The sequence below is a fragment of the Okeania hirsuta genome (assembly GCF_003838195.1).
Taxonomy (GTDB): Bacteria; Cyanobacteriota; Cyanobacteriia; order Cyanobacteriales; family Microcoleaceae; genus Okeania; species Okeania hirsuta.
This window is the reverse complement of sequence record NZ_RCBY01000033.1, coordinates 1-48604: the sequence shown is the minus strand read 5'-3', so window position 1 is coordinate 48604 and position 48604 is coordinate 1. Positions and strand designations below refer to the sequence as shown.

Sequence of the window (48604 nt, the reverse complement as noted above, 5' to 3'; positions counted from 1 at the left end):
ATGGATTTAATTTGTACGAATGATGGAGATGTCCCATTGTGGATGAGAATTGGTTCGGGAAATGAATCTGACCAAAAAAAGTTTGGTCCAAGGCATGAAAGATTTCAAAAAGCAGTTAAATTTTGATAGTTTAATGGTGGCAGATAGTGCTTTATATACTCAAAAAAATCTACAGTTACTAACAGATATTAAATGGTTAAGCAGAGTCCCAGTTCGTATAAAAGCAGCTCACAAGTTAGTTCAAGAAACAGATGGGTCAGATTTTACTACCAGTCAGATTAAGGGATATAGATATCAAGAACTCTCAAAAACCTAGGGAGGGATTCAACAAAGATGGTTAGTAGTTGAAAGTCAACTGCGCCGAGAATCAGATTTGAAAAATCTAGATAAAAAAATCCAGAAAGAACGAGTTGAAGTTGACAAAAAACTGCGCATTTTAAAATCTGAAAAGTTTGCTTGTCAACCAGATGCAGAAACAGCAGCAAGAAAGCTGTTTAAAAAGTTTTTAGATCACGAATTGACAGAAATTAATTTTCAAGAAGTACAGTCGAAATCTGAATCAGATTTTTCTGATCAACTCCAAGTTAAAGTGAGCTTAAGAGAGTCAAAAATAGAACTAGAAAAAAAACGAGCAGGTCGATTTATTTTAGCAACAAATGTTCTTGATCAGATGGAATTAACTACGGAAGAAATGTTGTCTAAATATAAAGGACAACAATCTGTAGAGAGGGGTTTTAGGTTTCTGGGCATACCCTCTATTTTTAACTGATTTAGCGCTGTGCGCAGGCAACAGCTCATCTGGCAACAGCTCATCTGGGGGAATAAAAGACCGATAATACAAGACTTTTAGCTATTGGACAGTTCTTGTAATTTGTAAATATGCCAGCGCACATTGCTATAGTGTCTTCCTTAAGTCCCCTGATCGAATCGAAGCTTTGGGGTTAATTATGGCCTTATGTTGATTGGTTGACACTTGAGGCCAGCGTCAACTACGTCAAACCTTAAATCGGACTAAATCTACTGTCAAAAATCAATGAGGTCCTCCTACAAATAGACCAACATTACCTTGGATATTTCAATGTTTTCAGTCGATTCATTTATTAATTAATTCTGGAGTTAAGAGTAGATCTAATTTAACTCCAGAACGTTTAGAATTATTAAAGTTTTTTCCTCCAAGTTGTCAAAGATACTATCTACTCTAAGAATCAGAAACTTGAGGTAAAAACAGGTAGAGGGCCAAAATAATCAACGATTGAATCATAGTGTAGAATTAACCACTTGGCAATGATTAAGATGCGATCAAACTCCGTTCCGCTTCGCGTTGGCGGAGCCTAGCGGCAGCTATATCGCGAAGCGTGATAGAGAAACTTTGGCAATTTTTGGAGATGTCTATTGGTAAGGTAAGTTCCGGCAACTGATGATTTGCGTTGGCGGAGCCTAGCGGCAGCTATATCGCTTCTTACACCATACTATCAGTCTAAATACTTACTCAACTTTTACCATCTTTGCATACTACATTTTGTCGTGCGGAATGTGGGTTTTAGTACTACAGACATAGATAAATAAATTTACCTGTTCGCGGAGCGTTGCCTCAGCAAATCGCTCCCAATTATTTGTAACATTCTTTTTTCAAATTGGTATAGCAATGTGCGCTCAGGTATTTACAATGTCCAGCTCAAAGTGCAGTCTAGAACAGGTCTACAAAAAATAATGTGTAAATATGCCAGCGCACATTGCTATATTAAAAATTTTTAGGTAGAAAAATTGCTGAGAGTCAATCTAGATAAGGGAATTACGTCAATGCGATAAAAATGCCTATAACTCTTGGTAATTAAGGATTTATGCCTTTTTGACGTAAAAGCCTTTTCCTGTCTATATTTGAGCCTATTTTCTACTTCTATTTTGTGTAAAGTCCCAATAGAATATCTGTATTAAGAGAAAATAATTTTGTGATTAGTGTATAACTAAAACTTTTACTATACCATGTCCGTTTAATTATTGATAAAAAAAATTCTTCTCCTAAATACCTTCTTTCTCCCTCCAGACTCCAGACTCCAGACTCCTCCCTAATTATTTATAACTGTTCATCCGAACATAATATTACTCGCTATTGTTCCAGGAATTACAAATTCAAGTATTGAAGTTCGGAGGATGTCAAACTAACCCAAATATATTGCCAATAAACCACCCGTAGAATAGGAAAAATATTAATCCTTCCCAACGAGTTACTTGTTTATCTTGAGTGACAAAAAAGAACATAATTGTTCCTGCTAATAAAACCAATAACCCACCACCAATAAGATCTTCAGGAATTTCTAAATTGCCGATTAGTCCTGGTATTCCTAGTACCATCAATGAGTTGAAAATGTTAGAACCTAAAACATTTCCTACGGCAATTTCTGGGCGACCTTTTTTAGCAGCAGAAATAGTAACTATTAACTCTGGCAATGAAGTACCAAGAGCAACTGCACTTAAAGCAATTAATTCCTTAGCAATCTCGAGTATCTTAGAGATTTTAGTAACTGATTCAATTGTATAAGTTGCACCCAAAAATACAAATAATGAACTAATAACCAAAATGGCTATTTGTTTGGTTGGTAAAATTTTCTTTGAGTTTCTATTTCCATCTTTTTCTAACTCTTGTTCTTCCTTACCACTACTAATAGTGTATAAAACATAGACAACATATCCCAAAATACAAATAATAGCTTCATTTTTAGAAAAATTATTATCTAAAACTGTTAAACCTAATAAAAAAGCTGAACCAACAAATAGTGGTAAATCTACATTAATTAGTTCATATTGTATCCTTAAAGGACTGCTGATCAATGATGCAGTACCAATAATCAAGAAAATATTAGCAATATTGGAACCAACCACATTACCAAAAACAATTTCAGAGGAGTTTTGGTATACAGCGATAATAGATGATACTAACTCTGGTAGAGAGGTTCCTACTGATACTATTGTTACCCCTACTAAAAAAGGAGAAATTCCTAAAGATATACCTATTTTTTCTGCTGCATCTGTAAAGAAGTCAGAAGCTTTAATCAGAACGAATAAGCTGACTATAAATATTACGATCCAGACAATTAAGTTTGGCATTAGTTTCTTCTTTCCATTTACATATATTATATATTTGTCGCCAATCTAAATTGAAGTTTTAGTGAGTATATTTAATATAGAAGTTGACATATCTTCCATGATCGAATGCTTTAACTGTTTGATAGTTGACTGCTGCTAAAAATTTCCTAAAATCCTTGATATTATTTTTGGCAACTTCAACTAACATATCAGGTCGATAGCTAGATATCAAATTTTTTGCTCCTTCCAACACATCTATTTCTTTGCCCTGTACATCAATTTTGATGAAGTCTACTTTTTCAGTAATTATTTCATCTAAAGGAACAACTACTAATTCTTGACCATTGATAATTTTATTGTCAATTTCTGTTAAAAATAAATCTTTAGCAGGATGTTCTTTTATGAAAGATTTACCACGATTTTTACCAATAGCGTAGCCTAATTTAGATAAGTCAATATTGCCGACTTGGTTAATTGAGATATGCCTCTTCAAAGCTGCAATAATTTCTGGATGAAATTCTATGGGAATAATTTTTGCTGCTTGAATAATTTTACCAAAGTATACTAAATGATTGCCTGTATTTGCTCCAACATCAACAATAACTGGAGCTGTTGATTTGAGGTTTTGTCTAATAAATTCTAGCTCGGCTAATTCATAAAAACTTCCACCTACATTAGCAATTTCTACGGCTAGATTTTTTCCTGTTATTTCAAATTTTATGAGGGTGTTTTGATAATTGAATGAAACTAGATTGTCTCCTTTGAGTAACTTATCAACTAAAGTTAACCAAACTTTAGCTACTTGATAATTAGGATTAATTTCTAATGCTCGGCTGAATTCTGATTTAGCTTCCAAAAGTTTATCTTGTCTAATTAGTAAATTACCGATCGCTTGATGAGCTTGAAAACTTTTGGGCGATATTTCTAAGGCACGATGAAAGTAATTTAGTGCTTGATCAAATTTGCCTTGTTGAACTAGACTATTGCCAATATTTCCATAAAATTCTAGGGCAGAATCTGGTTTGAGTTCTGCTAATTTTTGCCAATAAATAATAGCTTCGTCTAATTGATTTAACTCTTGTGTAATTTTGGCTAAGAGATAAAGTAGAGATATATTATTTGGCTCTATGGAAAAAGCATATTTATAGAATTGACTTGCTTCATCTAGTTTGCCCTGGTTTTGCTCTATTAAACCTAAGTTAATTAGGGTGGGTACATGATTACTATCAGACTTGAGTATGTCAATATATATTGACTCTGCTTCTTTTAGTTTTCCTTCTTTTTGTAGATTTATAGCTTTTTGGAAAGCTTGATTTATGTCTGTCATTGTTAGTTTTTTTGATAATTTTTTTGATTTTTAAACAGAATAGGTTAAATATTTTTTCTTGTTTCCTCCTAATATTGTCAAAATCAAGGAATATGAACCTATTAATTAATATAGATTATTTGTTTTGATGTGTATAGTAATCCTAAGTCACTTGTAGAAAATTTAGGCACGGATATTAGAGAAAAAATTTTGAAACCTTTAAGCCTATTCTCTGCCCCCTTTTTCTTAATTTATTATTAGTTTTGATGTGTATACCAATACTAAGTTACTTGGATAAAATTTAGGCACAATTATATTAGAGAAAAAACTTGAAACCTTTACTTTAAACCTATTTTCTGCTCCCTTTTTCTCAAATATGTTTCATATAACAAATATTGAGTTGGTGTTTGACTTATGCGAGTCTATCCCAGTAATAAGATTTTTGCTAAAAACCCTAAAGATTTTGAGAGTTAAAAACGAAAAATCAAGGTTTTCAAACAAATTTTACTTAAACAAATAACCCTGTTAAAAATAGTGGGATAGGTTCGCTGATTATAAGTCTTATACAAGGAAATGTTTTTCTCCCTGTTGCCTGCTATACAATCCAAACTAGGATAGTTATCTTAACCAAAAACTATAGTCATTCTGAATAAGACTAGAACACTTTTTTAGCTGAAACTCTTTCAAGGTAAGAAACCTTTGTCTCAATCTTAACTGGAATGACTATAAATAAATATTCGTGTATATATCCAATAAAAAAACTTGGTACATTATACAACTATTGGTCGAATATGCAAATAATTAATAAATTTTTTCTAATTGACGAAAATCACGCTCTACTTCAGACCAGAGAGCACGGTTATGAGGGTCTGTTTTTAGTGCTTTCTTAAGATAGTTTCTAGCTTTATCCAGTTGCCTTTCTCCAATGAGGTGACGTGCCCAACGTTGATAGGCGATCGCTTGCCATTGTCGTACTTCCCAATCTTGAGGCATTCTTTGAGCCAAACCTTCTACTACAGCGATCGCTCGAGGATATCTTTTATATTTTAATAATTGCTGTAAATGTAAATAATAATTTTGCTTAAGTTGTTTTTCTGCTTCCGATAAGTGGGATTCACTTTTCTGTTGATTCGACTTACGAGTTACTTTAACTTTTGTTTGCTTTGAGGGCGAAGTTTGTGGAGATTTAGTTTCTGGTTTGGAATTATTTTTTGTTGATTTGACAGTATAATTGTATGGTAATTCTGTTTGAGTAGGAGCAATTTTCAACAAGATTTTGTAAGCTTCTGTAACTGCAATAAATTTATCTTTAGCTTGCCGGTCGGGGTTAACATCTGGATGATATAGCCGTGCTAGTCGTCGATAAGAAGCCTTAACTTCTCCCAAACTAGCTCCTATATTTAACCCTAATTGTCGATAATAATCTGCAATATCCATATTTTTTTTTACAGACAATAAAGTAGGCTGAATATTAAGTAGTTGTGTCAAATCAATTACACATTAATTTTGGACATTCTCAAGAATTTAGACAAATTTCTGTTCAATCTATTTTGCCTACCTACTTAATTCACCCTACTGGAATGACATACCTAATTTTGTGCCTTAGATTATTGGGGTTGGGGCGGGTTCATCTAATTGGTTAATACTCTTTAATTTAACGTGGAAACCGCCCCTACTATTGCAACATTTTTAGGTATGTCAAGCCACTACTAACTACTAATTTTTAGTTTTGACGTTCATCAATTACTTGGTCAATTAGACCATATTCTTTTGCTTCTTCAGCAGACATAAAATAGTCTCGATCGGTATCTTTTTCTATCTTTTCTAAAGATTGACCCGTACATTCTACAAGCATATTATTTAACTGCGACCTAACACGCAAAATTTCCTTAGCTTCTATTTCAATATCTGTTGCTTGACCACGAGTACCGCCCATTGGTTGGTGAATCATAATTCTGGAGTTAGGCAAAGCTAGTCTTTTACCTTTCGTACCAGCAGCTAATAGAAAAGAACCCATAGAAGCAGCTAAACCTAAGCAGATAGTAATTACATCTGATTTGATGTACTTCATTGTATCGTATATGGCCAAACCTGCAGTTACAGAACCACCAGGAGAGTTGATATAAAGATAAATGGGCTTATTTGGGTCGTCAGAATCTAGATACAACATATAGGCCACGATTCTATTAGCTAGTCCATCTGTAACTTCTTGACCCAGAAAAATAATTCTTTCCTGACCGAGACGGGTGTAAATATCTATCCATCTCTCATACTGACTGCCAGGAAGACGATAAGGAACGCTAGGAACACCTATAGGCATAATTTTTTGACCTTTGATTTTTTGATTTTATTGAAAACTTAAACAGCAGCGGGTAGTGGTTTTGGTAGTTCTTTTCTACTTGCTAAAACTTGGTCTATCAGACCATATTCTTTAGCTATTTCGGGAGTCATATAAAGCATTCTATCTGTATCTTTAGCAATCTTTTCTACTGATTGACCCGTATTTTTAGAAAGAATATTTAAAAAAGTTGTCTTATTAGCTAAAACTTCTTTTGCCCTAATCGAAATATCTGTTGCTTGACCTCTCGCTCCTGTTTTAGCTTGATTAAGAACTATGGTAGCATGAGGTAAACTTGCCCTATATCCTTTTGTTCCTGCCGACAAAATCATTGCTGCTGTACCCATAGCTTGACCAATACATATTGTATGAATTGGTGGTTTAACGTAACTCATGGTGTCACAAATAGCAAATGCTTCTGTTTCAAAACCAATTGCATCTCCTGTATACCAAGAAGTACCAGTAGAATTGATATAAAAATAAATTGGTTTTTCTGGATTATCAAATTGTAGATAAAGTAGTTGAGCAATAATTAATTGGGTAACATCAATACCTACATTTCTTTTTACTTCATCTGATGAAAAAAGCGGTAACCCTAAATAAACGATTCGTTCTTTTAACATTAAAGATTCTAAATCAGGGGGTGGTGTCCGAAAAGAGGTGTCTCCGTAGTAACTCCCTGCTTGAACTGCTTTTATTTGTGAGTTCATTAGATAATTCCTAGCAATAATTGTACTATCTTTAAATTATGTTAGCGTGCTGTAGAGTTATTGTAGCGGGTATGATTGATATTAGTCATGGTCTTAAATTTAGTGATAATATTCTGAAATATTGCTACCAAAAACAATTTTTTTTGTCTAGGTGTGGATTTTACCATAATTATTTGGCAAAAATGGCGTATTTACCATTAATTATATTAATTGAGTAATATAGTTAGCAGAGATTGGGTTTCTTGTTGAGATACAGACTCGATTGTCATTAACTTTTTGAGAAACCTAGTTTTTATGTATTCAAATCGAAATTTTTCCCTATCAAAAATGGAGCGAGTGAGGACTCCCGGTACAATCTCCAATTTACCGGGATATGAATCGCGACAAAGCAAACAATAAGCACTCCATTGAGATAGATTGAGATAGAATGATGATCAAATTGGGACATGATAACACTAACCTACGAATTTAAGTTAACTCCCTCTCAGCAACAGATTGCCATCATAGAAGATATGCTGGCGGTCATCAGAAAGGTGTGGAATTATGCCTGAAGAGAGCGAAAAGACTGGATTAACAGTAGGAAATGTGCAGTTAACTGTTGTTCATTGCATCAAGAGTACATAATTCCTGCGGATGCACCTTACCCTAACTACAACAGACAAGAGGCCAACTTAACAAAAGCTAAGAAAGCTAACTCAGAACTCAAAAGAACAAATGCCCAAGTCTTACAGCAAGTTATCAAGACTTTAGAAAGAGCATTTAGCAACATGAAACAGCAGGGCGATAAAATAATGAATAATGAATAATGAATAATGAATAATTAAAGAATTCAGCAATATTTGCTTCCCCTTGAAATGGGAAAAAATGAAATTTTTCCTGGAGCTTCAATCCTCTCCCTTTGAGGAAGAGGTAATTATTAATTGTTAATTGTTAATTGTTAATTGCTGAAGGATACCCCTGCTTCTGGACACCCATTAGGGATTGATATTGGACTTGATAAATTCTTAGCAACAACTGAATTGTGAATTGATTGAACGTCCAAAATTTTTAACCAAACTACACAGTAAGCTGAAATTGCTACAACGTAGATTAAAGTTAAAAACATCCAGTTCAGCAAATCGACATCAACTTAACAAAAAGATTGCCAGACTTCACCAAAAAATTTTAGACACCTGAAAAGACTTTCACTTTCTTTTAGATGCAGGGTTAGGTCAGTTCTTCAGTATCTTGGCTTGGGTATGCAAGAAACGAGGGGTTTATTTTGGCCAGGTAGACTACAGATATACCAGTCAAATTTGTCCAAATTGTGGATCCCATACAGTTAAAAAAGACCTGTCTGAGCGTATTCATAAATGTCGTGAATGTCACTACGAAATCAATCGTGATGTGGCAGCAGCAAAAGTGATTTGTCATCGAGGTGTTACTGCGGCCGAGTGCAGATCGTAGAGCAAATTGACGCTCGTTGGCGTACTGTCGGGGACTGGCAACAGTCTAGATAAGTGCCACTCAAGCAGTAAACCTAAATCGTGAGGTTTGGGAATCTCCGGTTATAATCTTTAGATTTAACAGGAGAGGATGTCAAATTTGTGGATATATCCTGAAATAAGTAGTAGTAAAATTTCTAGTATATTTATGAAAGTTAATCTACATTCGGTTCTTAACGATACCAATATTGATGCCACTCAATCTTCATCTCAACGTCAACTGGCCATATCTATTTCGGCTCTAGCTGATGAGCTAGAAAGAACTGTACCACTAAACCTATGTTTGATTTTAGACCATAGTGGTTCTATGGAAGGAAGACCGCTGGAAACTGTCAAACAAGCAGCAGGACAACTTGTAGATAAATTGAAGGAGGGCGATCGCCTTTCAATTGTTGCTTTTGACCATAGAGCTAAAGTGATTGTTTCTAATCAAATTATTAATGACCCTGGTAGTATTAAGCGTGAGATTAACAAGTTAAGATCCTCTGGTGGTACAGCTATTGATGAGGGTTTGAAATTAGGAATAGAGGAGTTAGATAAAGGTCAAAAAGATGCTATTTCCCAGGCTTTTATATTAACTGATGGGGAAAATGAACATGGGGATAATGACCGTTGTCTTAAGTTAGCAAAGTTGGCTACTGATTATAGTATGACTCTAAATTCCCTGGGGTTTGGTGATGATTGGAATCAAGATGTTCTGGAAAAAATAGCTGATGCAGGTGGGGGGACTCTTGCTTATATTCAACGTCCAGAACAGGCAATAGAGGAATTTGGTAGACTGTTTAATCGGATTCAATCTGTGGGACTTACTAATTCTTATTTGCGATTATCTTTGATGCCTAGAGTTAGATTAGCAGAACTTAAACCTATTGCACAAGTAGCACCAGATACTATTGAGTTGCCCGTACAAAAAGAGAACGACCGCTTTATGGTCAGACTGGGAGATTTAATGAAAGATGTAGAAAGAGTAGTTCTAGTTAATCTTTATATTGGGCAATTACCTGAGGGAAAACAAGCGATCGTTCAATTACAAGTTCGTTATGATGACCCTGCTCAAAGTAAGGAAGATTTACTTTCTGAACCTATATTAGTTGAAGCTAATGTTACGGAAAAATATCAGCCTCAAATTAATTCGGAAGTACAAAATCATATTTTAGCTTTAGCAAAATATAGGCAAACTCAAATAGCTGAAACAAAATTGCAACAAGGCGATCGAGCTGGTGCTGCTACAATGTTACAAACTGCTGCTAAAACAGCATTACAAATGGGAGATACAGGAGCAGCAACTGTTTTACAAACCAGTGCGACTCGTTTACAAGATGGAGAGGAACTTTCTGAATCAGACCGGAAAAAAACTAGAATTGTTTCCAAAACAATTTTAAAGTAAAGGATACTTTTTGATTAGTTTAGCCAGGGAGTTTTTCCCTGGTAAATAATTAAATTTTATCTAGATAACTATAATTTTATTTATCAGAAATTATCCGAATATAATATTGAAAATTAAGCTTTAAAGCCTCTGTATAGCTGTGCCACTGGCTGTAACTCTACAAGTATAAACAAGATAAATTTTTCCTTTTCGCCAATCCTCTTGTTTTCAATTAGACTCAATCAAAACATCTAGTTCTTCCATCTATAAGTTCCATAACTTCTCTATCAGTTTCTCACATATGATTCCTGATTACTATATATAAATAACTATTATTTGGTGAATCTTCATCAACCCACTAAAATAATAATTAAAAATTTAAATTCATTTCAAAAATTTAGCGTTAACTTATTTTAGATGAAATAGTAACAATTGAAATGCAAACTTTTCAGTGTCTTATTCTCTAAAACCTATATGTACTTAATAAAGTCGCCAACTACTATACAGCACTTTGCAGAACAATTAGGTACAATGTTCAAAGCAATAAGCAAAGATAAAAATGAAACCTTATTATTTACTCAATGCTATTACTGTAACAATTAGTCGTGCAAAAGGCTGTAAGTTTTTGTTCTGGAAGTAAAAATAGTTTTACAACAAGTATGAATTGGATTTTTTTACAAGGGAAAGAATGGTTTCAAAACTTATCTAGATCATTAACAACTCCACTTTTTTATATTGGAGATAATCATCTTTCTATAAGTGCTATTGTCAGACTAATTCTATTAGGTGTAGCAGTCTTAATTATTGCTCGTGCTATTGGAGAAGGAATCAAGAGATTACTACTAACTCGTATGGGTTTAGACCGGGGTAATCGAGAAGCGATCGCCTCAGTTATTATCTATATAATCGCCATTTTAGGAATTTTAATTGTTTTACAAAGAGCTGGTATAGATTTGAGAACTATTACAGTTTTAGCAGGAGTTTTAGGTATTGGACTTGGCTTTGGATTACAAAATCTTGCTAGTAACTTTATTAGTGGTTTAACACTTTTATTTGAACAACCTATTAAGGTAGGAGATTTTATTGAAGTAGACAATTTATTAGGAACAGTAGAAAATATTTCTATTAGGTCTACAATTGTGCGTACTCTTGACGGCATATTTGTAATTGTACCTAATATAAAATTTGTAGAAAATAATATTATTAACTGGAGTTATAAAGATCCTAAAAGTCGTCTTCGTATGCCAGTTGGAGTTGCTTATGGTAGCGATCCACTGTTAGTAACGGAAGCATTATTAGCTGCTGCTCGGGCAGAAACGAGTGTATTAAACTGTCCTTCTCCTAAAGTATGGTTTAAAGGTTTTGGTGATAGTTCTTTAGATTTTGAGTTATTAGTTTGGATTGACCATCCTCAAGATAGCGATATAATTCAAAGTTCTTTGAATTTTTTAATTGAGCATGAATTGACTCAGCAGGATATAGTTATTCCCTTTCCTCAGAGAGATTTATGGTTAAAAAATCCACAAGATTTGAGTACCTTATTTAACAGTAGTATTTTTACAAAAAATAGCGAAAATAAAGTTTTTTCTCAAAATGGTGTTTCTTCTGAGCAAAAACATAGTAGTTTTCAACAAACTAAAAAATCAGCATTAAAATCACCAAATAATTGGACTTTGCGAGACCTACTCAGAAGAGTCACTTATTTTGAAAGTCTTACTGATTTAAAACTCAGAAAATTAATAGAATATGGTTATAGACAGTTATTTCCTCAAGGGCAAATTATATTTAGAGAAAATGATGTTGGAGATTCTTTTTACATTATTCTTTCTGGTGCTATTGAGGTGATTTCTGAAAAAACTGGTAAATATATTGCAACTCTTCACGAAGGAGAATTTTTTGGTGAAATGTCTTTGTTATTGGGTTCTCCTCGTACAGCTACAGTAAAAACTATTGAAGATTCAATTTTATTTGTAATAGAAAAACATGATTTGCAAAGATTATTAGAAGAATCTCCTAGTTTGGCTACTGATATTTCTCGAAAGCTTTGTGAACGCCGACAGGCATTACAAGAATTAGGATTACTTGATCGTAGTTCTTCAGAAAATACTCCCTTTACTAGGATTAGAAATCGGATTCAAACTCTTTTTGGAATTTAAATAAATTAGGATTCAGGAGTCAGGAGTCAGGAGAAAAGAAATAATACCATATTCTCAAAAACTTTTCTACATTTTCTTGAGTAAGGGAGTGGGGGAGAAGTAAAAATAATAATAGTTCATATTAAATATGCTCAAATTAGCAAAAAATTTATTAGGATAGTTTAATTACTTAATAACTGAAGTGTTACCTAAGTATAGCATTACTTTTGGTAATTGGTATAAGAGGAGAAGGAGAAAGTTTTTTATCACTAATTATCCGGACATGATATTATCGTATAATTCAGTAGTTAGTAGTCAGAAGAAAGGAGAAAAGAGAAAAGAGAAAGGAAGGATGAGAGTGAGAATTATCTAGGGATATTCTGGAATTTTATGTCTACATTAAGTCTACATTAATATAAAGTATAGAGTAGGACAATTGTATAACCGGATTTCATGTTAAATGGAAAAAGTATACATTTCCAGAAACTAACTTTTAGTCTATAAAAAAAATGGCAAAAATTAGAGATAAATTTTCGTAATGAGCTAATATAATATCTAATACTATTGGATCAAAGAATATAGTAATCCTCAACGTAGTTGTGTCAAAAATATCTGAGAGTTAGGAAACGCTTAACTAAAGAAAAGTGATATTGAAATCTAAGATTTATAGCAGTTTCTATCAAGAGCAAGTAGTTATAATCAATATTTTATGATGTGTGATAAATATTTATCAAATTGGTATGACTTTTCCACTCTATCCTCAAGAATAAATAAAGTTATAAAATACCATTTATTCCTGCCTGTGCTTCCTGGCGTAATCTAGAAGCAATTCTAAATAGTTCTTGACCTGTATGTAAATAATAATCATCATAATTTAGAGTAAACAATTCTAAATCTTCTATTCCGTCACTAACCTGATTTAAGCAATAATATAAATGAGCTGCTACTCCTGCCAAATTAGATGGATTTGGCTGAGAACTAAATAAATTATGAGCTTTTTTGAGCAAGCGCCGACAAGTTTCTAAATAATTTTGGAATGATTCCATTAGTTGGTCATCAAACGGATCGGCTGCTAAATAATCAATTTCCTTTTTTAGAGGTTTTAATATTTGAATTATAATTTTGTTAACTGGTTTATAAACCTGATTTAACCATTTTTGTAGATTTTCATCTGCATTATTACCTCTTTTATTTTGCTTATAGTAACTTTGCTTTGTATTAGTATATTTCTGATCGTGTTGATTAAATTGTTGATCATAAGATTTTCTAAGTTGGGGATCGCCCAATACTTCATAAGCTTCATTAATGCTAATAATACGTTCATGGTCTGCTATTTCTGTATTAGCATCTGGGTGAAATAACTTCACTAAACGACGATAAGCTTGTTTAATTTGTCCCTGAGTTGCTGTGGGATTAACATTCAAAGTTTTGTAATAATCACTAGTGACCATAAAATTATTTCTACTCAATATTTACAATAGAATCTAAGTTTTTACATTTCCATTACTTATTTTATTCATTGTTATCAATAATTTACCAATGAAATAAACAAACTTTTAAATTGATAATGATAGATTAAATATTTTAGATTCTAGATAGCAATAGTGAGTAGAAAATTATATAAGGTATTTGAATTTCCCGTAAATATGAATTCTGCTAAATTTTGAACTGGGATTAAATTTGACTTTCCGTTAGGTAGAAGACTAATTATATTTTCTCATCACAATACTTAGTCTTTGCAGAGCTTTAAATAATCCCAAATTAGTCAGGTACTTACAATTCTCATCAAACACTACTACGCAAATATATAGCACTATAGTTTTGAGCACGTATATTGAGGCATTTTGTCAAACTGAAATTCAAATCAACTAATATGCAGAAACTAAGTATTCCTGTTACTTTTTCCTGATGACCTAAATTTGCCAAAAATCTAGTATTGCGTGAATGTGTAAGTCCCACAGTGACATACTCCCACACTAACCATTCGGTATAGTGCGGGCTTCTCGTTTCACGGTCCCGGTCCCCCGTCGGACTCCACGAGCTTTAAGGACGGGATGCCCCACCGCCCTATTTTTTATATTTATTGCGGCATTGAAGTCACGATCTATTACAATGCCACAATGGGGACAAGAATGGGTTCTTAGATTTAGCTAACTAAATATATCTAGCTAACTGCTGTAGCTAGAGTTTGTTCTGGTTCCTGAAATAGTGGAGTACTTAAATAACGCTCCCCAAAACTAGGCTGAATCATTACTATTAATTTACCTTGATTTTCTGGTCGCTGACCTACCTTTATTGCTGCACAAAGAACTGCTCCTGTAGAAATACCTGACAAGATACCTTCCTCTTTAGCTATACGACGACCATAACTAATTGCTTCACTATCAGCAACCTGAACCACTTCATCTATGATATCCAGATTCAGAACAGACGGGACAAAACCTGCTCCTATTCCCTGAATTTTATGAGGTCCAGGTTGTCCACCAGATAAGACTGGACTATTTGAAGGCTCCACAGCGATCGCTTGAAAATCAGACTTTCGTTGCTTAATAGTCTCTGCAATACCTGTAATTGTTCCACCAGTACCAATACCTGCCACCAAAATATCTACTTGGCCATTTGTATCTTCCCATATTTCCAATGCTGTAGTCTGGCGATGAATTTGTGGATTAGCTGGGTTCTGGAACTGTTGTAACATGTATGCCTTAGGCGTTGACTCAACTATCTCCTGTGCTTTTGTGATACAACCTTTCATACCTTCACTACCTGGGGTCAAAACCAGTTCTGCTCCGTAGGCGCGTAACATAGAACGACGCTCTAAACTCATCGTTTCTGGCATTGTTAAAATTAACTTGTAACCCCTAGCTGCAGCTACCATTGCTAGAGCAATACCTGTATTTCCAGATGTTGGTTCAACTAATACTGTTTGACCTGGTGTAATCAATCCCTCACGCTCTGCTGCATTAACCATATTAACACCGATGCGGTCCTTGACAGAGGCAGCAGGATTCATTCCTTCTAACTTTACTACTATTCTGGCTACACAACCTTCTGCTTGAGGAATACGATTCAATTGTACTAGAGGTGTGCGACCTACTAATTCAGTAATATTATGAGCAATACGCATGATATTTTTATCCTAAATAGTATGCTGAGGGCTACTTATAATTTGATAGAAAATAATTGTTTATTATGCTAAACTTAAAGTTTATTTGCAGCTAAAGTAAAGTATGTTTTATTTATGTAAAAATACTTTCTACTTTTTTCATGACTTCACATTATTAGCAAAAGTATAAAATTAATTTATATTAAGTTATTTTCTATTTTCTTTTGATAAGTATACCCAATATTAGCTATGATTGCTTGGGTTTATATATATATATATATATATCTTATGTACTGAATCTTACAGATTTATATATTTTTTCTTTTTCTTTATGTTCTTCTGAGCATATTGTTTAATCAAAATTATTGAGTTAATCTTCTCTCTTAAAAAACCTTAAAACTAATTTATAAGTTTGTATACTTACTACTAAATAATAAGTTGATTTTTAATCAAATATATTTTCTATTTTTTTTGTTAGTCAATTGGATATACGGATATGGCTAACTTTCTCCATTCTCTCTCGATCCTTTGGAGCTGTGTTCAAGACAGATACGCTGTTGTTAACTTTTATTTACCTCGAAACATAAGTTATAGTAACTGCCAGGGCGATTAGGATAGAGAAGAATCAAAGTTATTAGACCATTTCATAGAGGCGATATAGCTGCGGCTAGCCTCCGCCAACCCTATATTTCTCCTTTATGTCCTAAGCACCTTGGCGACTGCTATAAATTAGTTTTCACATATACTTACTTAAATAATTTACCAAATTTTCAAGACAAAAATTGTAATTATACAACCTTTTTGGGGGTTGCACATTATGGAATTATATTGCCAAAAAATAGTTTAGACTTTGACTAAAAAAAACCTAATATTAATTATTAATTATAGCAATTAATTAATCCAAAATCTTGTTTATCAAAAATCTCAAATCATTCGTCACTGTGCAATGCCCCTTTTTGAGTAGCCCTTAAGAAGATAGTATATAACTACTTGCTAATTTATATATTTATAAATTTTGAATTCAAGCCAACATCAAATCTCATTTAATATCTGTCAATAAAAATAGTTAAAAATAAATTTAGTTTACTGATGTTAATTACCAAAATAAGAAACAGGGAACAGAAATGTAGAGGAATCTGTTTTCAAATAAGTTGTTAATTATTATAGTAGTCGAAGCAAAGAGGGCGGACATATCAAAAGATTAAAACTCAGGCAACACAAGATTTTTTTTCTTCTAGATAACTAACTTTTTCCTCCTTGCTTCTTTTTTCTGCTATATCTATCAGGATAATTTGATAATTCAAGTATAGAATTTTTAACTCTCAGAATTATATGTATGTAGTTTGAGTAATCCTAGATAAATTGCAATAAATAAACTTTTAAAACTTTTAAGGTGTATAGGGTGGAATTCCACCCTAATAACTTCAGCTAATCACTAGAACTGGAATGTAGTCCTGATAGTACCGATAATTAATTCATCATTATCATCATCTTGGTTAGCATTTGTAATTACAGTTACACCAGGAGTAATCGAGATATTATCTGTAACTTGATATTTGTAAAATGCTTCTATGTGCCATGACATATCTTGTCGTAATCCCGATGCCAACCCGTTAGGAACTTGTAGTTCATTCATGTAGGGTTCCCGACCTACAACAATACCACCTAAACTACCTTCCTTAAACAGATCGGGGAAAGCTAAATTTGCTCCATAACTCCATTGTTCAAAATCACCTAAACCAATCAGCTTCCCATCAAGATACATACCAAAGCCATTAATAGTTACCCAATCAGCTGCTCGCCAGGACATTTGTACACCATAAGCATTAGTCGAAACTGGCTGGGCAATATTAACTGAACCTGGTCGGCGGTCATTAAGTTCTGCATTTAAACCAAAGATAGTATTGGCAACACCAGTCCCCACAAAGCCACTGTTTAAACTGCCATTATCCCCTAGACCTGTAGCTGCACCATCATCATATCCAAAATTTCCTGGTCCAAAATAGCCTTTGTTGTAGGTAAGTCCAATTTGGAAATTTTTGATTGGAGTAAAAGTTAGTTGTGCTAATGCAGCATAATCTCCATTAAATAAACCTCTTCCTTCCCGAGGATCTTCACCTTCCGCTGCTAAGTAACCAAAAGATACAGAAAATGGACTATAGACACAAGCATATTGGTCTTTGCAACCAAAATCATACTCAACGCCAAGTCCTTTACCTCCCCCTAAACGATAGATCGGACTCCTTTGACCAAAAGCACTTAAAGAACCACTTCCTCCATCATAATCTTCCATGTAAGGGTTGAGAGTAGGAACAAAATCGTACCAACTTACTTTATTAGCAGCAATAGTTACTCTAATGTTATCCCTGACAGGGAACTTATAGAAAAGTTTATCTAGCTCAACCGTATCATCTGTGAGGTTAAGAACATTAAAAGTTTGCTGTCCCTCAGCCTCAGCTATCTTCTGGTTAAATGCTTGAGCATTACCTGCTTGTAACCTTGTAAATAATAAGTCCTCACCAGAAAAGCTAGTGTTGAAATTCAAACGTACCCTGTATTGAAATACTGTTTGGTCTTCGTCTTGTGTATTATCGTTGAAGGTTCCGTATCGCCCTTGGTCTTCAAAGTTATCAACAAAGGCAAAAATTACCTCACCTCTAAGTTTGGTAGTTGTCGAAAATTGATTGGCCTCTAATTCAGCAGCACGAGCTTCTAGAGCATCAACACGACCCCGCAAAATAGCTAATTCAGCAGAAAATTCTTCTTGTAATCTTTGTAGAATTGCCAGGTCTTCTCTAGTTACTGTATCTGCTATAGCAGCTTGTAATAGTTCTGTAATTCTATCTAAGCAAGCATTAACACCAGCCGCAAATTCAAAACGGGTTAAAGCACGGTTACCTCTATAAGTACCATCCGGATATCCAACAATACATCCATAACGCTCAACTAAGGATTGTAGTGCTTGAAAGGCCCAGTCTGTAGGTTGAACATCAGAAAGTTGAGATACAGAAGTAACTTGACCTTTTGTTTTTCTTCTATTTCCTCTGTTAAGATTACGAAGACTTGGTTGACGAAGGTTACGACCTTCTCTTCCGTAGCGGTTTATTTGTCTTATGGTCGTTGCTGGTGCATTAGCAACGGAATTAGCTGAATTTGTTCCAGGGACTTGAGCTAATAGTTCAGTTTCCTGTGTTTCTATGCTTGTATCTTGGGACTGAACAACCAGATTTGCTGATTTACTTTCAGTCGCTACAGCGGCTGAGGATGCAACAAGGGTTGCTCCCAAGACTGCTGGACTAAATAGTAGACAATTCCAGAATTTTTTTGACATTTTCCCTCTCATCCTCACACCGATCGCAGAGAGACCATTTGGCTATATTTATCAGTTAATTTTGATTGGTTAGCATAGTTTTAGCTTTGCAACTTCTTGATTATTAAGAAGGAGTTGCAAAGGTGCAAATAGTCTAATTTTTTTTCAGAGTCTAGGTAGCTCTTGGCAGGATTAGACTTACAAGCAATCTTAAAAATACTTCCAATCTTAGAACAAATTTTGAGGTTTGTTCAACTTTATCTACAGCACAAACAGAGCTTTCTGTGAGTTTTACTAAAAATTTAATTTTTAACCCTAAGATTTTTACTTGACACTCCCACCGTTAAATCGCTCGATTATAACGGGGGATTCTTGCTTCACAAACTCTTAACTAGATAACAAATCAAACAAGTTGAGCTGTACCCCTGCCAGACCGTCTCCACAAGCTTTTCTTGCTCCGTCTTTACGCTGAGGAAACCTCAGCGCAGGCGGTGCGCTTTTATTGAACGGTGTGCCCCACCGCTATTAACCCTCTACTATTGATTCACCACCACTTAATTAATTTATAACTTTGAAATCTATGAGGGGCTGTGTGCGTTGGTTTCCCGTGCAATTTGTACGCCCCCTCTCACCGCTAAATCTCGCGATTATAGCGGGAGTCCTCTTTCAAGATTTTTTGATAAATAGATTCGGTAGTTGAGTGACAGGTTATCACAATTTTTTTTTATCAACAACCTCTATACAGAATTTTTTTATTCTGTTAACCATGGCCTAATTAATTTTTGATCTTTGTATCTCTAGTATAAATTTTTGCTTTTTTGAGTGTACCTTATTTGCTGTGTCCTAGTATGGAGAAGACTTCTCGTTGTTCAAATAGTTCCAAGAAGTTGCTATTAATTTTATTCTGGGCTGCTTCATGACGCATAATTCTGAGAGCAACTTCTACAGGCAAACCTTGTTTGTAGGGGCGATCTCCTGCTGTTAAAGCATCATATATATCTGCAATAACCATAATCTGGGCTTGAATAGGAATATCTTTTTGCTTTAGTCCCCTGGGATAACCACTGCCGTCCAATTTTTCATGGTGTCCATAAGCAATTTCTGGAATTTGCTGTAAGTTATTTGTCCAGGGAATCCGCTTCAAAAATTCGTAAGAATGAGTTACATGAGACTCTATAGCTTTTCTTTCTTCAAAAGTCAAGTTACCTCTAGGAACTGCTAGTTGAGCCATTTCCTCCGGTGTAATTAGTGATTTAACTTGACCGTCTATGTCTTTGTAAGTGTAAAGTAATAATTGCTTCAGTTGTTTCAGTGGTTCTTCTGTTGTTATAGTTGGCTCGTTAGCGGTTAATACTATTTGCCAATAGTTATTAAGCTTGGTGATCGCTGTTTCTAGTTCTAAATCCAAATTTTCAATTTTTTGGCATAGAGGACAATTTTCTTGAGTATGTTGTTGAGATATGTCAGATAAATGTCCGAGTAACTGTTTATACTTGGTTTGAGTATGCTCCATCTCCAAGGTACGTTGAGCAACAGAAAACCTTTGCTGAATCAGCTCTAATTGTTGTTCATAAAGTTTTTTACGTTTTGTTAATATTGCTTCTGGGACTCCAATTTTACCGAAATCATGCAGCAAAGCAGCATACCGAACTTCTTTAATTTGCTGCTCGTTAAAGGACACTGCCCATAAAGGCCCGCTGGTAATAGTATTAACTTCTTGACACAAGCTGACTGTCAATTTTGCTACTCGCTCTGAATGACCTGATGTACATAAATCTCTAGCTTCTATTGCTTGTACTGATGCTTTAACAAGGCCATCAAATAGATTTTCAATATTTTCTTGTAAATGATTTCTTTCTATTGATATAGCTGCTTGAGAAGCAAGAGAACTTACTATTCGTTCTTCCCATTGTGAGTATGGCTGAATTAATTCTTGAAAATTCTTCGCTGTTAATACTGCATTTGAGTTAATCTTGCGATTAATTAACTGGAGCACTCCAATTATTTCTTGAGACCTATTTTGCATAGGTAAAACTAACACAGAACAAGTACGATAACCAGTATTTTTGTCGAAGCTTTTGTCAAATTTATAAGGTACACTTAAAGGTAAATTATAGGCATCTGATAAGTTTAAACTTTCACCTGTAAGAGCAACATATCCGGCCAAGCTTTTCGGTGTCATATTGATCGCCAGCTCGTGGAAAGAAAAGTCTGGCAAAGAATCATTTTGGGCTACCTTGAACAATAACTTAGTAGGTTGATTTCCTTTTTTTTCTACTAGATAGACGCTACCTGCATCACTACAAGTTATCTCCCGACTTTTGGATAAAATTAAATGTAAAATATCGCCCAAATCGTAAGTATCTGAAAGGGCAGCACCAATATGTAGTAGCTGCTCTATCAATGATTCTGTGTTCTCGGTAGCAGATTCTTGCATCCACTTGAGAATATTTAGTTGGAACATAATTTAGGGCTATTAACTAGCCTTTATCCTGAACAAACTTAATTACTAATTAATACACTTAACTTTCGGGTAGTAATATAGTTAAAGAAAATTATTTTGAATTTAAAGGCATCAAAATTCTAGTTTTTGCTTGCTTAATTTCAGTTTTAATTAGAAAATTTATTAACTAATAACTCTATTATAAATACTCGGTCAGTTAATCCGTACTAGACTAACTTAAAATGAACTACCCCGCCGTGTAGACGGACGGGGTTTCTAAGTCCCCGTCAACAAAGTCCGCACTTTGAGATTTTGAGCGCTTCATTTGCCCCAGTTGCCTCATCGAGCCTGTATGTTTACGGGTCGAATCAGTAGAGCTTGAGCATCGACGATTAACGAGGCCAGTTCCTAACCCCGGTTGCCGATCTGCAGCAACATTCCACATCACCATGACCGAGCCTTGGTCTCTTGGCACCTCAAAACCACAATCATCACAAACATGGTAACGATTACTCAACTGTGCCCATTCTTTATGAACTGTTCCACAGCTAGGGCATCTCTGAGAAGGCTTGACTCTCCTGGTGTCAATGGTTATATGCAAACCACCTTTACCTAAAATTTTATACAACACCATCTGATTTAATGTTCCAAAGCCAACATCAAGCAGAGAACGGTTGAGACCTGCTTTTTGCTTTGAGCGTTTACCTGTCTTGGCTTTTCGGGTCATGCCTTTAACATTTAATTTTTCAGTAACTACGATGTCATAACAACTAGCAATATCTGTAGTTACTTTATGCTGCCAATCTTGTCTTACGGCTGATTGTTTGGCCTTGAGCTTAGAGATTTTTCTCTTCGCTTTTTTCCATCTACTTGATGCTTTTTGCTTACCTTTAATTGGTCCTTGCTTTCTTTTGAGTTGACGTGAAGCTTGCTGAATTTTTGGGGCAAACTCCCTGTCAAATCTAGGATTACTAATTTCGTCAAAACCATAGCCATCATAACAAGTCAAAGCTGTTTGAGTACCAAGGTCAAAAGCCACCATTGACTCATAATCTAAGGGAGATTTACTGCCAAACAACGGTAATGGTTCCGAGGTCTTGATACTAAATGAAACATACCACTCATCTTTATGAGGACGATAAACAATCGTACAAGTAGTAGGTTTTCCCCAATACTTAAACCTACCCCGCATCCTGAGTCTCATACCCAAGTCATTAAGTGTCACCCATCCACAGTTAACAGAATATTTTTGGCACTTTTCAATTTGCACCTTAAAACCTTGACGACCATCTGGGTAAGTCCAACCGGAGTAATTCCTAATTGACTTAAACTTTGGGCGTTTCCTGATTCCTTTAAAAAAAGCATTATAAGCTAAGTCAACACGCTTGACTGTTGCTTGCAATGAACTTAAATTAAGCTGTTGATAATCGGACCACTGCTGTCTAAAACCTGGTAATGCGTTTTGCTGAGTGAAATAGTCTACATTTGAGCGATTTTTTCTCCACTCAAAACGCCTATGAGCGACACCAGCGTTATACAAAAGCTGGTGTAGTTTTCTGACTAAAAATAGTTTTTCTTTCTGTACTTTTGTCGGATACAGTCGAAAAGTCAATCTTCTATTGGCCATAGAACTATCACCTCTAGATAAAGTTTGAGTCGATATAATTATCTTAACACCAAAAATAAAAATGAGTAGAAATTATGGAAAAAGAATTAAACCGTGGTTCTCATGTAGTCTATGACATTCACCTGCATATATGTTTCGTGACTCAATATAGAAAAAAAGTATTGACTACAAACATGATTAAAGATATGAGGGAAATCATAGAAAAAGTTTTAACTGCTAAACGCTGTTCCTTAGAAGAGTTTGAAGGTGAGCCAGACCATGTACACATATTGATTCAGCTACATCCAGACAATAATATTTCCCAGTTAATATCATCTCTAAAGTCTGCTACCAGCAGAATTATTAGACGAAAATATGCTCAAGAAATCAACCAATTTTACTGGGGAAAAGCTAAATTATGGCATGACTCAAAATGTATAGTTTCCTGTGGTGGCGCACCCTTGGAAATAGTCAAAGATTACATCAAAAATCAGTCGGGAGGTAGACAAACATCTTGATCGAAGCGGATCAACATTTATTTATGTAAGGGGGGTGCTTTCCGCCCCACCCTGTGGAGGAGTGGGGAAACCAGCACCCCCTTACCAACCCCCTTATGGTTGTATCCGCTCAATAAATGGGGGTAGACTACCAGTTGAGAAAATATTTTACGTAATTTGAGGTTTATCTTTTACCGATTCACCCCGGATTATTGAGCTGTTACCTTAAATTTATATCGAACTACGAAAACTAGCTTAGTCTAAAGCAGATATTTGTTTAGCCATGCTAAAATCTTTTTCTGTTAAACTGCCTACATCATGGGTCGTTAAATTAATTATTACTTTATTATAAGATATCTCTATATCAGGATGATGCTGTGATGCCTCGGCTGGATCTACTAATTGATTAACAAAACTAATTGCTTCGACAAAATTTTTAAATATTTTTACGCACTGAAGTTTATTTCCTTCTAGCTTCCAGTCTGATAATTGACTAACACGTTGACTAATTTCTTCTGCACTCAGCAATTTACTCATAAAATTCTCCAAAAACTATCCGCTCTTATCATAAAGTAGTATGTTAGCAAATGCTTTAGTACTACTTCAAGATAAGAGCGGTCTAGCGGGTCACCTTGATTGAAACCTAACTGCTGAGAGAAACCCCAGATCAGCTTAGTTAAAATTTATTTTAACTCCCCTAGAAGGGGAAACAAGCTAGCTACTAGAGTCCAGCCCCAGCACACAGCTGGTATTTTCCAATCTGGTGACCCAAGCGTTTACTACTATCTTGCATGGGCATCACCTCCTTATATCCCTAAACGGTTTTTAATAATCTTTACTATTAATAATAGTAGCACAAAAATTTGAGAATGCAATTGTCTTGTTAATTTTTTTTCTCAGTTCAGGACTTCAATAACTTAATAAGCAAAAATTAAGAGTTTTAGATACAGAGTAATAACCAAAAAAAGGTTGAGAGATTATCTCTATATAAAATAACAAATATGCTAGTTAAAAAAAACAAAAATATAAAGTACATTGCTGGTTTATAAGGTAAAGACTATCCAATCATTTAATGAGTGAATATTATTATTCCGCCACTGTTCATCACTTATAGCGCTGTGCGCAGGCAACAGGCAACAGGCAACAGCTCCGGAAGGGGGAATAAATTGCTGATAATATAAGACTTTTAGCTATTTGGCCCCTCCTGCAATTTGTAAATATACCAGCGCTCATTGCTATAACTTGAAAAGTTCTGTATATACGCTGGATTAAAAAAAGTGCCTAATCTTCCAAAAATAATGGCTCCTACAAACTAACAATGTAGGAGCCATGAAAGGATTTAAAATTTATCCCTTCATAAATTATTACAGAGCGTTACCACGAGGTAATACTTCTTCAGGGAATATAAAGTTTTGATGTGGTTGATCTTGAGGTGCCATCCATGCTCGGATACCCTCGTTCAACAAAATGTTTTTGGTATAAAATGTTTCAAACTCTGGGTCTTCTGCTGCCCGTAACTCTTGGGATACGAAGTCATAAGCTCGTAGGTTTAATCCTAAACCTACCACACCTATGGCACTCATCCACAATCCTGTTACTGGTACGAACAACATGAAGAAGTGTAACCAACGTTTGTTTGAAAATGCGATTCCAAAGATTTGTGACCAGAAACGATTAGCTGTCACCATGGAATATGTTTCTTCTGATTGAGTCGGGTTGAATGCTCGGAAGGTATTTGCTGCTTCTCCATCTTGGAACAGTGTGTTTTCTACTGTTGCTCCATGAATTGCGCATAATAATGCTCCTCCCAAGATTCCTGCTACGCCCATCATGTGGAATGGGTTTAGCGTCCAGTTATGGAACCCTTGGAAAAATAGGATGAATCGGAAGATTCCTGCTACTCCAAAGCTTGGTGCAAAGAACCAGCTTGATTGACCCAATGGGTACATTAAGAATACACTCACAAATACTGCAATTGGACCTGTGAAGGCTATGGCATTGTAAGGACGTATTCCTACCAAACGGGCGATTTCGATCTGACGTAGGCAGAAACCAATCAGAGCGAATGCACCATGGAGAGCGGTGAATGACCACAATCCACCAATTTGACACCAACGAGCAAAGTCTCCTTGAGCCTCTGGACCCCAGAGAAATAGTAGGGAATGTCCCATGCTGTTGGCGGGGCTGCTGACTGCTACGGTCAGGAAGTTACAGCCTTCTAGGTAAGAACTGGCTAACCCGTGGGTATACCAGGAAGTGACAAAGGTGGTTCCAGTTAACCATGCTCCAATGGCTAGGAATGCACATGGGAACAAGAGTATACCAGACCAGCCTACAAATACGAAGCGATCGCGTTTCAGCCAGTCATCCAGGACATCAAATGGTCCTCTTTGACTCTGCGGGCGTCCGACTGCTACAGTCATTACGGAATTCTCCAAATAATTATGATAACTACAGGTAACGTTTTTATCTCAACCTTCTCTTAATAATTATTGTTCTGCCATAGCAGAATATGAGAGGTTTTGTAAACATTGTTTAAATTTCTTTACCTTAGTTATCATTATATAGATAATTTCTCGTTGGAGCAACAAAAAAAAATAGTTTTTAGAGACGATTTGTTTTTTATATTTTAGATTTAGACTTTGAAGTTAAGTATTCTCAATGGTTATGGGGCAAGCTCAGATAACTTTGTTTAAATCTTATAGGGAATCAAGAGCTGTGCCAAAAGTATTCAAAGTACAGATTGGCAGTTGGATAAGTATTTAAAATGGACAATGTTAATAGTTGATAAAAATATAGTCACATAAGACATATTCTTCGGATCGCAGGTGTCACCCTGACCCTCGTGAACTTCAAAACCCTCTATCCAATAGTCAAAGACAAAAGGGAGCTGCTTTTTTGATTATATTAACAGACCCGTTCACGCACCTTATTGATTAATCCTTTGCTGGCGGTACGATACAAACCTACTGGACCGACACACCTTAAATGGTGCATTAGATTCAATTCAAAAGTCAAAAGTCAAAAGTAAGAATTTTCAAGTTAAAAGCTAATGCACAATTTTAGCTGTGTCAGTCCACTACTGTTGTGTCAAGCCTAAAATAGGGTAATAGGAAAATGGCAAAATCTAAACTATATATTGTTTTTGTCCAAAACCCTAGGGCGTGTCATCAATTAAAAATTTGACAAAATGGGTATTGTATGGTTTGTGGAGATGGCGATCGCTATGCCAATAAAATGACTGATTCTACCTGTAGGAATTCCTCCCAGAAAGTTTACTGAACGTTTATCTTATCTAGTAGCGATCGCTCTATATTGTTTGAGAAGGCGCGAAAAAATTTTCAATTCATAGACGTGCTTGATACAATATCTCATCGTAATTACGAAGTTCACGCGCAGTTTTTTTTCGGAGGAATCACTACTTCTTTTCCTCTGTAGGTCAAAGGCTCTATCACCTGCTCCTCGGCATCATTTGTTATTCCTGATAGTTATTATTCATAAGCATATTATAATTTTAATGTCAACCTCTTTAATTGATGACACGCCCTAATACAACATTTAAAGCTTAACAGGCCACTACGCAAGATTCTGTGATGGTAATTTAGCCTTGAATTCTCAGCCAACTTGATTAGGGCATGAAACGTATGGCCGAGAGTTATTAAATTTTGTCAAATACTTAGTCGCTCTTTTGTACAAATTCACGAAGATATTTGACATTGTTTGAATATATATGACTATATTTATGTATAACGTTTATTATACTTATCACTAAGAAATGTTCACTATTGACATTATTGTGAAATATACCCCCGCACCATTTTCAGTACAACGTAAGTTAGCTGAGGATGCTGAAGCTGTTTATCAACAAGTCCTTGAGTCTATTCGTTCTGGTAATCCTCAAGTTATAGAACTTACTTGTGAGAAAATGCCTGATAAAAAGATTGCTATACTAGCCAGTGAAATTTCTGGTGTCCAGATTTCCCAAAAATCTGGTGCTGCAGCTACTGGAAGACCACCTGGTTTTGTTGCTCTGACACAATGAACCCTAGGGATAACAGTATTCAAATTACTCGTCCAGCGATTGTAGTACAAGACCTTTGTTTTGATTGGCCTAATGGTAGTCAGGTTTTACGTTCTTGTTCTCTAAAAGTACCTAAAGGAGAATTCTGGATGCTCTTGGGTACTAATGGTAGTGGTAAATCAACTTTGTTAAGGGTATTGGCAGGACTTTTGTTTCCTCAGTCTGGAAAAATTCATTTTGAAGGGCGAATGGGTTTTGTTTTCCAAAATCCTGACCATCAATTGGTGATGCCTACTGTGGGAGCAGATGTTGCTTTTGGACTGGTTGAAGAGAGACTTTCTCAACTTCAAATTCGTCATCGGGTAGAAGATGCTTTAACAGCAGTCAATCTTTTAGATTTACAAAGGCGTCCTATATATGCTTTAAGCGGGGGTCAAAAACAAAGGATAGCGATCGCTGGAGCTATTGCTCGTAATTGTGACATCTTGCTGTTGGACGAACCTACTGCTTTACTTGACCCAGACAGTCAATTAGATTTGGTCACTCAAGTTCAAAGCTTGGTGAAAAACAGAGGTATTACTGCTCTGTGGGTTACTCATCGTCTAAATGAGCTGGATTATTGTGATGGAGCATTTGTATTAGATCGAGGTCAAGCAGTAATACAGAAACCCGAAACTGTTGAAGAAAAGTTTGAGTGACATCCTCCCGATGCTGACTTTTACATTGATGATTTTAGTGGGGGGTTGAACGGATCAAATCAGCTTGGGGGAGTCCATGTATCCCGGCGCTAATCTTTCAGATATAGCGCGGGACTTAGAGCTGCCCCTAGCACCCTCAATCAGTTAAATATTTGGCTTAAACTTGAACTTCCTAATCTACATTACTCTCAAAGATACAAAGATACAAAGTATTAAGAAGGAGGAATGGTAGATAGGGATGATAGTAGAAATAGAAAAAATCAAACTAGGCAGATAGTGATTCGATACCTCCCTGAGATAAAACTTTAATCTCCAAAAAATAGGTTAAGAAGAATCAATGTCCTTGTGGAAAATATTAATCTATAGAAAATTTATCTCACTATTACAGTAAAATTTCTGATCCTTAAACTCTCAAGCTTTGAAAGTTTAGGGATTATTTTTTTTGACCACTATAGAATCTGAATAAATGTTATATTACATTAGTATTTGTTAACATTCTGTGGAGAATTATCCCTTTGAATCATGTCACGCTCTTTAAGACGAAAGGTTATGCTCGTAGATGGCTATAATGTTATTGGTATCTGGCCTCGCCTCCAAGAAAGCTTTAGGATTCATGGCTTGGAAACAGCAAGACGAGATTTGATAGAAGCGATGGTAAATTATAGTGCTAGTCAAGATTTGAATACTCGTATAGTATTTGATTCTCAATACCAGTATACTCCTACAGTTAAAGAGGTTATTACCGATCGTTTATCTGTTTATTATACAGAATTCGGCCAGACAGCAGATACATATATAGAAAAAGCTTGTGCTAATCTTCGTCAAGAGATGCGCCTGTCTAAGAGTAGGTTAATTGTTGCGACTTCAGATCGTGTTCAACAACTTACTGTGGTAGGTTATGGTGCAGAATGGATATCTTCTCAACAGCTTGCCCATGACATTGAAAGTGTAGCAAGTAGCGTTCGGCGTAGATGTCAACGAAGCAAAAGAACATCAGGCCGTTTTTTGGCTAATTACCTAGACCTAGAGTCTCAAAAGCGCCTAGCTGAACTAAGAATGGGTAAATAGCTTTTACTTATTACCATAATAATACCTGAAAGTCAAATTAGTTTAATAAAACTAAATTATTATAACTATTAATAAAAAAAATATAAAAAAGGGTTGCAAAATATGTTGAGTTAGGGTTAAGATTAGTAATCGTAGCTCAGAGATAAAGTTACATATTCCTCGGTAGCTCAGCGGTAGAGCGGTCGGCTGTTAACCGATTGGTCGCAGGTTCGAATCCCGCCCGGGGAGTTTAAAAATTTTAGGTTCTTGACCTAGAGAATAGTTAGTAGTTCTATTTTTATACTAAAATCTTAAGTTCAAGATTCTAGAACTAATAAATTAATGTTTCAGTACGAACATACCAATAACTAGCCTCTATATTGGTCTGTTAACCAAAATGTTACTTTTCTCAATCATGGGTCTTTTGAAGCATGTCCATTGCAGGTATTGACAGCTCAGATGAGACTGCAGGAACAGTTGGAAACATAAGCAGTGCATTTTTTTGTCCGAGAGTTTCAAACTCTACTGGATGAAGGTAAAGAAAAGTTAGCAAAATTTGTAGGTACAAAGTCAGAGAAGTTAGTATTTGTTCCAAATGCAACCACTGGGATAAATGCAGTATTACGCTCACTCAACTTTTCCCCCACCGATGAGTTATTAACCACAGACCAAGAATACAACGCTTGTCGTAATGCCCTGAATTTTGTTAGCGATCGCACAGGTGTAAAAGTGATAGTCGCATCTCTACCTTTTCCAGTAGAGTCTCCGCAACAAATAATTGAAGCAGTTATCAAACATATTTCACCAAGAACAAAACTCGCATTGCTTGACCACATTAGTAGTCAAACACCATTTGTATTTCCCATTAAACAACTGGTAAAAGAATTAGCTAAACGAGGTGTGGATACATTAGTAGATAGATGGTGCTCATGCAGTGGGGATGATTCCACTTAATTTAGAGGAAATAGGGGCATCTTATTATACGGGAAATTGTCATAAAACGCTACAGTTACTTCACAAAAGCTGAAAGTTGAGCAAGAGAGTAAAAAAGCAATTTTATCTGAAATACAAGTATACAAATAATTATGTAATCTTCCCATCCCCAATATATTTATCAATCATCTGTTGAGTGCTGAAATGCTGATAGCTAGTTAACAATAGTTGACCTAAGTCGATCCATAACAATAGTTAGTGATCAATCTAAAAAAAATATCAATCACTAACTATTTCCTACTTACCTGATGAAACTAATTTTGAGTACTTTTCAACTGTTACTTACTCATCAACTTTCAAGTCCTTGCACAAAAAATGTTCACACCTAATTTCAGCATTTTCTATGCTTTGATGAATTTCTAATTCTGCTTCTGGAACTGCTTCAAATAAGAAACGTTCTCCTGGGAAAACAGTATGTTCCCAATATTCATTTTGAGGATTACTAATTCTAGCAATCTGTATCTTGTGAGTAGTATTCACATAGAAACAAAGAATTTTTTGAACTTGTTTTTTTGGTAGTCTATCTAGTGCTATAGTCACAGTTTTTCATTCCCTCTAAGTTTTTGTTGCCGATTAGCAACCCTACTGAACCTTGATATCTTTGAGTGCCAATACAATTATTATAAACTAATAGGGATCGCTTCAGCACATTTTTAATTACTTTTGTTGAAGAAAATTAATTAGGCTTAAATCGTCCACTATAAACCTATTATTTTACCAGTATAAATGCTCATATTTTAGTACTCCATACTGATAGAATTACTCAGTTTACTAAATAACGTCGATAAAACTGTATTGGAGAACAAAAAACCTTCAGGATCGGTTAACCTCAAATATCCTTCTACTGGAAATTTTTGGTTGTTTGAGAATAAGGTTACTATACCTTTTGGATTAATTAATTCTACCCACCCTAACTTTTGATAGGGTTGCAAATAGATTAATATTTGATCTACAGTTTGTTGACCAAAACGCTGAGATAATGTTGATAGATTTATCCCATCTGCCAAGCGAAATCCTAACATTAGTGTTTCTAACAAACACTCCTGATTAGCTTCTAAGCAGTTATTAGATGTATCAATACCCTGATGTTTAAAACTACGATCTTGAAGCGATAGCTTGTATTGCCTATCGACAGATTGCACCCATTGATAATATTCTTTGCGTGTAGGTGGTCGGGTAAATCTTTCCCCTGCTACATAACTTGCTGCACCCATACCAAAGCCATAATAAGGAAGATTTTCCCAGTAGACTCGATTATGACCACACTGATAATTTGGCTTGGCGTAATTAGATATCTCATAATGTTCATATCCTGAAATTGATATTAACTGCTGTGCCATTCGATACATTTGAGCAGCTGTTTCATCTGTAGGTAAAGGAGGATTACCAGGTTGATAATAACGTCCAAAAGCTGTTACAGCTTCTACTACGAGGTCGTAACTAGATATATGAGTTGGGGAAATAGCAATTCCTGCTTCTAAAGAAGTTTGCCATTGTTCTAGAGTTTGATGTGGCAGTCCCGAAATTAAATCTATGCTGAAATTAACAATTCCTGCTTGATGTAATATGTCTACTGCTTTGTAAATATCCGAGACATTGTGGGTTCTCCCACAAACGTTTAATAACTCATCTTGAAATGCTTGTACCCCTAAACTAACTCGATTTATCCCTAGGAATTTATATCCTCGTACCTGTTCTAAGTCAAAAGTTCCTGGGTCCATTTCTATAGAGATTTCAGCATTGGCCACAATTCTAAATTTTTGTTCTAGGGCGTCTAGAATCCGGTTCAATTGACTAACTGACAAAAGAGAGGGTGTACCACCGCCAAAGAAAATAGTTTCTAGGGGTCGGTCAAAAGATTTTGTAATGTTTATTTCCTCACAAATTACCTCCACATATTCTTGAATAGGAGAAAAATTATCACCTCTTTTATTATCGCCCACTACAGAAATCGGAAAATCACAGTAATAGCACCGCCGTCGGCAAAAAGGTATATGGACATAAGCCGAACTAGGGATATAGTAATTTCCGATTGGCCTTTTCATTACAAAATATATTCTTATATAAAACTATCTTAAACAATTATGAATTTAATTAAGAGTAGTAGTACAGTAAATTATCAAAAACTAATGCCGATCAATAGAAATATTATTTAAGTAAAAAGTAAAAAAAATAACTTTAAGATATAACCGTATGACTACTTCAAAGACGTAATATTAAAAATGTTGTCATTAAAACCAAAGTAAAAATAATCACATCATCTTTGCTACAAGATAGATTTTATACTTTAGTAGGAACTGTGAAAAGCAAAGTTCATTATGAATAGCTTCAAAATTTTTATGAGTTGAGGAAGCTGAGAACAAGAAAACTCTAAAGAATGGAACATTTACTTGAAGATATAATAGAAGCAACATTGAGCAGCCCAAAAATTATGGTTATCAGTCACTATTGCTGAGTACCTACTGGGAAAATCTCTATATCTATATCTATAAAACAAACTAAAAAAATGCTTGACGCAATCATTATCATTTCATTTGTACTCGCTGGAGCAGGAATAGGATTCTATAGCATAGAACTATTACCCCCCAATGTATTATTAGAAGTTACCAATATTGAAGGTTTACGTTCAGTATTAGCTGCTTTTACCTCCTTGATTGGCTTTGTATTGGGATTGGTATTTCAAACTACATATCGACGAGTGGAAGCAAAAGTCACCCAGATGCCAGTTGACTTATTATTAACTCGAGCAATAGGATTAGTCATTGGACTATTAGTGGCAAACTTAATGCTAGCGCCACTCTTTTTACTTCCTATTCCAGAGGAATTTAGCTTTATTAAGCCTCTTATAGCAGTTTTAGGCAGTGTCATGTTAGGCTTTACAGGAGTTAACGTTGCTGATACTCATGGTCGTGGTTTTTTACGGCTGATCAATCCTAACAGTCTAGATACAGTATTAGTAGCAGAAGGTACTCTTAAGCCTGCTACTACTAAAATTTTGGATACTAGCTGTATTATTGATGGTAGGATAGAAAATTTACTGGAAACAGGTTTTCTTGAGGGGCAAATTCTTGTACCACAGTTCGTTTTACAGGAACTACAACTTATAGCTGATGCTTCTAACGATCAAAAAAGAGTTAGAGGTAGAAGAGGGTTAGACATCTTAAATAGACTTAAAGCAGTTTACCCTTCTCAGATTCAAATTCATTTTGCAGACTATGAAGACATTTCTACAGTAGATGCTAAATTGATTCATTTTGCTCTGGAAATTAATGGTACTTTGTTAACTAATGACTACAATTTGTCTAAAGTTGCTAGTTTACAAAAAGTTCTCGTACTAAATATTAATGACTTGACTCAAGCAGTGCGACCAAGTTATCTACCTGGTGATACTATTGAAATCAAAATTCGTAAAGCAGGGAAAGAGCCATCCCAGGGTATAGGATATCTAGATGATGGCACAATGGTAGTTGTGGAATCAGGTAGTGAATATGTTGGAGATGAAATTAGAGTTATTGTTACCAGTTCGTTACAAACTTCTGCTGGTAGAATGATTTTTGCCCGGACTCAAGAGTCTGCCATAGCTTAATTTTGGTGATAGTTATAATCGCCTGAAAAATGTCTAATAAAATATGCTCAAAAAACAGCCCCAATTTTCTGTATTTCAGATAGTTGGGGTTAATTATAGCAGTTTTCATTAACATAGAATACAGATATTTTGGCTTCTGCCTTACCTTCAAGGTAATCTCCCTTCTAAACCGGATTTAGTATAATTACCAACATTTGAGAAGGAAAAAGATAATGAAAACTAGCTTTCAAGACAGCACAACTCAGACCTTAACTACTCCCCAAGACCAAAATGACCGCAATAAACAATTACCTGTTGAACGCCCCAAGAAGGGAAAAAAATGGGCGATCGCTCTGGTGGCAGCGGGACTCTTAGCTTTATCCACAGGCATCTATTTAGTCCGTAACCAGTCTCAGGGAAAGCAAGAAATCATTGAAACTTTGACTATACCCGTACAAGCTCAAAATATAGTTGTGAGAATTACAGCTAGCGGGGAAGTCCAACCAATACAACGAGTCAACCTTTCTCCCAAAAATCAAGGCCGTTTGGCAGAATTATATGTCGAACAGGGCGATCGCGTCCAAGCCGGCCAAGTTATTGCCCGGATGGAAAGTCGCGACTTAGAAGTTCAACTCCGTCAAGTTCAGGCAAGACTTGAAAGTGCAAAGGCAAATTTGGCAAAACAGGAAACTGGTAGTCGTCCAGAAGAAATTGCTGCTGCTAGAGCGCGTTTAAATCAAGTGGAAGCTCGTCTATCCCAATTGCAAGCTGGTAGTCGTCCAGAAGAAATTGCTGCTGCTAGAGCGCGTTTAAATCAAGTGGAAGCTCGTCTATCCCAATTGCAAGCTGGCAGTCGTCGCGAAGAAATTGCTGTTGCTAGAGCGCGTCTAGATAGAACTCAAGCTAATTTGTCTCAATTACGAGCTGGCAACCGTCGTGAAGAAATAGCTCAGGGGAAGGCACGTTTAGAACAGGCGATCGCTCGTTTGGATGATGCGACGACAGGAAGTCTGAAGGAGGAAATTGAACAAGCTAAGGCTAGAATAGAGGCGACAAAAGCAGAGTTGGAGTTAACGACGAAACGGCAAGTGCGATATCAAAATTTGGCAAGTGAGGGTGCTATTGCTCGTGATGCTTACGAAGAATATGTGAGAGATGACCGCCGAGTTAGAGCTAATTTACGGGAAGCTGAAAAACTTTTGGAACAGTTAACTCAAGCTAGAGGAGCAGAGATAGAGCGTTTAACTGCTGCTGTGGAACAGGAAAAGCAGGCTTTTCAATTGTTGGAAAATGGTACTCGTCCGGAGGAAATTGCTAGAGCAAGAGCTGAAGTTGCGGAAGCTCAAAGTCAGTTGGAGGAGTTGGAAAATGGTACTCGTCCGGAGGAAATTGCTAGAGCAAGAGCTGAAGTTGCGGAAGCTCAAAGTCAGTTGGAGGAGTTGGAAAATGGTACTCGTCCGGAGGAAATTGCTAGAGCTAAAGCTGAAGTTGCAGAAGCTCGCAGTCAGTTGGAGGAGTTGGAAAATGGTACTCGTCCGGAGGAAATTGCTAGAGCAAGAGCTGAAGTTGCTGAAATGGAAGCTCAAGTCCGCTATCAGGAAATTCTGTTGGAAGATACTCAGGTTCGCGCTCCTTTTTCTGGAATTATTACTCAAAGATATGCAACGAAAGGGGCGTTTGTGACACCTGCGACTTCTGCTTCTAATGCGACTTCTGCTTCTTCGACTTCTATTGTTGCTTTAGCTAGAGGTTTAGAGGTTTTGGCAAAAGTTCCAGAAGCAGATATAGGTCAAATTAAATCTGGTCAAAGTGTGGAAATTGTGGCTGATGCTTATCCAGACCAAGTTTTTAAAGGTAAGGTGAAATTAATTGCTCCAGAAGCAATAGTAGAAAGAGATGTCACATTATTTGAAGTGCGAGTTGCTCTGGAAACTGGCAAAGAAAAATTACAGTCAGGAATGAATGTTGATTTACAATTTTTAGGCGATCGCTTGGAGAATGCTTTAGTTGTACCGACAGTAGCGATCGTTACTAATAAAGGAGAGACTGGGGTATTAATTCCTGATGAGAAAAATCAACCAAAGTTTCAGTCTGTTACTCTTGGTTTTAGTGTTGGTAATCAAATACAGATTTTGCAAGGAATAAAAGCTGGGGAAAGAGTTTTTATCGAACTACCAGAAGGTAAAAAGTTAGAAGATATTTTTGGTAATAGGTAATATAGCAGAAGGAAGAAGGAAGAAGGAAAAATCCTGTGTTGCATGAGTTTTAAGCTTTTGATATGTCCGCGCCCTTTCCTTCGACTGCTCCGCTTTATTATTACTATTGTTGGGGGTATTGCCGGTATGTATAAACACAACACCAATGTGTTTGTTGCCGGAGACTTATTTTGGTATCCCAAACACAGACAACCTTGGGTAAAACAAGCTCCTGATGTGATGGTAGTTTTCGGTCGTCCTCAAGGAGATAGACGTTCCTATAAACAGTGGGAAGAAGAGAATATTCCTCCCCAAGTAGTATTTGAAATTGCTTCTCCTAGCAACAGTATTACTGAATTGACTAACTCCTGACTCCTTCCTCGTTATTTATTTTATAACTATTCAACCGGACATGATATAAGTCCTAGTTACTTTACCCTTTACCAATTTCCTAATTATGAACATCTTAGAAAGCATAAAAATGGCAACTACAACGCTGCTAACTAATAAAGTTCGCAGTAGCTTAACCATGTTAGGTATTATCATCGGTAATGCTTCCGTTATTGCCATGATTGGAATTGGCGAAGGAGCGCAAAAATTTGTTAACAATCAGATTACTTCTCTCGGACCAAATGTTCTATTTATTGTGCCAGGAAGTCCTGAAGCTCAAAGACAACCTGTTCTTCGGCCACAAACATTAGTATTGGCAGATGCAGAGGCGATCGCTTCTCAAGTTCCAACTGTTAAGGAGGTTGCTCCTATTCTTAATGCTAACGAATTAGTTAGCTACCGAAATAAAAATGCATCATCCAGCTTAACTGGTACAACTCCAGAATTCTTAACTGTCAGAAATTTTGATGTCGCCAAAGGTAGATTTTTGACAAATTTAGATTTACAACGACAAGAAAATATAGTAGCTTTGGGTTCAGAATTAGCAGAACAATTATTTGGTAATGAAGATCCAATTGGTAAACGAGTACGCATTAAAAATACTAGCTTACAAGTCATTGGAGTAATGGCATCTAAAGGAACTAATCTCGGCAACAATGAAGATATGAGCGCTTTTATTCCTATTACTACTATGGCAAATAGAATTGTTGGCAGGTCTTCTCCTTATGGCACTCAAGTAAGTTTAATTTCTGTATCGGTAAAGGATGAAGATAGTATGAAAGCTGCCCAGTTTCAGATAGAAAATCTGTTACGACTGCGACATAAAATTATTTATGAGGATGATTTTACTGTCAGAAGTCAGCAAGATTTATTGCAAACTTTAGGAGGTATTACGGCAGCTTTGACTTTATTATTGGCAGCTACGGCGGCGGTTTCTTTAGTGGTAGGTGGCATTGGTATTATGAATATTATGTTAGTTTCGGTGACGGAAAGAACTAGAGAAATAGGGTTAAGAAAAGCTATTGGTGCTTCTCAGAAAGATATTTTAGTTCAGTTTATAATTGAGTCGGTGATTTTGTCTATTGTGGGTGGATTAATTGGTACTGGAATTGGTGTGAGTGGAGTGTTAATTTTAAGTATTTTAACTCCTTTAGAAACAGGTATTCCTGTAACAGCGATCGCTATTGCTTTTGGTGTTTCTGGTGCTATTGGTTTGTTTTTTGGAGTTGTTCCTGCAAAACAAGCGGCTAAATTAGATCCTATTGTGGCTTTGAGAAGCATTTAGGTAATTAATAATTAATAATGAATAATTATATTATGTCTGGTTGATTACTTATAAACAAAATGATGGAGGAGTCAACCCACCCCTCGCCCCTCCCCCTCCCAGGAGGGGAAGTCAGGAGGACCGAGTCAGGAGGGAAGAAAGAAGCAAGAAATAAGAGGAGGAAAAGGAGGAAGTTTTTTTGGTCATGTAAGCGGAACGGAGTTCTATAGTTAATTATCCGGACATGATATTACTATACAAGTAAGCATTCAGCTATCAGCTATCAGCATTTGAAAGAAAGAATTAAGCAATGGCCAAGGTTAGCTGAAAGTACTATTTCATTTCCTGTGGAATGCTGCGCAAACATAATTTTTCATTCTCCTTGAATACTAATTCCTTCTTCCAAGATAATTAATAACTCATAGCTGATAGCTGATAGCTGACTGCTGAATGCTTACCTATACAAAGCAAATGTGCTGAAAATAACTCGTTGTTAAAAATTACCGAAAAATTCGGTCTAAAGCCTTCCCTTAAAAGAGGATAAAAAAAGATAATATTCCTTATGTTAAACCTCTTTATTGCAGAGGTACTGATAACTGATAACTGATAACTGAAATTACTATGCAATACAAATATTCTGAAAATAATTCGTTAATTCTCCCAGAGAATAAAACCAAAAAACCAGTCATTGTCGGATTAGAAAATATCGCCAAAATTTATGTGATGGGTGATGTAGAAGTTCGTGCTTTAAATGGTGTTAGTTTAACTATTGAAGAAGGAGAATATTGTTCTATTATGGGAGCATCGGGTTCTGGTAAATCTACCTGTATGAATATTATTGGTTGTCTTGATCGCCCTACATCTGGTAATTATTATCTCGATGGTTTAGATATAGCTAATACTTTAGAAAAAGACTTAGCTAAAATTCGCAATCTCAAAATTGGATTTGTCTTCCAACAATTTCATTTATTACCACAAATAACAGCTCTCGATAACGTTATTTTACCCATGCTTTATGCCGAAATTTCTAGTAAGGAAAGAAAAGAAAGAGCAGCAGAAGCTTTAAAACGAGTGGGACTAGAAAATCGGATGAATAATAAACCCAATCAACTATCAGGAGGACAACAACAAAGAGTAGCGATCGCTCGTGCAATTGTTAATCGTCCAGTATTATTATTAGCAGATGAACCGACGGGTGCTTTAGATACTAAAACTACTCAAGAAGTGTTAGATATTTTCACAGAATTAAATGCTAGTGGAATTACGGTAGTAATGGTGACTCACGAACCAGAAGTGGCAAAACAAACTAAGCGTGTTGTTTGGTTTAGTGATGGTAAAGTTGTTAATTCAAATTTGAATCCTAAAGATTTGCATACTTCTAGTTATTTTTAAAGGAGTCAGGAGTCAGGAGTCATTTCATGTCCAGTTGAATACTTATTATTAAGATAGTAGGGGAGCGGGGGAGTAGGGGGGTAGGGGAGTAGGGGAGTAGGGAAAATAGAAAGATTTACTGTTGAAGCACTGATGATAAGTTTTTTCATCACGCTCTTATCCGGACATGATACCAGGAGGGAAGAAAGAAGCAAGAAGAAAGAGGAGAAAGTTTTTTTTATCGCTAATTATTCGGACATAGTTTTATATCTTAAAATTCAGCCACAGAAGAATACTATTTTATAAATCCTCAGCTTTTTAGCAACTAATATTTCTATAAAATAATCAAAATTATCTATTTTTTCTATGCACCAAACATTTATTGACTTAGACGAATTAATTCTACTTTGTAGAGATAAATCATCTCAAAAGTTTATCCAAGAAGCTGTAGCTTGTTATCGAGCTGGAGCATTTCGTTCTTGTATAGTATCTACCTGGAATGCAGTAGTATTTGATTTTCTCCATAAGTTGAGGGAATTAGAACTTTTTGGAGATAAAAAAGCTCCCTTATTATTGCAAGAATTTGAGAAATTACGTTCAGCGGAAAATTTCAAAGACCTTTGGCAATTTGAGTCAAATATTCCAGAAAAAGCACATGAAGAATTTGAATTAATTTCACCTGTAGAAAAGTTAGATATTGAAAGGTTATTTAAGGATAGAAGTCGGTGTGCTCACCCTTCAATGACATCTTTGGAAGAGCCTTTTGAAGCTACAGCAGAATTAGCTCGCTATCATTTACGAAGTGCAATAACTCATCTTTTACAACGTCCACCTGTTCAAGGTCGTGCTGCTAAGGAAAGGATTTTTCAAGATATTAAATCTGAATATTTTCCTGTTGACTCGGAAGAAGCTATTAAGTATTTTCAAGCAAGTCCATTAGCTCGTGCAAGATTTAATTTAATTCAAGATGTTGTTATTGGTTTAACTACAAGTCTGTTAATAGAAAATTTCCCAGAATTAGAAAGAGAACGACAATTTTCGGCTTTAACTGCTGTGTCAAAAATGTATGTTCAAGAAACAGGAAAAATATTAAATGATAAGTTGTCTGGAATTATTATTAATAAAGTAGATGATGATAACTGGGATAAAGTAATCATTTACTTGGCAAAAATTACGGTTTGGGAAAGTTTAAGCGAACCATGTCAATTAAAAGCTCAAAATTTTGTTAAAAAGCTGGAAGTGTATGGGGGAAATAATTCTTTTTTAAGTGGTGTAGATAGACTTTCACCAAATCTCAAAATTCTAATTAAAGCAGCTCATATAGATTTTTTAAGAGACTATGTAATTAAGAAGTTTGATAAAATTCCTGTAAAAGATATCTTGTCATTACATGATATTTGTGGAGATAATTTGTTCCAAACAAAAATAATTTTACCTAGTCTGATAAAATCAGCTCCGGAAGCAAGTTTAAATGAACTATTTTTAATAAGAATAAAGACTCCATGAGTATTTGATGAAACTATTTTATCTTGTATCAAGGAAAAAGCTAAATTTTCATCTTTGAATGATTTAGCTGATATTATGTCAAATTATGATTATGAATTGTGGCAAGATTTGATTCGGGATTTACTAGAAGAGAAAATTATCAATGCTGATTTTGATGAATTACTTTCAGCCAAGTCAAAATATAAATCATCAGGAAAGTCAAAACCTGAAATTATTGAACTGTTTGATAATTGTATTAATGAAAAAATCCTAGAAGTTGATTTTGACGTTCTACTTAAATCATCAACATATTGGTGTGAGATTGAGGCAGAAAAATTAATACTTTATTTGAAAAATCCTCTGCCAGAAAGAGTTGATTTTATAGAACTACTTCTAGCTAAATCAAAATATAAATTATCAGGAAAATCAAAGCCTGAAATTGTTGAACTGCTTGATAGTCGTATGAATGAAATATTAGTAGAAGTACCCTTTAATGATTTACTTGAATATTCAAAATACTGGGGTGAGATTAGTAAGGAAATATTTATACCTTATTTGAAAGATAATCTGCCAAAAAGAGTTGATTTAGATCAATTAGTTAGGGCAAAATTAAAATATCAATATAACTCATCAAGAAACTCAGCACCAGAAATTATTGAAGTCTTTGATAATTGTATTGCCGATAAAATCGAAGAAATGCCTTTTAGTAATTTACTAGAATTCCTAGTATGCGGTCGAGAAATAATTTATGAAATAGATGCGCCAATAATTCCTGAAAAATTAGTTATACCTGAAAAATTACTTATACCTATTTTGAAAAATAATGTTTCAGCAATAATTACTCATTTTACAGAATCTTCTAATTTTGCTGATGCTAATAAACGTTCAGAACTTCTAATAATGATTGCTGAAGAACTAAAAGAGCATCAATGGAAGTTTATTTTAACAGCATTTTTTGATAATAATCAAATCTACAATGCACGGGGCTGTCTAGCAGATTTTCGCAAATTATTTGAGAAATCTTTAGAGCTAAATAATAATTCTGTACAACCTTACTGGTTGCCTTTTCGAGAGAAACTAAATCAATTGAATGGATATCAAAAGGAAATAATATTTATAAATAATTTCAAGCTACTAATTGATGATTACTTAACTCCCGAACAAAAAAATCAACTGAATAATTAATTGTAATTAAATTTAGGCATAAACTCTACCTGTACGCTCAGTTGCAACTGAGCTAACACCACGGTAATAATTAAAAGAGTATGCCAACAAATATCACTATTAACGTAAGCATTTCCTGCGGACTGCTGCGCAAACAGCTATTAGCAGTCAGCTATTCCTACGGAATGCTACGCAAACAGCAATTAATAATTAATAATTACTTCTCAGGTTGAGTCCGGAGACTTTGACAGTAACTTTTTATTGAAACTCAATTTCAAAGGTTGCTTTTACCTTTCCCAACATTAATTAATAGCTGATAGCGGCCTTGTTGCACGAAAGCAGCATTCTTAACATCTATTGCGCAGCTATATCGCTCTGTTTCGTCATTATTGATGTTCTACCGATCTATTGTCCAATAGTTATTGCTCTGCACTGCCAAGCGATCGCTCTGTTTCGTCATTATTGATGTTCTATTGATCTATTGTCCAATAGTTATTGCTCTGCACACAAAGCGATCGCTCTATGAAAGCGATTATTGATGTTCTATTGATCTATTGTCCAATAGTTATTGCTCTGCACACAAAGCGATCGCTCTATGAAAGCGATTATTGATGTTCTATTGATCTATTGTCCAATAGTTATTGCTCTGCTGATTAAAACTCAAAGCCTTTACAGGTAAAAGTTTCAGCCTTTTTCTGTTAAAACATTGATGTTCTATTGATCTATTGTCCAATAGTTACAGCAGTTTCCGCACATTATGAAGTACATATGCGGAGCAAGTGCGACAGCTATATACTTTCATGCAACAAAGCCGCTGAATGCTGATTAAAATCTCCCACTTTTTAACCGCACCCGCTCACCATAATTTAACAACATTTCCAAAGCAGCTAAACGATTTTGCCAAGTCTGAACTTGATAAGCATTTTCTCTCGAATGAACACTCATAGAACCCCTAAACTGTAACTGAAATCTTCTCAAACTATTTCTAGCTTTATTCAAATTACTATTATCGGGATTTTCAGCCAATTGATTCAAAACTGTTGCCAATTCCTCAGCGTTAAACCGCCAACTTTCAAGGTCAGACTGCCTCATAGAAAGTTGCTGATTTGCTAACAAAAAACTCCATTCTTTTTTCAAAGCTTGAAAACGATCTGCTGCTGCTGCAAACGGTTGTCGATAAGGAATAATACCCCCCACAACATGAGAAGGGTTCGCAAAACTATTTAACGAAGCTCTGTTATTATTCCCAGTTTCCGGACCTCCCTGAGTACGAGTCAAAAATCCATGTAACCCCCCAGTAATTCTTTCCGCAGCAAAAATAATGTAACCCCCTGTAGGCAAATCCCTCGCCGCCTGAATTTGGTCAACTGCTACAATTTCAGGAATATTCAAAAGCTTAACTGCAGGCGTTATCAAAGTACTACCTAATACTCGCGTACTTGTCAGCGGTTGTGTAATTTGCTGGAAACGATTCGTATCCAACGCATAAGTCATCGGAGTCAACAAATCAATATCACCCCTGAGAACCCAAGTCTCCCAATCTTGCTGAATTTTATCAAAGCGCTCGTGACGTGGAAAAGGAAACACCGCCGCCGACAAAATCATCCTTGGATACTTCTGTTTGAGAAATCTCGAAGTATCCGCCACAAAACTATTAACTTGATTAATTTTAAACTCAGTCCACTTCCACATATTTTGGCGATCGCGTGAAGAAATCTTCATCGGGTCTATACCATGCAACTGCTGAAACTGTTGACGAGATGTCGTGCTGTAACCATAAGAAAAATTTCGACCAGGATTTTGAAAAGGATAGCGAATATAGTCAAGTTGAATCCCATCAACCTCATAGCGACTAGCAATTTCATCTATTATCTTCAGCAGATATTGCCGAACATAAGGATTAGCAGGGTCCATATAAACCTTGCCATCAGAAGGGTGTCTTTTCCGACCCCTTTTATCAGTCATCACCCAATCAGGATGAGCCGAAATCACCGGGCCCAAATAACTATCTGGCTGACCGAGAGCGCGGTTATGAGCCTTATTTCCCGTCGCAAACGTCCATATCCAAGCGTGTATCTCCATATTCCGCTCGCGAGCCAATTTAACAGCAGACTCAAGTGGGTCCCAGGAAATTGTCAAAGGATTCTGTCTGGGAGCAACATTACTGGGATAAATTGTGTAACCAGCATTCAGAGTTTCAAAGAAAACAGTATTAATACCAGCAGCAGCAAGTCGGTCAAATACCATTGCCAAACCACGTTCGGAGCGGGCCCGAACAATAGTACCCCTATCTAACCATACAGCTCTAATCTCAGCTCCTGCTCTTTCTCCATCAGTAGGATAATTCTGCCACAACAATTGTCTTGTTTGCAGCCATTGATTTCTAGCAGTAGCATATTGTTTGGATGCCACCTGTTGGGGGAATCTTTGAATTACCAACCGTGCTCGTTCGACTATTTGTTGAGCATCACTTATTTCTCGATTTCTTTGAGCAACAAATGTACTACGATCGCTATTGGTAGCTACCAAACTACCTTTATCTGCTGACAAATTAACTTCTACATTTGCCGACTTAGCTGCAACCAAAGCACTTTCAAATCTACCCAAGAGATTATTTAACTCTTGCAACATTGCATGAGCTTCTGCTCTGCTAATTGGATAGTTTCCTTGTCTTACTTCCAAACCCGCAGGTGCTGATTCTGATGAAGGGTCTGTTTGCGAGTTTGGTACTTGTCCCTCTGGTGGGGGCAAAGGTCGGAGTATGGCAGCTAGGGGGTTACGGCGAGGGGATGGTGTAGTTGTTTGTTGTCTGGATCTGTTCCAAATATTGCCTCTATTATTATTTGTGGTTTCTGAAGTAGGGTTATCGGTTTCCTTGGTACTGATATTTTCAGTTGTCCGATTTTGTTGTCTGAATCTATTCCAAATACTATCTCTATTATTTTTTGTTGTTTCTGAGCTAGAGTTTTCCAGTGAATTAACAACGTTTTCCTTGGTACTGATATTTTCAGCTTGCTGGTTTTGTCGGTCTATCTGTTCTCGAAATCTGTCCCAAACATTATTACTCTTGGGAACTGTATTTGTCTGTGAGGTTAAATTATTATTTTGACTACCTAATGTTTCTGGTGCTTGGTTTGATTGTGGTGATTTTTGTTCGGTCGTTGTCTGTTGTTGCTGACTTCTTAGCCAAATATTATCTTGCTCCGTAGTCGAGTTTTGAGTTGTCGTAGGAGGTTGATTTATACTTGAATTTACTGGTGCAGTTTTAGGTTGAACTCTTACTTGATTTGTATTTTCAGTGGAGTTTTGAGTTGTAGTAGAAGGTTGATTTGTATTTGAATTTACTGGTGCAGTTCTAGGTTGAACTCTTACTTGATTCGTATTTTCAGTCGAATTTTGAGTTGTGGTAGGAGGTTGATTTGAATTTACTGGTGCAGTTCTAGGTTGAACCTTAACTTGATTTGTCTTTTCAGTCGAGTTTTGAGTTGTCGTAGAAGGTTGATTTTTGTTCGTATTTACTGGTGCAGTTCTAGGTTGAACTCTAACTGGATTTGTCTTTTCAGTCGTTGTTGGTGCAGAGGAAATACGGGGTCTAATTTTAACCGGGTTAGTGCTAGGAGTAATGGGAGCAGTCGGTCTACTATTCGCTGTAGGTAATGGATTATTATTTCTCGCTGTAAATTGTGGCTGACTCTGATAGCGATTTAACACAGCTTGCAACCAAGCACTATCTAACCTTACAGACGTACTACTACCCCAGTTCCAACCGAAGTAAGTTGCTTGAGGAGTAATTACTACCGCTGAAGAACCTGAACTTCCTTTCCAAGTAGCTGCAGTTGTACTGCTTAACCCTGCCGGAATTAATACTCCACCCTCAACAGTATCTTGGTCATTTCCCATCGGTGTCCAACTGGTAGATTTTTTGCAGGCAACATCTAAACAACGATATTTTGCTTCCGGTGTTGTGGGTTGACTCAGAGGAAAGGCCCAGTAAGACCCAAGGAGCGATCGCAATTCTTGCCTTACTCCTGGTTTAGATTTTCTCCCTACCTGGCCACTAGCTATTAATTTCCCTCCCTCTTTTACCCACTCTTCTATAATGTCTACTTGAGTTTGAGTTAAGGTTTCAATGTTTGCTAAAAAGATAACTCTCACCCCAGATAGGTCAGCTACTGTATTAATTTGTCTTAAATAAATTGGTTCATAACTGATACCTAGATTGCGTATTCGTGTAATGATGTTATTCCATTCATCTGTATTTCCATCATCTCGAATTATTCCTAATAAAGTATTAGCTTTACTTGGGGTTGGTAACAGTACAATTAAACTTAGTAAGGCACTTGTTAGGTGGGGAAAAATTTGTTTATATATAGGCTTTTTTTTACTCATTAATCCTCTTAATTTAATTCAAGTAAATATTCAAATAAAATTTATTAACAATTGCTTTCATTAAAAGTTTTTAATTTCATGAGTTATTCGTATTAGATGATTGTTTTTGACACAATGGTTAATACTTTCATCTCTACACTATGAATTAATTGCAATTCTCTACTTTTCTTAAATTCATAAATTTTATATTTATAAATATTAGGCATTTTGATTTCATCTTAAAAATTAATTTATTTAGCAGATTTTAGCCCAGTTTAATCTGTTATCATTAGCTCAAAATATGGTTTAAATAATCAGTATGAAATTAACATATTCAAGATTTTATGTCAAGTTAAAATATTTTTATACTTTTATACACAGAATATAAATAATATAATTTGATAATTGGGTAATAAATAGCTATGTAAAGATGATTTGTAAGCATTCAGACATCAGCTATTGCTTTTAGTTTTACAACAGATTCTACTATAATGAGGTACACTCGTCCCTGGGAACATTCAATTATTAATCTCTGTACCTCATAACTTCGGAAACTGCTGTATATAATGGGACTTACTAATTGAGTCAGAATTTACACTTGCTATCAAAGCTGGCTTTATAGTCTATATCTATTAAAACCTTCTTATGAGAGCTGACAGCTGACAGCGAACTAGCTGTTTGCGCAGCATTCCGTAGGAAATGCTTACGATGATTTTTAGAGGCACTGCTCAAGCACACAAGTATATTTTTTTCCCTACTGCCTACGGACTTTGCATCCAACATTCCGACTCCTTGCTGACAAAAATTAAATTAATTTTGCACAAGTATTTAAATACTTACTAGAATGTTAAAATTGTCTCATTACAGATTAAAATTAAGTAGTGTTTATTTATTCTTTATGAATAAATACAACTAAATTTCAGGAAAAAATTATCTTCAAGTTTCATACCTGATGGCTGTTGGCGCAGCATTCCGCAGGAAATGCTTACAAGTAAACTCCTACATAGTTAAAACTACTATTGATAATTAATAGATAATTACTATGGGTATTTTTAGTATCGATAGGTACAAAAAAAATATATATAAATCTAAATAGCTTTACTGATATAAGTTTTAGCTAGTTTGTAAAATAAAAATTAAAGATTATTGCTAATAATTTTGTAAGCATTCAGCCGTCAGCGCTTCAGCTATAAGTTATTAAATGATTCACACACTCAGGAGGAATTAGTCTCCAAGGACAATTAAGACTTATGAATAACCAGAAAATATTTCTACTCCCAAACCAACATCAACACCTACCCCTCCACCACAACCCAAAATTCCCATTCAGACATTTACCAACGTCACAGTTAACAGTAGATCCCACATTCCGCACGACAAAATGTAGTACACAAAGAGGGGAAAACTTGAGTAAGTATTTAGACTTAATCATAAATAGTAGGAGGCGATGTAGCTGCGGCACTTGCTCCCTCCGCCAACGCAAATCAAGAGGTTAATGATCAATCCCTACCCTAATTTTTTCTGGAATGATGTTGGCTAAAAAGCTGATTGTCAGGGGTTTTAACTTGCTTGTTATTCCTGCTGTACTCCATGAATGCTTTTGAGAATGACATCAGTTGCCGGAACTCATCAGTAGACATCTCCAAAAATTGCCAAAGTCCTTCTATCACCCTTAGCGATCGCATTTTAATAATTGCCAAGTGCTTAATTTTACACTGCTATTCAATTGTTGATGATTTTTGCCCTCTACCTGTTTTCATCTCAAGTTTATCCACTGAGTAGATAGTATAGCGCTGTGCGCAGGCAACAGGCAACAGCTCCCGAAGGCAACAGGGGGAATAAAAGGCTGATCATATAAGACTTTTAGCTATTGGACATCTCCTGTAATTTGTAAATATGCCAGCGCACATTGCTATATCTTTGACAACTTGGAGGAAAAAACTTCAATAACTCTAAACGCTCATAAGTGAGATTAGATATGCTCTTAACTCCAGAATTAATCAATAAATGAATTGACTGAAAACATTGAAATATCCAGGGTAAAGTTGGTCTATTAGTAGGGCGACCTAATTGATTTTTAACAGTAGATTTAGTCCGGCTTAAAGTTTGACGTAGTTGAAGTTGACCTCAAGTATAGACCAACAAACATCAACCCATAATTAACCCCAAAGCTTCGATTCTATGGGGTGATTTAAGGAAGACACTATCAGTTAAAAACAGGGGGTATGGCCCAGAAACCTAAAACCTCTTTCTACAGACTGTTGCCCCTTGTATTTAGATCACATTTCTTCTTTCGTTAATTCCATCCTCTCCAGGACATTTGTCGCCCAAATAAATCGACCTGCTCGTTTTTTTTCTAGTTCTATTTTTGACTCTCTTAAGCTCACTTTAACTTGGAGTTGATCAGAAAAATCTGATTCAGATTTCGACTGTACTTCTTGAACATTAATTTGTTTCACTTCGTGAGCTAAAAACTTTTTTAACAGCTTTCTTGTTGCTGTTTCTGCATCTGGTTGACAAGCAAATTTTTCAGATTTTAAAGTGCGCAGTTTTTTGTCAACTTCAACTGGTTCTTTCTGGATTTTTTTCTCCATGAACTACCCCGCCGTGTAGACGGACGGGGTTTCTAAGTCCCCGTCAACAAAGTCCGCACTTTGA

At 35.7% G+C, this 48604-nt stretch carries 35 protein-coding genes, 1 tRNA gene and 1 pseudogene; 20 read left to right on the top strand and 17 right to left on the bottom strand.

Going from position 1 to position 48604, the window contains the following annotated elements; genetic code table 11:
- Positions 1 to 94 precede the first annotated feature (94 nt).
- Both D5R40_RS08305 and D5R40_RS08300 read left to right on the top strand, forming a co-directional pair.
- Complete coding sequence (locus D5R40_RS08305) at positions 95 to 316, top strand: hypothetical protein (RefSeq protein ID WP_205127340.1); 222 nt, start codon at positions 95 to 97, stop codon at positions 314 to 316.
- Between the two features lie 57 nt (positions 317 to 373).
- Complete coding sequence (locus tag D5R40_RS08300; protein WP_124144672.1) at positions 374 to 769, top strand: hypothetical protein; 396 nt, start codon at positions 374 to 376, stop codon at positions 767 to 769.
- A gap of 1385 nt (positions 770 to 2154) precedes the next feature.
- Here D5R40_RS08300 and D5R40_RS08295 read toward each other — a convergent pair.
- From D5R40_RS08295 to D5R40_RS08275, 5 genes are all read right to left on the bottom strand, one after another.
- On the bottom strand, positions 2155 to 3105 hold the full coding sequence (locus tag D5R40_RS08295; protein ID WP_124144673.1) for a calcium/sodium antiporter: 951 nt from the start codon (positions 3103 to 3105) through the stop codon (positions 2155 to 2157).
- A 58-nt stretch (positions 3106 to 3163) separates the two neighbouring features.
- On the bottom strand, positions 3164 to 4411 hold the full coding sequence (locus D5R40_RS08290; RefSeq protein ID WP_124144674.1) for an FkbM family methyltransferase: 1248 nt from the start codon (positions 4409 to 4411) through the stop codon (positions 3164 to 3166).
- A 780-nt stretch (positions 4412 to 5191) separates the two neighbouring features.
- A complete protein-coding gene (locus D5R40_RS08285) occupies positions 5192 to 5827 on the bottom strand; it encodes a DnaJ domain-containing protein (RefSeq protein ID WP_124144698.1) in 636 nt (211 codons plus the stop codon).
- Between the two features lie 286 nt (positions 5828 to 6113).
- Positions 6114 to 6710 (bottom strand): ATP-dependent Clp protease proteolytic subunit, encoded by a 597-nt coding sequence (locus D5R40_RS08280; RefSeq protein WP_124144675.1) that lies wholly within the window; start codon positions 6708 to 6710, stop codon positions 6114 to 6116.
- A 38-nt stretch (positions 6711 to 6748) separates the two neighbouring features.
- Positions 6749 to 7438 carry an ATP-dependent Clp protease proteolytic subunit gene (locus D5R40_RS08275; RefSeq protein WP_124144676.1) on the bottom strand — a complete coding sequence of 230 codons (690 nt, stop codon included), beginning with the start codon at positions 7436 to 7438 and terminating at the stop codon, positions 6749 to 6751.
- 446 nt (positions 7439 to 7884) lie between these two features.
- Between D5R40_RS08275 and D5R40_RS39315 the strand changes: the two genes are divergently transcribed.
- From D5R40_RS39315 to D5R40_RS08250, 5 genes are all read left to right on the top strand, one after another.
- Entirely contained in the window at positions 7885 to 7989 is a 105-nt protein-coding gene (locus D5R40_RS39315) for a helix-turn-helix domain-containing protein (RefSeq protein ID WP_240038921.1), read from the top strand.
- Positions 7990 to 8043: 54 nt separating this feature from the next.
- A complete protein-coding gene (locus D5R40_RS39310) occupies positions 8044 to 8244 on the top strand; it encodes a hypothetical protein (RefSeq protein ID WP_240038922.1) in 201 nt (66 codons plus the stop codon).
- A gap of 421 nt (positions 8245 to 8665) precedes the next feature.
- Positions 8666 to 8884: a zinc ribbon domain-containing protein gene (locus tag D5R40_RS41895; protein WP_338043172.1), complete on the top strand. Its 219-nt coding sequence runs from the start codon at positions 8666 to 8668 to the stop codon at positions 8882 to 8884.
- 186 nt (positions 8885 to 9070) lie between these two features.
- Positions 9071 to 10309, top strand: coding sequence for a vWA domain-containing protein (locus D5R40_RS08255; RefSeq protein WP_124144678.1), 1239 nt, complete (start codon positions 9071 to 9073; stop codon positions 10307 to 10309).
- A 638-nt stretch (positions 10310 to 10947) separates the two neighbouring features.
- Entirely contained in the window at positions 10948 to 12444 is a 1497-nt protein-coding gene (locus D5R40_RS08250) for a cyclic nucleotide-binding domain-containing protein (protein WP_124144679.1), read from the top strand.
- 755 nt (positions 12445 to 13199) lie between these two features.
- On the opposite strand, the gene D5R40_RS08245 is transcribed toward D5R40_RS08250, so the two are convergent.
- From D5R40_RS08245 to D5R40_RS08220, 6 genes and pseudogenes are all read right to left on the bottom strand, one after another.
- A complete protein-coding gene (locus D5R40_RS08245) occupies positions 13200 to 13874 on the bottom strand; it encodes a J domain-containing protein (RefSeq protein WP_124144680.1) in 675 nt (224 codons plus the stop codon).
- Positions 13875 to 14399: 525 nt separating this feature from the next.
- A pseudogene (locus tag D5R40_RS08240) lies at positions 14400 to 14558 on the bottom strand (zinc ribbon domain-containing protein); the annotation flags it as partial.
- Positions 14559 to 14587: 29 nt separating this feature from the next.
- Positions 14588 to 15550 (bottom strand): cysteine synthase A, encoded by a 963-nt coding sequence (cysK, locus tag D5R40_RS08235; protein ID WP_124144681.1) that lies wholly within the window; start codon positions 15548 to 15550, stop codon positions 14588 to 14590.
- 1414 nt (positions 15551 to 16964) lie between these two features.
- Entirely contained in the window at positions 16965 to 18860 is a 1896-nt protein-coding gene (locus D5R40_RS08230) for an iron uptake porin (RefSeq protein ID WP_124144682.1), read from the bottom strand.
- An 808-nt stretch (positions 18861 to 19668) separates the two neighbouring features.
- Positions 19669 to 21303: an HD domain-containing phosphohydrolase gene (locus tag D5R40_RS08225; protein WP_124144683.1), complete on the bottom strand. Its 1635-nt coding sequence runs from the start codon at positions 21301 to 21303 to the stop codon at positions 19669 to 19671.
- Positions 21304 to 21529: 226 nt separating this feature from the next.
- On the bottom strand, positions 21530 to 22909 hold the full coding sequence (locus tag D5R40_RS08220; RefSeq protein ID WP_192901272.1) for an RNA-guided endonuclease InsQ/TnpB family protein: 1380 nt from the start codon (positions 22907 to 22909) through the stop codon (positions 21530 to 21532).
- Between the two features lie 74 nt (positions 22910 to 22983).
- On the opposite strand from D5R40_RS08220, the gene tnpA reads away from it, so the two are divergent.
- Positions 22984 to 23406, top strand: coding sequence for an IS200/IS605 family transposase (gene tnpA / locus D5R40_RS08215; protein ID WP_192901108.1), 423 nt, complete (start codon positions 22984 to 22986; stop codon positions 23404 to 23406).
- Positions 23407 to 23640: 234 nt separating this feature from the next.
- Here tnpA and D5R40_RS08210 read toward each other — a convergent pair whose 3' ends face one another.
- A complete protein-coding gene (locus tag D5R40_RS08210; protein ID WP_124144685.1) occupies positions 23641 to 23922 on the bottom strand; it encodes a 4a-hydroxytetrahydrobiopterin dehydratase in 282 nt (93 codons plus the stop codon).
- Positions 23923 to 24749: 827 nt separating this feature from the next.
- Positions 24750 to 25808, bottom strand: coding sequence for a photosystem II reaction center subunit D2 (psbD, locus tag D5R40_RS08205; protein WP_124154481.1), 1059 nt, complete (start codon positions 25806 to 25808; stop codon positions 24750 to 24752).
- 1352 nt (positions 25809 to 27160) lie between these two features.
- Between psbD and D5R40_RS08200 the strand changes: the two genes are divergently transcribed.
- The 5 genes from D5R40_RS08200 (at position 27161) to D5R40_RS08180 (ending at position 30105) form a co-directional block, all read left to right on the top strand.
- Positions 27161 to 27427, top strand: a complete 267-nt coding sequence (locus tag D5R40_RS08200; protein WP_124144686.1) for a UPF0367 protein family — start codon at positions 27161 to 27163, stop codon at positions 27425 to 27427.
- On the top strand, positions 27424 to 28104 hold the full coding sequence (locus D5R40_RS08195; protein ID WP_124144687.1) for an energy-coupling factor ABC transporter ATP-binding protein: 681 nt from the start codon (positions 27424 to 27426) through the stop codon (positions 28102 to 28104). Before D5R40_RS08200 ends, D5R40_RS08195 begins: the two co-directional genes overlap by 4 nt.
- A 522-nt stretch (positions 28105 to 28626) precedes the next feature.
- Positions 28627 to 29172: an NYN domain-containing protein gene (locus tag D5R40_RS08190; RefSeq protein WP_124144688.1), complete on the top strand. Its 546-nt coding sequence runs from the start codon at positions 28627 to 28629 to the stop codon at positions 29170 to 29172.
- Positions 29173 to 29328: 156 nt separating this feature from the next.
- A tRNA-Asn gene (locus D5R40_RS08185) sits at positions 29329 to 29400 on the top strand.
- A 243-nt stretch (positions 29401 to 29643) separates the two neighbouring features.
- Complete coding sequence (locus D5R40_RS08180) at positions 29644 to 30105, top strand: aminotransferase class V-fold PLP-dependent enzyme (protein ID WP_240038923.1); 462 nt, start codon at positions 29644 to 29646, stop codon at positions 30103 to 30105.
- Between the two features lie 321 nt (positions 30106 to 30426).
- Here D5R40_RS08180 and D5R40_RS08175 read toward each other — a convergent pair whose 3' ends face one another.
- Positions 30427 to 30684 (bottom strand): DUF1830 domain-containing protein, encoded by a 258-nt coding sequence (locus D5R40_RS08175; protein WP_124144689.1) that lies wholly within the window; start codon positions 30682 to 30684, stop codon positions 30427 to 30429.
- A 197-nt stretch (positions 30685 to 30881) separates the two neighbouring features.
- Positions 30882 to 32189 carry a radical SAM family heme chaperone HemW gene (gene hemW, locus D5R40_RS08170; RefSeq protein ID WP_124144690.1) on the bottom strand — a complete coding sequence of 436 codons (1308 nt, stop codon included), beginning with the start codon at positions 32187 to 32189 and terminating at the stop codon, positions 30882 to 30884.
- Positions 32190 to 32650: 461 nt separating this feature from the next.
- On the opposite strand from hemW, the gene D5R40_RS08165 reads away from it, so the two are divergent.
- From D5R40_RS08165 to D5R40_RS08135, 7 genes are all read left to right on the top strand, one after another.
- On the top strand, positions 32651 to 33730 hold the full coding sequence (locus D5R40_RS08165; protein ID WP_124144691.1) for a PIN/TRAM domain-containing protein: 1080 nt from the start codon (positions 32651 to 32653) through the stop codon (positions 33728 to 33730).
- Between the two features lie 212 nt (positions 33731 to 33942).
- Positions 33943 to 35925, top strand: coding sequence for an efflux RND transporter periplasmic adaptor subunit (locus D5R40_RS08160; RefSeq protein WP_124144692.1), 1983 nt, complete (start codon positions 33943 to 33945; stop codon positions 35923 to 35925).
- A 126-nt stretch (positions 35926 to 36051) separates the two neighbouring features.
- Positions 36052 to 36276: a Uma2 family endonuclease gene (locus D5R40_RS08155; RefSeq protein WP_240038924.1), complete on the top strand. Its 225-nt coding sequence runs from the start codon at positions 36052 to 36054 to the stop codon at positions 36274 to 36276.
- Positions 36277 to 36361: 85 nt separating this feature from the next.
- Positions 36362 to 37579 (top strand): ABC transporter permease, encoded by a 1218-nt coding sequence (locus D5R40_RS08150; RefSeq protein WP_124144694.1) that lies wholly within the window; start codon positions 36362 to 36364, stop codon positions 37577 to 37579.
- Positions 37580 to 38179: 600 nt separating this feature from the next.
- Complete coding sequence (locus tag D5R40_RS08145) at positions 38180 to 38950, top strand: ABC transporter ATP-binding protein (RefSeq protein ID WP_124144695.1); 771 nt, start codon at positions 38180 to 38182, stop codon at positions 38948 to 38950.
- A 345-nt stretch (positions 38951 to 39295) separates the two neighbouring features.
- Entirely contained in the window at positions 39296 to 40435 is a 1140-nt protein-coding gene (locus D5R40_RS08140; RefSeq protein WP_192901109.1) for a hypothetical protein, read from the top strand.
- Positions 40436 to 40510: 75 nt separating this feature from the next.
- Positions 40511 to 41599 (top strand): hypothetical protein, encoded by a 1089-nt coding sequence (locus tag D5R40_RS08135; RefSeq protein WP_124144696.1) that lies wholly within the window; start codon positions 40511 to 40513, stop codon positions 41597 to 41599.
- A gap of 804 nt (positions 41600 to 42403) precedes the next feature.
- Here the strand turns inward: D5R40_RS08135 and D5R40_RS08130 are convergent.
- Both D5R40_RS08130 and D5R40_RS08125 read right to left on the bottom strand, forming a co-directional pair.
- Positions 42404 to 45967, bottom strand: a complete 3564-nt coding sequence (locus D5R40_RS08130; RefSeq protein ID WP_240041563.1) for a family 10 glycosylhydrolase — start codon at positions 45965 to 45967, stop codon at positions 42404 to 42406.
- Between the two features lie 2258 nt (positions 45968 to 48225).
- Entirely contained in the window at positions 48226 to 48540 is a 315-nt protein-coding gene (locus D5R40_RS08125) for a hypothetical protein (protein ID WP_124154479.1), read from the bottom strand.
- Between the last annotated feature and the right edge of the window lie 64 nt (positions 48541 to 48604).

Excerpts from the sequence above, each read along its gene's own strand:
- D5R40_RS08305 (WP_205127340.1), top strand. The coding sequence starts at position 95 with ATGAAAGATTTCAAAAAGCAGTTAAATTTTGATAGTTTAATGGTGGCA.
- D5R40_RS08295 (WP_124144673.1), bottom strand. The coding sequence starts at position 3,105 with ATGCCAAACTTAATTGTCTGGATCGTAATATTTATAGTCAGCTTATTC.
- D5R40_RS08290 (WP_124144674.1), bottom strand. The coding sequence starts at position 4,411 with ATGACAGACATAAATCAAGCTTTCCAAAAAGCTATAAATCTACAAAAA.
- D5R40_RS08285 (WP_124144698.1), bottom strand. The coding sequence starts at position 5,827 with ATGGATATTGCAGATTATTATCGACAATTAGGGTTAAATATAGGAGCT.
- D5R40_RS08280 (WP_124144675.1), bottom strand. The coding sequence starts at position 6,710 with ATGCCTATAGGTGTTCCTAGCGTTCCTTATCGTCTTCCTGGCAGTCAG.
- D5R40_RS08275 (WP_124144676.1), bottom strand. The coding sequence starts at position 7,438 with ATGAACTCACAAATAAAAGCAGTTCAAGCAGGGAGTTACTACGGAGAC.
- D5R40_RS39315 (WP_240038921.1), top strand. The coding sequence starts at position 7,885 with ATGATAACACTAACCTACGAATTTAAGTTAACTCCCTCTCAGCAACAG.
- D5R40_RS08255 (WP_124144678.1), top strand. The coding sequence starts at position 9,071 with ATGAAAGTTAATCTACATTCGGTTCTTAACGATACCAATATTGATGCC.
- D5R40_RS08250 (WP_124144679.1), top strand. The coding sequence starts at position 10,948 with ATGAATTGGATTTTTTTACAAGGGAAAGAATGGTTTCAAAACTTATCT.
- D5R40_RS08245 (WP_124144680.1), bottom strand. The coding sequence starts at position 13,874 with ATGGTCACTAGTGATTATTACAAAACTTTGAATGTTAATCCCACAGCA.
- cysK (WP_124144681.1), bottom strand. The coding sequence starts at position 15,550 with ATGCGTATTGCTCATAATATTACTGAATTAGTAGGTCGCACACCTCTA.
- D5R40_RS08230 (WP_124144682.1), bottom strand. The coding sequence starts at position 18,860 with ATGTCAAAAAAATTCTGGAATTGTCTACTATTTAGTCCAGCAGTCTTG.
- D5R40_RS08225 (WP_124144683.1), bottom strand. The coding sequence starts at position 21,303 with ATGTTCCAACTAAATATTCTCAAGTGGATGCAAGAATCTGCTACCGAG.
- D5R40_RS08220 (WP_192901272.1), bottom strand. The coding sequence starts at position 22,909 with ATGGCCAATAGAAGATTGACTTTTCGACTGTATCCGACAAAAGTACAG.
- tnpA (WP_192901108.1), top strand. The coding sequence starts at position 22,984 with ATGGAAAAAGAATTAAACCGTGGTTCTCATGTAGTCTATGACATTCAC.
- D5R40_RS08210 (WP_124144685.1), bottom strand. The coding sequence starts at position 23,922 with ATGAGTAAATTGCTGAGTGCAGAAGAAATTAGTCAACGTGTTAGTCAA.
- psbD (WP_124154481.1), bottom strand. The coding sequence starts at position 25,808 with ATGACTGTAGCAGTCGGACGCCCGCAGAGTCAAAGAGGACCATTTGAT.
- D5R40_RS08200 (WP_124144686.1), top strand. The coding sequence starts at position 27,161 with ATGTTCACTATTGACATTATTGTGAAATATACCCCCGCACCATTTTCA.
- D5R40_RS08195 (WP_124144687.1), top strand. The coding sequence starts at position 27,424 with ATGAACCCTAGGGATAACAGTATTCAAATTACTCGTCCAGCGATTGTA.
- D5R40_RS08190 (WP_124144688.1), top strand. The coding sequence starts at position 28,627 with ATGTCACGCTCTTTAAGACGAAAGGTTATGCTCGTAGATGGCTATAAT.
- hemW (WP_124144690.1), bottom strand. The coding sequence starts at position 32,189 with ATGAAAAGGCCAATCGGAAATTACTATATCCCTAGTTCGGCTTATGTC.
- D5R40_RS08165 (WP_124144691.1), top strand. The coding sequence starts at position 32,651 with ATGCTTGACGCAATCATTATCATTTCATTTGTACTCGCTGGAGCAGGA.
- D5R40_RS08160 (WP_124144692.1), top strand. The coding sequence starts at position 33,943 with ATGAAAACTAGCTTTCAAGACAGCACAACTCAGACCTTAACTACTCCC.
- D5R40_RS08155 (WP_240038924.1), top strand. The coding sequence starts at position 36,052 with ATGTATAAACACAACACCAATGTGTTTGTTGCCGGAGACTTATTTTGG.
- D5R40_RS08150 (WP_124144694.1), top strand. The coding sequence starts at position 36,362 with ATGAACATCTTAGAAAGCATAAAAATGGCAACTACAACGCTGCTAACT.
- D5R40_RS08145 (WP_124144695.1), top strand. The coding sequence starts at position 38,180 with ATGCAATACAAATATTCTGAAAATAATTCGTTAATTCTCCCAGAGAAT.
- D5R40_RS08140 (WP_192901109.1), top strand. The coding sequence starts at position 39,296 with ATGCACCAAACATTTATTGACTTAGACGAATTAATTCTACTTTGTAGA.
- D5R40_RS08135 (WP_124144696.1), top strand. The coding sequence starts at position 40,511 with ATGTCAAATTATGATTATGAATTGTGGCAAGATTTGATTCGGGATTTA.
- D5R40_RS08130 (WP_240041563.1), bottom strand. The coding sequence starts at position 45,967 with ATGAGTAAAAAAAAGCCTATATATAAACAAATTTTTCCCCACCTAACA.
- D5R40_RS08125 (WP_124154479.1), bottom strand. The coding sequence starts at position 48,540 with ATGGAGAAAAAAATCCAGAAAGAACCAGTTGAAGTTGACAAAAAACTG.